Source organism: Rahnella laticis (genome assembly GCF_015644585.1).
In the GTDB taxonomy this organism is placed as follows: domain Bacteria; phylum Pseudomonadota; class Gammaproteobacteria; order Enterobacterales; family Enterobacteriaceae; genus Rahnella; species Rahnella laticis.
Genome location: NZ_JADOBI010000002.1, coordinates 1 through 55,920, shown reverse-complemented (window position 1 = coordinate 55,920; position 55,920 = coordinate 1). Strand labels below are relative to the sequence as shown.

Below are 55,920 nucleotides of genomic sequence, written 5' to 3'. Positions count from 1 at the left end.
GTGGCGTTAATTTTCATAGGAACCTCGATGCTGTGCGATGTTTTCCGGGCCTGTTCTGACAGGGCATAAGCCGGTTACCAGAAAGAAGCGACACCGCCAGGCGGAAACTTAAATTCCGCGGCGGAAATTTTCACTTTTTTGCAGGCCGCCGGTTATGACTGGCCGGGCGCGTACAACATCCGCACCACACCCATGCCGTCCACCACCGCCGTTACGGTTTTTTTGCTGCTCAGGTTCTTCACTTTCACCATGTCCCCCTTGCGGCCATTTTTCATCGCCTCACCCGTCATGCGGGCTTCCACTCCGTCCTGTTCCGCAATCATGATGACTTTTTGCCCGCGGTTGACCAGCAGTTCGCTTTCGAGCTGTGAGGGAACAATCACCTGCATGTCGCGAATGCGTTTTTTCACCGTCAGCCCGACCGCGTCATCCGGATCCGTCAGGTAACCGTTACGGCTGCTGCTGATGTTGCGCTTTTTCATTTCGATATCGTTCGGGCCGACTTTGTTGCCGCGCTCAAGCGTATTTTTGGCGACGACCACCGGCACATAAATATCCGGTTTAACGGTCACGGTAATCTCCCAGCCATTGGCAGCAGGACAACGGATATCGTAGCGCAGACGGGCGAGATCCAGCCGGTCACCCTGCGGCATCGCAACTGTCAGGGGCCGGGCGCAGGGCTGAAAACGGCTGACTTCTGCCGGGACAAACACGTTCAGTTTCGACTGAAAATCCTTCCAGTTTTTCTGACCCGCGACGCGGCTGATATCTGCAGTCGCCGCCGTGACGGCCTGCTGGTAAATCTGCTTGCGGGCCGTGCCTTTGGGGGCGCTGGCATTGGGGTTAGCCACGGCAGGCGGAAGGGCGGCAATACACAGCAGGAAAAGACCGCTGAGGCGGAAAACTTCCTTCCGCTTAATTCCGGGGAAAAACATAGATACCTCATCGAATTCAGTAAGTTAAAAAACTGGCACGCCATTTGCTTAATGCGCGTGTATCGATGAGAGCATTGAGGAGGAAATCATGGGGATTAGTTTTGACAAGGCATTAGGTGTTCATCCTGCCGCGGTGCAGCTTCGTCTTGCGAGGGCTGAGCTGCTGTCGGCAAACCTTGCCAACGTGGATACCCCGAATTTCCAGGCTAAAGATATTGATTTTGCCCGTGAGATGCAACGGTCAGTTGCGCAAATGCAGTCAAAAAGCATTGCGCAGAGCGGCTTCGCGGACACACAGCAGGTGAAATATCGCGTGCCAAATCAACCCTCCAGGGACGGAAATACCGTCGCGCTGGATGTGGAACAAGCCGAGTTTTCGAAAAATACCTTGGACTACCAGACCAGTCTGGCTTTTCTGAATTCGAAAATTACCGGCCTGAAAAAAGCGATCGAAGGGAAGTAATAAATGTCATTTAGCGATATCTACCGGGTATCAGGGTCGGCAATGACGGCGCAAACCGTGCGCCTTAATACCATTGCCAGCAACCTGGCGAATGCGGAATCCCCGGCAGCAACGGAGGCCGCCACCTACAAGGCACGTCGTCCGGTGTTTGCGGCGGTGTATCAGAACAGTGAACTGATGGGCAACCGGGCAATGAGTGGTGCGCGCGTTCAGGTTTTGGACGTGGTGGAAACCGGCGGCGCAGTGATGCGTCATGAACCGGGAAATCCGCTGGCTAACACGCAGGGCAACGTGTTCTACCCGGATGTGAATGTGGTGGAAGAAATGGCCGACATGATGTCGGCGTCGCGTAATTTTGAAACCAATGTCGAAGTGCTCAACAGCGTCAAAAGTATGCAGCAGAGCCTTCTGAAATTAGGTGAGGGATAAGTATGAGCGTCAGTGGAATTCAAAGTAACGCCAGTACCTACAACAATGACAACGTCAGTGCGAACAGCAGCGCCGGGGATATGAGCAGCCTGTTTCTGACATTGCTGGTCGCGCAGATTCAAAATCAGGACCCGCTCAATCCGACCGACGGCACCGAGTATGTCAGCCAGCTGGCGCAGATGTCTCAGGTGCAGTCGATGGAAAACATGTCGGCGCTGATGAATCAGAACGCCACCTTAATAGACAACATTCAGGTGCTGACTACCGCAGGTCTGGTGGGTCAGACGGTCATGGTTCAGAGCGACAGTATTGAAATGGGTGAACAGGCCATTGATGGCCGTCTGACACTGGGCCACGCCGCGACCAATGTCACGGTGACGGTGAAGGATTCTGCGGGCGTGGAGAAAACTATCGATCTCGGTGCGCAGGATGCCGGGCAGGTGGATTTCACTATCGATCCTGAAGAACTGGGGCTGGAACCCGGCAAATATACGTTATCGGTGGTGACCGATACCGGCGAACAAACGGTGCCGATTGAGATTGCCGGCACGGTCAATAACGTCCGTATCCCGCTGGAAGGCGGCGCGGCACTCCTGAACATTCCGGGGCTCGGTGAAGTCCCTTATTACAAAGTCAGTCAGTTTGGCGGTAAGCCTTCTGCCTCCGCAACAGCTTAAAGGAATAAAGCGAAATGAGTTTTAACATTGCAACGACCGGCCTGAACGCCATTACCGAACAGCTGAACTCGATCAGTAACAACATCGCCAACTCCGGCACCATTGGTTACAAATCCATGCGCGCCGAGTTTTCAGCGATGTATGCCGATTCTCAGGCAATGGGCGTGAACGTCAGCAAGGTTTCACAAAGCATTACCCGCGGTGGCAGCATTCAGGCATCTGCCAGCAATCTGGATCTGGCGATTTCCGGCAACGGTTTCTTTGTTATGCGCGACAGCGATGGCAACACCACGTACTCCCGCGCCGGTTACATGACTACCGATACCAACGGCTATCTGAATCAGAACGGGATGAAACTTCAGGGTTATCCGGTAGATGCCAACGGCGTATTGCAGGTGGGTACGGTGACTGACCTGCAGGTGAAGAGCGGTTCGATTCCGGCGAAAGCCACCGATGAGCTGGATTTCGCCGCCAACCTTGACGCGCGTGCTGAAAAACCGGAACGCGATGTGTTCGACCCGGCCGACGCGAAATCTTACAACAACACTTACACCACGCAGGTTTACGACTCACTGGGCCGCGAGCACAGCCTGTCACAGTATTTCGTCAAAAAAGACGACAACACCTGGGAAGCTTATTACTACATGGACGGTGAGCCGCTTAACGGTGGCGCACCGACTGAAATGACCTTCACCGAGCAGGGCGTTTTGCAGACACCTTCGGACAAAGTGAATCTGCAAGCCGATATCGGCGGCGCGGCGGGCCTTTCTATCGATCTCGATTACAGCGGTACCAGCCAGTACGGCTCCGAGTTCTCGGTTTCCAAAAACAAAGCCACCGGCTATTCCGCAGGTGAGAAAACCGGCGAGCAGATTGACGCCGATGGTTCGGTTTATGCCACGTACAGCAACGGCCAACGTATGTTGCAGGGGCAGTTAGTCCTGGCGAGTTTCAGCAACCCTAACGGGCTGGCATCAACTTCCGGTACCGCCTGGACCTCAACCAGCGAATCCGGCACTGCGCTGCTGGCGGCGGCCGGTGCGGGTCTGAACGGCACCATCAAATCCGGCGCGCTGGAAGGTTCCAACGTGGACTTAACCAACGAACTGGTCGGGCTGATGACTGCGCAGCGTAACTATCAGGCGAACACCAAAGTGATCTCCACCAACGACAGCATGATGAACGCGCTGTTCCAGGCGCTGTAAGGGAAGAGTCATGGATCACCTGATTTATACCGCCGTCAGCGGCGCGACCCGCAGCCTGACGCAGCAAACCATTCATGCCAACAATCTGGCGAATGCGAATACCGAGGGTTTCCGCGCCGATCTGGAGCGGGCCGGAAGCCAGCAGGTCAACGGGTATGGTTACAACAGCCGGTACATGGTGAATTCCCAAAACGGCGGCGTGGACATGAACCCCGGCGCGCTCAAGGAAACCGGACGCCAGCTGGATATTGGCATTAAAGGCGACGGCCTGATTGCCCTGCAAAATGGTCGCCGTGAAGCCTATACCCGTAACGGGCATATCGACGTGGACACCGACGGTAATCTGACCATCAACGGTCTCGCCGTGCTCGGTGACGCGGGCCCGATCCAGCTGCCTCCGTTTTCGTCAATGGCGATTGGTCAGGATGGCACCATCACGATTATCCCGGACAACGGCGATTTCATGGCCTCGCAGGACGTTGACCGCATCAAGCTGGTGGACGTTCCGGCGAACCGGCTGCGTAAAAATGACGATGGTCTGCTGGTTTCTAACCGCGCAACCGAACCGCGCGCGGAAACCGTGCAGGTCGCCGGTCAGCATCTGGAAACCAGCAACGTTTCGGCAATCACCGAAATGGTGTCCACCGTTTCCCTGAATCGTCAGTTCGAGGCGCAGATCAAAATGATGAAAGCCGCAGAAACCCTGGCACAGGCGGGTAACCGTCTGATCCGTGGCAGTTAATAAGGAACGTTAATGAACCCAGCATTGTGGATCAGTAAAACCGGTCTGGCGGCGCAGGACGCCAAAATGAGTGCCATTTCCAACAACCTGGCGAACGTCAATACCACAGGTTTTAAACGGGATCGCGTGGTGTTTGAGGATTTGTTCTATCAGAACGTGCGCGCGCCGGGCACGCAGCTTGATCAGAATAATATGACGCCTACCGGCATTCAGTTCGGCAGCGGGGTGAAAATCCTCGGTACGCAGAAAGAGTTCACCACCGGCAACATTCAGGTGACCTCGCAGGAACTGGACGTCGCCATCACCGGACAGGGTTTTTTGCAGGTGGAAACGCCGGACGGCGATATCGCTTATACCCGCGCGGGCAACCTGAAAATCAACAACGACGGCACGCTCACCAATGCACAAGGTCTGCCGCTGGTACCGCAGATTGAACTGCCAGATCAGACCAAAAGCCTGACCATCGGCAAGGACGGCACGGTGTCAGCGACGGTCGCCGGGGAAACCGATCCGGTGGAAGTCGGCCAGATTACGCTGGTGAACTTCGTCAATCCGGCCGGTCTGGAAGCCACGGGCGGTAATCTCTACCGCGAAACGGCTGCCAGCGGCGAAGCGGTAGAAGGCGTGCCGGGCGAAGATGCGCTCGGCCAGCTGGAACAGGGATCGCTGGAAGGATCGAACGTGCAGGTGGTGGAAGAAATGGTGGAAATGATCACCGTTCAGCGCGCTTACGAAATGAACGCCAAGATGATTTCTGCCGCCGACGACATGCTGAAATTCATCAGCCAGCAACTGTAGTTTTGACTTTCCCCCCGCGGCGGGGGGAAAGCCTGTTCATTCACAATATTTGGAAGGATCACGTAATGAAATCAGGGCTCATATTCGTCGCCGTCCTGCTGCTCAGCGGCTGTGAAAGCCCGACCTGGATAGCGCAGAAAGACGACGCGGCCTATGCACCGCCGGAAAATCTGGTGCAACCGGCACCGCAGGTCAGCGGCGGCGGTTTATATCAGACAAACTATAACTGGGCGCTGACGCCCGACCGTCGCGCTTACCGCGTGGGTGACATTCTGACCGTCAGGCTGGAAGAATCGACCCAGTCGAGCAAACAGGCGAAAACCAATTTCGGCAAACGTAATGACGTCGAACTGGGCGCGCCGACGGTCTTTGGTAAAACCTACGACAAACTGAGTGGCTCGGTATCGGGCGACCGTAACTTCAACGGTAACGCCACGTCTCAGCAACAAAACATGCTGCGCGGCGCGATCACGGTCGCTGTCCATCAGGTTCAGCCTAACGGCGTGCTGATTATCAAAGGCGAGAAATGGCTGACGCTCAATCAGGGCGATGAATACATGCGCGTGACCGGCATGGTGCGTTCCGAAGATATCGAACGCGACAACAGCGTGTCATCGCAGCGCATTGCGAACGCGCGGATTTCCTATTCAGGGCGTGGCGCATTAAGCGACGCCAACACGGCGGGCTGGCTGACCAGAATCTTCAACCACCCGTTATTCCCAATCTGATGCAGGAGTTAAAGATGGGACACAAGATCACAATGTCCGTTGTCGCGCTGGTGATGACGCTGCTGACCGGGATGCTGACCGCTCCGGCGGTCATAGCGCAACCGCTCGGTTCGCTGGTAGATATTCAGGGCGTGCGCGGTAACCAGCTGATCGGTTACAGCATCGTGGTCGGCCTCGACGGCACCGGTGACCGGAATCAGGTGAAATTCACCAGCCAGTCCGTGACCAACATGTTGCGCCAGTTTGGCGTGCAGCTTCCGGCGAAAATCGATCCGAAAGTGAAGAACGTCGCCGCCGTGGCGATCAGCGCCACCCTGCCGCCGATGTACGCACGCGGGCAAACCGTCGACGTCACCGTGTCTTCGATGGGCGACGCGAAAAGCCTGCGCGGCGGCACATTGCTGCTGACCCAGCTTCACGGTGCCGACGGCGAAGTGTACGCGCTGGCGCAGGGCAACGTGGTGGTGGGCGGCATCAAAGCCGAAGGTGACAGCGGTTCAAGCGTCACCATTAATACGCCGACCGTGGGGCGGGTGCCGAACGGTGCGAGCATCGAGCGGGAAATTCCGAGCGATTTTCAGCAGAACAATATCGTGATGCTGAACCTGAAGCGTCCGGGGTTTAAAACCGCCAATAACATTGCCGTGGCGCTGAATCAGGCGTTTGGCAGCAATACCGCCACCGCGCAAAGCGCCACCAACGTGGCCGTCAAGGCGCCACAGGACGCCGGGGCGCGCGTAGCGTTTATGTCGATGCTGGAAGACGTGCAGATCAACGCCGGAAAAGTCTCGCCGCGCGTGGTCTTCAACGCCCGCACCGGCACGGTAGTGATAGGCGAAGGCGTGGTAGTTCGTGCAGCGGCGGTATCGCACGGCAACCTGACAGTCAGTATTCGCGAAAGCCGCAATGTCAGTCAGCCTAATCCGTTTGGCGGCGGCCAGACCGTGGTCACACCGGAAAGCGACGTGCGCGTCAGTCAGGGCGCAGCGCAAATGGTGACGGTTCCGGCGGGCACCAGCCTGCGGACGATCGTCAATACCATCAACAGTCTGGGCGCATCGCCGGATGACACGATGGCTATCTTGCAGGCGCTGCATGAAGCCGGTGCGCTCGACGCCGAGCTTGTCGTGATTTAACCAGGGAAAGTCAGATGATTAATGCAACCGGACCACGCACTGTTTCACCGGATTTCACCGGCACTCCGCGCCCGCAGGGGCTGGAGCAGGCGGCTGAACAGTTTGAAGCGCTGTTTTTACGCAACATGCTGGCGTCAATGCGTAAAAGCACCGACGTGCTGTCGGGCGAAGACGGCATGTTCAGCAGCAAGGAATCGCGCAATATGCGGGATTTCTACGACGACGCACTGGCGCAGAATCTTGCCAGCCAGCGCAGCACCGGTATTGCCAGTCTGCTCATTCAGCAACTGTCGCCGCAGGTGAATAAAAAGTCGGGCGGCTGATTAAGAAATGTCGCGACTGAGTCGTTTTACAAGGAGAGATAACGTAATGCGCAGGAAACCCTTATGAACATGATCAACATTGGCTTTAGCGGCTCGCAGGCCGCACAGGCACAGCTCAACGCCACGGCGATGAACACCGCGAATGCGTTTACGCCGGGCTACAGCCGCCAGCGTGTTGAACTGAGCGCCATCGGCCCGATGGGAAACGCGGGCATGACGCCGGGAAATGGCGTTGAAACGACGGCCATCCGTAGGGTGAACGATCAGTTTGTCACCGGGCAGGTGTGGCGCGCGACCAGCAGCAGCGGCTACTACGGCATGTCTCAGCAATACCTCAGCGGGCTGGAAACGCTGCTCGGAACGTCGAGCACCAGTCTGGGCAACGGGCTGGATACGTTTTTTGCCGCACTGAGCGAAGGGACAACGCAGCCGGACAGCTCCGCACTGCGCCAGCAGATGATTACCGAAGCGAACTCGCTGGCGACACGCTTTAACAACACCAACGATTTCATCAATAAGCAGCGTTCAGATCTACACAATCAGCAGAAAACCACGCTCGACAGCATTAATACGCTGAGCGGCAATATCGCTGATTACAACCAGAAAATCATGGAGCTGGAATCGACCGGCGGCAGCACCAGCGTTCTGCGCGATCAGCGTGACGAACTGGTGCGCGAGCTGAGCGGGCTGGCGGATGTGCGCGTGACGGAAAGCGGCGACGGCAGTTACAGTGTCACGCTCAGCTCCGGTCAGCCGCTGGTGAGCGGACGTTCTTCCGGTTCGCTGGCGATGTCGGTGGATGATGAAGGCAATCCGCAGCTGGCGCTCTCTTTTGCCGGCACCACTTTTCCGGCATCAATGTCCTGTGGCGGCCAGCTTGGTGCGCTGTATGACTATGAAACGGGCACGCTGGCGGAAATGCAGGCGTCGGTCAATGGCATGGCACAAGCGCTGGCGAATGCGTTTAACGACCAGCTGGCCGCCGGTTTTGACCTTGACGGCAATCCGGGTAAACCGCTGTTCAGTTTTGATCCGTCAAATCCTGCCGGAATATTGCAGGTTAACGATCTCGACTGGCGCGAGCTGGCACTGTCCGGTGCAGACGATGAGCCCGGAAATGGCGATAACCTGAAAGCCCTGATCGACATTAAAAACCAGAAAGTGACCATCCCCGGTATGGGCGAAATGAGCCTGAGCGAAGGGGCAGCCAGCATCATCAGCAAAATCGGTATTACCAGCCGTCAGAACCAAACCGAGATGACCGCCGCAAACACCTTGCTCAACCAGACGCAAAACCAGTGGGCGTCGATCAGCGGCGTCAGTCAGGAAGAGGAGGCGATGAACCTGATGCAATACACGCAGGCTTACAACGCGAACCTGAAAGTTATTTCCACCGGCAATCAGATTTTCACCGATCTGCTGGCGCTGTTCTGATATCTCTGGGAGGGATAAATCATGCGAATTACCAATCAGGTCATGGCCAATACCATGCTGCAAAACCTGAATACCAACGGCAGCCAGATGAGCAAACTGGTGACTCAAATGGCCACGCAAACCAAAATCGGCGTGCCGTCGGATGATCCGATCGCCAGCACCCGTCTGGTTCAGATGAACCGCGAACAGTCGGCCATCAACCAGTACCAGAGCAATATCAGCCGTCTTTCCGGCAGTTTGTCTGTGCAAGAAGCGCATGTCAAAGCGGTCAGCGACCAGTTACAGGAAGTGCAGGATACGCTGCTTTCCGCCGCCAACGGCGTTCATTCTCAGGCAGATATGGAAGGTTTCGGGCAGAAAGTGGACAGCATGGTCGATAACCTGCTCGCCACGCTCAACGCCCGTAACGAAGATGGCCGTTACCTGTTTGCCGGTACCAAAAATGATCAGCCGCCGGTAATCTACGACGAGGCCAGCGGCAAATATGTGTATCAGGGCAACGAAGGTACGCGCAGCACCACCGTTGCCAATGGCGTCGATATTGTGGAAAACACCGCGCTGGCACAGACGTTTGGGGACGGCAGCGATCCGCTGGCTCTGCTCAATAAACTCAATGATATCAGCAAGAAAATGCAGGATCCCGCGAGTTCACCGGACAGTTATCAGGATGAACTGAACGCTTTACTCGGCGATGTGAAAACCACCTCCGACGCGGTTTCCGGTTTGTTCACTGATTTGGGTGGCCGCCAGAACCGTCTTACGCTGCTCGACGATGCGCACACTGACATCAAAACGGCGAACGAAGGGGTGATCCGCGAGTTATCGGATACTGACACCGCTCAGGCGTATGTGGATTTCAATATGATCTACGCCTCGTCGCAGGCCGCCAATAAGGTTTACGCACAGCTCTCACAGCTTTCACTTTTCAATGCTATTTAAACCGCAAACTGAACTGAAATTATGCAGGTAGAACGCCAGTCTTCTTCTCTTCTCACTATGACTCCGTCGCCGCTTTCGGGCGGTGCTGCGGGGCAGGCGCGGCCTGTCAGCTCGTCTGCGCTGATCAACCCGACGCCACAGACGGCGCGTCAGAACGCCTTTCCCGATGCACCACGTTTGTCTTCGCAGCCGCTGCGTTACAACGTTCAGCTCAATGACCAGCTGACTTCCGTCCAGCAGGCGGAAAATTTCCTGCAAACCACGGAAAAGCAGTTACTTAAACTTTGCCACAGCGTTTCAGGTCGGGCAGGCAGCGGTGAAATCCAGGCGCAGGCGATGTCGCTGAAAAAAGTCCTGGGCGCTCGTCAGTCTCTTTCCGCCGGAACCGTTGACCGGAATATGCAGGTTTCACTGACAGGCAAAGCGCAGGTGAACTTCGGGCTGCGCAACAGCGACGCGCTGGTGAACAGCGGCAACAGCGAAACGCTGATGTTCTCGCTGGCAGGCAATCGCCGTGAGCTGAGTGCGGTGTCGCTGGGTCAGGACGCCAGCAGCAATAATTCGGTGCTGCGGCTGAATCAGGCGCTCGGGCAGTGGGGCATTCATGCCACCACGCGTCAGCAACAGGTGCAGTTTCGCGTCGAAGAATCGCAATGGTCGCGCGTCAGTCAGCATCTGAGCGTGCAGGGGGAAGGGGAGCGTTTTCCTCAGGGGCAGTTTGTTCCGCTGCGCCCGCAGGCAGAAATGTCGCTGGAGGATGTGGTCGCGGCAGTCGTTGCTGAACCGGCCAGAGCAGGCAACTATCTGCCACAATTGCAGAATTCGCTGGAAGAAATCACCCACCAGCGTTCACAGCTGAAAACCAGCAAAGCCTCAGTGCGCCAGCGCATTGACAGCATGGCGACCTATGCGCCAAAGGGCAGCGCGGAAAAGATCTCCGCGCGTCTGGGTTCGCAGCTCAATGAATCTTCTGAAACCTATGCAGCGCTCGCCACGGCGGTCGGCGCGCAGGCAAATGTGCATGCGCTGACGGTGAGGAATGTGTTATCGGCGGTGAAAGACGCCTGATTATTCAGGCGTTATTCGCTGTACAGAATCAGCCCGTTGTGGGCAATCAGCAGTTCGGTGTTGTCGATTTTCAGCGTGGTGACGGAAACCACATTTGTCGTCATATATTTTAGCGAGTTATTCACAATCAGCCCGCCACCCGGATTAGAGTTGAAAATGGGCTGATAGTTGAATGCCATTCCCTTTCGCACATCTTCGCGTTTAATCAGCTTTCCTTTTGCCACAAAATGATTGTCATCGGGGCTGGTCAGCGTCATCAGCAGGGTGCCGCTGCGGTTCTCAAAATGCGGATCGTACAGTTCTCTTCTCTCTGCCAGCAGGTCGTAATAGCCCAGTTGCAAGTTTTGATTTTGAAAATCCTTGCGATTAAAAACCAGCTCTGAAGGCCTGTTTTCGTGAGCGTGCGTGACCATCCACATCGCCAGAAGAGAAACCATCAGCGCACTAGCTAGCGCAAACATCCATTTCATTTAATTTTCGTTCCGTTTCACGATAGATCAGGGAGTTCAGCTGGTCTGCGTTGAGCCGCCACTGGTAAACATTCATCGCCAGCTGACGTTTTCCACAACTGTTGCTCAGCACAATGGTGTAATTGAGCACCATTTCGGACAGGTGATAATAAATCTGCATATGGATGCTGCGGCCTTTCAGCGTCTGGTTAATCCGGTACAGCGTGTTTTTCAGACGAAAATGCAGGTCGTCCTTCGATTCTTCAAACGCCTGGCTGTCCGCCAGTTCGAAAATCCGGATATTGCTGTAAACATTCTCCTCAATGCTGCGCATCACCACCGCATCGTCCTCTTTCATCAGCCAGGTTTTCCATCCCCAGCCAAGCAGCAGCGTCGTCAGCGCGGTGATCAGAATAATCATGCCGGTTTTCTGCCACTGAGAAGCGGTCGCCCGCGCTTTTGTCACTGGAATCGCCCGCTCCACCGGCACCGGAACCGGTGTTTCTTCCCTTTCCGGTAAACGTTCTGGTGTGATTTCTGGTTCTGCCTGAAGTTTTTCAGCCACAACCGGCAGGGGCTCAGGCGCTTTTTCCAGTGGCTGACAAAATTCTGCTTCGAGAATGTAGCCCTTTCGCGTGATCGTTTTGATGATGCGTTGCTGTTTACCGTCATCTTCCAGCGCAACGCGCAGGGCATGAACCGCATTGGGCAGTGAGTTATTACCAATAATCCGGCGTGCCCAAACCCATTGCGTCAGCTGATCGCGCGAAAGTATTTCGCCGGCGTGCTCGATAAAAACGGTTAATAATCTTAACTGATATTCACCCAGGCGGCGTTGCTCTCCCGTAATCTGATGGATCAGGGATGCAGACGCTATATCCAGCCGCCAGTGGTTAATGGTGCATTCGGAAGGTTCCATATCACTCAATTGTCTTGATTTCTAACCCGATAATATCCGGAAAATAGCGGGTTAATAAAATTGCAGGTTAACCGGCTGACATAACAATAAACACTGATTAACCCGCATATCGTAATTTTAATCGGATTTTTCTCTGTCTGGCGTGTGCGCATTCTTGCTTGTTTGGCTTAAGAGAACACTGGTTCAGATCAATATTTTTCAGATAAGTAGTACCTCAATTTGCAGGGTTAATGTTTATCTGTATGTATTTATTGTAGTTTATGGTTTTAATAATAGTTAAATAATCGCAACAACTGATGTGATTATTTTCACATCCGGTAGGTTGCCCGGAACTCGCCAGGTTTAGGAATATTCTTGTTATAGAGTAAACGAGAATCATTTCAGTCCGGTAATAATATTTTCTCATGGTGTTTAGAAACCGACGTATTGTGTCGCTTATAACCCCTTCGGGTTAATTAAACAGTGGCAGTGTCTTTGTATAAAGAAGGAATGTATTTACGTCCTCCAAAAATAAAAAAATCACTTTTTTTTCATTTTCGATTTAATTACTGAAATACAGGTGTCGTTTATCACTGGTACTAGCGAATGAGTCTGATGGACAGGCTCACAAGATTGACTACCAAGGAGATTGACCCATGTCTTTATCTATTTTCACCAGTGCTTCATCCATGGCTTCCACCAACGCCCTGAACAAATCCAACAGCATGCTGAGCACTGCAATGGAACGTCTGGGTACCGGTAAACGTATTAACTCTGCGGCAGATGACGCAGCTGGCCTGCAAATCGCTACCCGTCTGCAAGGGCAATCAAACGGTATGACCGTGGCTAAGCGCAACATTTCTGATGCTACCGCGATGCTGCAAACGGCTGAAGGTTCTTTCGATGAAGTGACTAACATCCTTTATCGTATGAAAGACCTGGCAACACAGTCTGCGAATGACACGAACACCCAGAAAGACCGTGATTCACTGCAGGCTGAGTACAGCGAGCTGAATAAAGAACTGGACAACATCATGAGCAACACCTCTTACGGCGGCGAAAAACTGCTGAGCGCAAGCGGCAAACTGTCCAATTCTATGAGCTTCCAGATCGGTTCAAGCTCCGGCGAAACCCTGAAACTGGATCTGAAAACTTCCCTGACTGCGGTCAGCGGCGCAATGACCACCGTTTCCGGTCTGACCCTGAATGCGACGGCTTCAGGCAGCAACGCGGCTATCACCCAGATTCAGGATGCACTGGATACCGTGGGCAGCATGCGTTCAAGCCTGGGTGCCAACATCAACCGTCTGGGTCACACCGCGGCGAACCTGGCAAACATGCAGGACAACACTAATCTGGCGCTGGGCAACATCCAGGATGCTGACTTCGCTTCCGAAGCGTCTTCCATGACCCGCAACCAGATGCTGGCGCAAACCAGTATGTCCATGCTGAAACAGTCCAACAGCATGAGCGGTATGGTGATGTCCCTGCTGGGCTAATCCTGCTTCTCCCGCACCAACAAAACACCGCTGAAAGGCGGTGTTTTGCTATCAGCCGTACGGAAAATGCAGGTGACACTTTTCCCTTCCGCCTGCGGGGAGCGGGGCGGAAGTTTCCCTTCCCATCAAATAAAAAATTACAGTAAAAACAACAAATTAAAAGTTGGCATGCCTTTTGCTAAATACGTTTAACTCAATGAGGTGAATGATGAGCGATTTATTAAGTCTGGACCCGCAAACCATGGCGCAGCAGATGGCGCAGTACGACGTCATGGCGTTGCAGTCCGCCCTGAAAACCCAGCAGGGCACACTGAAAACTCAGCAGGCGGCGCTGTCCGCCCTGAAATCTGCCATGACCGATTTCCGCACGGCGCTGACGGCGATGAACAAAGCCGACAGCGGCATGTTGAAAAACAGCGCGACGGTGAGCAAAGAGGGCTATCTGACGGCGACGGCGAATTCCAGCGCGTCGAAAGGTTCCTACAACATCTTTGTTCAGCAGACGGCGTCGTCGAGCCAGACCGCGTTTGAAAACCTGAGCGATGACGAAGTGAAAAACGCCAGCGGCATGATGGATATCACCATCAATGGCGAAACGTTGTCAGTGGATATGGATTCCGTCAGCACGCTGGGCGAACTGGCCAGCGCCATCAACGGCAGCGATGACAACCCCGGCGTGACGGCGTCACTGATGCGCTCTGAAGGGAAAGTCACGTTATTGCTGAGCAGTAACGAAACCGGCGAGAAAAATGCGGTCACGCTCGATACCAGCGGCATTACCGGCACCGGTGCAGATGCGTTGCAGCAAAGTGTCATGACTGAAGCGAAAGACGCGATTGTGCGCATGGGCAACGAGAACGGCCCGGAAATGCGCAGCAGCAGCAACACGTTTAGCGAACTGATTCAGGGCGTCACGCTGGAAGTGACCGCTGAACAAAAAGCCGGAGAAACGCCGTTGCAGCTGCGTATCGGCACTGACCAGACCGAAACCACGGCGCAGGTTCAGTCGTTTATCGATGCGTACAACAATCTGCGCACACAGCTCGATACCCTGACGCAAAGCGGCGCTGGCGGTAAAGAACGCGGCGCGTTTGCCGGTGACGCCGGGATCAGTTCGCTGTCCCAGCAGATGAATTCGATGCTACGTACCGAATTCAATGGTAAACGCATCACCGATTTCGGCATCACGGCAGACAAAGACGGCAAGCTGACGCTCGACAATGACAAATTTAAAGATGCTCTGGCGGAAGATCCGGCCAGCCTGACGGCGCTGTTTAACGGCAACGACGGTCTGATCAAAGGCATGGATAAGGCGATGGACGGCTATCTGAACAACACCAACGGGATGCTGAAAATGCGTCAGGACACGCTGGATCGCAAAGAAAGCCAGCTGACCGATAAAGCCGACCAGATTAATACCCGTTATGACACGGCCTACAACCGTTATCTGAAGCAATTCACGCAGTTGCAGAACGTCATGACACAAATGAACAACACCATGAGCATGTTCGGGATCGTCTAAAACGCATTCACGCGCAGGCCAGAGAACCGCAGGGAGCTGACGGAGAAGCTTATGTACGGAAATACCCAAAACGATTATCACCACTATCAGGATGCGGATCTGGCAATTCAGACCGCCGCCGCCACGCCGCACCAGCTGGTCCTGATGCTGTTCAACGGCCTGATGGATGAACTGGTGCGCGCGCGCAGCCATATCGAAGCCAAACGTTTCGAGAAAAAGGCGCAGAGCATTAACAAATGTATCGACATTCTGAACGCCCTGACCAGCGCACTCGACTACGACCGGGGCGGCGATCTGGCGCTGCAACTGGCAGGCATTTATGACTACAGCGTTTACCGCCTGTATGACGCCAGCGACAAACTGTCTGTGGAAATGATCGACGAAGTCGCGCAAATCTTGGGCAATATCCGCGAAGGCTGGGAAGGGATGGGCAAGCTGAATGGATGATCTTCAGCTCATCCGCCAGCTCGGGCAGGCGTTAACGCAGGCGGTCGAAGCACAGGACTGGCCGCGTTTACAACAGGCAGACCGGGCCATTGCCCGGCTGCTGCACGCAATGGCCGCTTCGCCGCTTACGCAGGAAAAGCGTCAGGCATTACAGGCGCTGCAACAGCATCACCGGCAGATGTATCGCGTTTGCGAGACCCGCCGGACGGAGCTGGAAGAAAAGATGCGCCAGCACCAGAGCCAGCGTGACGGACGTCAGGCGTACGCCTTATTTTCTCAGGAAGAGGAACTGTAATTGATCCCTTTGCAACCGATGAATTTCCCGCCAGTGACCGGCTCAGCACTGCCTGAGACGCTGGCGTTACCGGCACAAGGGACGGCTTCTGACGCGGCCAGTTTTGTGATGCCAGAACTTCCGCTGATTGCCGTTTCTGCTGGTGGCGGTCCGGACGAGTCTGCACCCACATCGTCAGAAACCGACACGCAGTTGCCTGACGACGTGGCAGAACAACTGGCACAACTGCTGAATTTCCTGGTTCCGCAGGAAACGCCGGTAGCACCCGTCGCTCCTGTCGAAATCGCGGCCACGGAACAGGCAACACGGGTTCTGCCTGCGGGTATTGAACCCTCTGTGATGCCGGTTACGGCCGAAACTAAAACCCCCCGCGCACAAACTTCTGCGGCGCTGGCAACGGCGGCCAGCGTGGCTGAAAGCCTGTCTCAGCCGGGCGCGCAAAACACCCTCAAGCCGCTGGCGATGTCGCCCGCGCTGATCTCACTGGCACAGCGTCAGGAAGGTGCAGAAAAACCGGTGCTAACGCCGGGAACGCAGCAACAGCCTGCAGGCGTATTGCCCGCCAGTTTCCAGACCGCGCATAACCCGCCGGACATCACGCAGGGTCGTTCTGAAGCTGCTTCCAGAGCCGTAAATATGCCGATGAATATCACCGACGGCACGCAGATCCAGGGCGAAAAATTACGTCAGGTTCTGGGCGAGCGGTTACAGCTGCAACTCGATAACCGCGTTCAGCACGCCACCATCCGTCTGGATCCGCCCGAGCTGGGCAAAATTGAGATCTCGCTGCAACTGGATGCCAACAAATTACAGGTGCAGATCCAGGCCGGACAGCCGGAAGTCGCGCGCGCCCTGCAACAGGTCAGCCATGAACTGCGCCAGTCGCTGACTGCGCAAAACAACCTGCAGGTGCAGGTCAATATTTCGTCTCAGCAGCAGTCATCGCAGCAGCAGGGACAACACCCGTCGCAGACGCCGTACCAGCCCGCAAATCTGGCGGATATCGCCCCGGCTGCGCGCAGTCGCGCCGATGACATGTCGTCTGTGAAGCCGCTCGACACGTCAATACTGACGACAGTCTGACCAACAGGGTAATGACATCATGACTTTAAAGACTTTTTTACTTGGCCTGCTTCTGGCTATGTTCGCCGCGGTCATGACCGCCGGTTTGGTGGTTTTTGGCAATGCCTGGCTTAACGACAAACCGGACGGCCCGGTTCGTTCAATGCTCAGTCGCAGCGCGCAGGAAAAAGACGACATGGAGTTCGTCGAGATTAAAAACCTGGTGGTGACGCTGAAAAACGATCAGGGGCGTGAGCGTTATCTGCTGCTCGAGCTGGGGCTGGGTACGGCTGGCGAACAGCAGAAGAAACGGGTAGAGAATTACATTCCGGTGATCCGCGGCACCACGGTGGATGTGTTGTCGGCGATGACCTACGCCGAAGCGCGTAATTTGTCCGTCGGTGAAATCCGCGAACTGCTGATGGAAAACTACCAGAAATCGTTTGAACGCAATGACAGATCCCTGCCGTTTGAGAAAGTCATCATCAGCAAGCTGGTGTTCCAGTAATCCGCAATGAGTGAATTTATCGAAAGCGTAGTGCTGACGCCCGGTCAGGAAAGTCAGTACATGAAGGACTGGCTGCCGCTGGTCAGACGCGTGGTGCGCCAGCTGGCACCGCAGGCGGATGCGGTCATTGACCGTGATGACATGGAACAGATAGCGCTGATGGGATTGCTGGAAGCGCTGCGTCGTTACGGTGCGCCTGACGAAATGTTCGCCGGTTATGCCGCGCTGCGTATCCGTGGCGCGGTGCTTGACGAGCTTCGTCTGCACGACTGGCGTCCGCGCCGCCTGCGGCAGAAAACGCACAAAATCAGCGATGCGCTGCGTACTCTGAGCCGCACGCTCGGGCGCGAACCGCAGGAAGAAGAAATCCGCCTGCACCTTGAGCTGTCTACGGATGAGTATCAGGAATACCTGCAACTCGACAGCGCGGGCACGATGGAAAGCCTCGATAACCTGCTGGCGGTGGGGGATTTTGCACCCGCGGCCTTGCAGGGCCGGGCGCTGGAGGACGACGTGCATACCAGCCGTATGCTCGCCTACGCCATCAGCCAGCTGGACTCGCGCGAACAGATGATTCTGGCGCTGTATTACCAGCAGGAACTGAGTCTGAAGGAAATCGCGCTGGTGCTCGAACTGACTGAAGCGAGAGTTTGCCAGCTCAATAAAAAGATCAGCGAAAAAATTCGCCTCTGTTTCAACTAATCAGATTTATACGGAAAGATTATGCAAAAAATTCTAGGTCTGCTCATCGTGCTGTTCAGCGTCGTTGGCGGATACATTATGTCCGGCGGGCAACTGGCGTCGTTCTGGCAACCGGGTGAAATCCTGATCATTCTCGGCGCGGGCATCGGGGCGATGGTTATCGCCAACCCTAAGCACGTCCTGCGGGAAATGTGCCAGCAGGTCAAAGGTGCGATGCGCAAAAATGAATACACCGACGAGTTCCAGCGGCAGCTGCTGATCCTGCTGTATGAATTGCTGGAACTGGTGCAGGAAGGCGGCCTGAAGACGCTGGATGAGCACATTGAAGTGCCGGAGAACAGCCCGTTGTTTCAGAAATACCCGCTGATCCTGCGTGATAAAGCACTCATCACGTTTATTGCGGATAACTTCCGCCTGATGGCGATGGGTAAAATCAACGAACATGAGCTGGAAGGGATCCTCGAACAGGAACTGGAAGCCGTAGAAGAAGAATTGCTGGTGCCTTCGCGCTCCCTGCAACGTACCGCAGAAGCCATGCCGGGATTTGGTATCTGCGCGGCAGTGCTCGGTATCATCATTACCATGCAGTCGATTGACGGTTCCATCGCGCTGATCGGGGTGAAAGTGGCTGCGGCGCTGATCGGGACATTCCTCGGCGTTTTCTTCTGTTATTGCCTGCTGGATCCGCTGGCGAATGCCATGGAACAGCGCAGTAAAAGCCGGATGTCGGTGCTGGAATGTGTGCGTATGGTGCTGGTGAATCACGTCGCCGGAAAACCGACTCTGCTGTCCGTGGATTCCGGACGCAAAATGCTGCCGCTTGTCAGCAAACCGACCTTTGCAACGCTTGACGGCTGGGTTAACCAGATGGCGGAAGATGAGGCATGAGATCGTCGAAAAATACCCACAACACAACGATCATCAAGCGGGGTTCGCGCAAGGGGCATTCCGGGGTTCACGGCGGTGCCTGGAAAGTGGCGTTTGCAGACTTTACGCTGGCCATGATGGCGCTGTTCATGGTGCTGTGGATTGTCGGTTCCGTGAGTGAAGAAGAACGCAAAGAAATCGTCGCGCAGATCAACAGCCAGTCGATTTTCAGCAGCACGGTTTTTGACCCGATTGATATGGAAAGCGCCAGCGGCGGCGGCAAACTGATCGGCACCGCACAACCGGTGACCGACGCCAGTGCCGCGCAGAATCCGAACGATCCACGCGGCAAAGACGCAGACGGCGGTGAATCCCTCGACAGCGTCATGAACCGTTCGCATATTGAAATGGAAGAACTGACGGCGGTGATTGAAAAAATCACGGCGGAAAATAACGCACAGGCCAACCTGAAAATCGAAGTGATCCCGCAGGGGCTGCGCATTCTGTTGCAGGACGACCGCCAGAAAGCGATGTTTGAGCGCGGAAGTTCCACGCTTACGCCATTCTTTGGCCGCCTGCTGACCGAGCTGGCGCCGGTATTTAATAAACTGGATAACCAGATCATCATTACCGGCCATACCGATGCGGTGCGGTTCCGCGATCAGGAGCGTTACAACAACTGGAATCTCTCCGGTGACCGCGCCCTGGTGGCGCGCCGTGCACTGGAAGGTGGCGGGCTGGATCAGGCGCGGGTGATTCAGGTGAGTTCGATGGCTGACCGCATGCTGCTTGACCCGGAAAATCCGGAGAGCGCGGCAAACCGCCGCATTGAAATTACCGTTCTGACCAAAGCCGCTGCCGACACATTATTCCAGTTCTACGGTTATCACGGCGAGAAAGTGGTGAAGCCGATCACTGAACGGCTGGAAGCGGACGGCAAAAAGCCGTAACCGCGTAAGGGTGAGTCTCCCTCCCGGCATTCACTGCGCGCGTAAGTGATCAATAAACCGCCGTACTTTCTCGGGAACGTGGCGGGTGTTGGGGTAGAGCGCAAAAATTCCCTGCGGCGGAAAACGATGATCGGGCAGCAAATGGCGCAGGCGGCCCGCGTTGATTTCGGGCTGAACGAGCCAGTCCGGCAGCAATGCGACACCGGTGCCGTGCAGGGCGAACGCCAGCAGCGATGATGCATTATCGGCGGTCACGACCGGCGGCGTGGTGACGCGAAACAGCGTTTGTTCTCCCAGTGGTGACGTCACGGGCCAGCTCACCGGCCACGGCAGACGGCTGTGGGCAATCCACTTTGCTTGTGCCAGTTGTTGCAGATTACCGATGTCGCCGTGCCTGCATAAAAACGCCGGAGACGCCACCGGCAGTATGCCGAAACTGCCCAGCGTGGCGGCATGATGGCTGGAATCTGCCAGCTGACCAAGGCGGATCGCCAGATCGAACCGGCCTGAAATCAGGTCGTCGTGATGCGATGAGGCGACATGCTGAATGCGCAATTGTGGATGCAGCGCTGCAAACGCGGCCAGCGCCGGAACCACCACCCGCACGCCATATTCCGGCGTACTGGTGATCCGCAACTGACCGCTCAGCCCGCCGTGATCGCGCCGCACATCGTCGAGCACCGACTCCGCGTCCTGCAATAAAATCCGGCAACGTTCGTAAAAGCGTTCGCCGGAATCGGTCAGCGCCAGACGCCGCGTGCTGCGGGTCAGCAGCGCGACGCCGGTTTCGTTTTCCAACTGCTTCACGTTAAAACTCACCACCGCTTTGGTCAGCCCGAGCGTTGCCGCTGCGCCGGTAAAACTCCCCGCCGTCACCACTGCCACGAAAATTTCCAGACGTTGTAAATTCAGCATGCCGAAGCCTTTTATTGTCAAAATTATTTTGACAGTGTAGCGGCAACCCGCCCGTATATCAGCCACCCTTTCTCCGTTACATTGCCCGCCATTCAGGGTGAAGGGGAGAATCAAATGCAGTACCGCACGCGTGTGGCCAGTGTGTATCTGCTGGGGTTTTTTGTTGATCTGATCAACATGTTTATCGCCAACGTGGCGTATCCCGGCATCGCACGGCATTTTGACGCGCCGGTCAGTGCGCTGGCCTGGGTCAGTTCCGGGTATATTCTCGGGCTGACGCTGGTGATCCCGCCCAGCCGCTGGCTGGCTTCACGGCTGGGCGCCCGTCGCGTATTCACCGTGTCGCTGGCGATTTTTATGCTGGCGTCGGTTGGCGCTGCGGGCGCGCAAAGTCTGACGTCGCTGACGGTCTGGCGGATTGTGCAGGGGCTCGGCGGCGGCCTGCTGATCCCCGTCGGGCAAACGCTGGCGTACGCACTTTATCGCAGCCACGAACGGGCGCGGCTTTCAGCGGTGATCATGCTGGTTGGCTTGCTGGCACCGGCGTTATCGCCGGTGGCGGGCGGTCTCATCGTGGATCATCTGAACTGGCGCTGGGTTTTTGTCGCCAGTTTACCGCTGGCGCTGCTCGCCTGGATTCTGGCATTGTGCTGGCTGCGCGAGGTTCCGGCTGAACCAGCGGTGCGTTTTGACCTGCGCGGTTTTTTGCTGGCCAGTCTCGGGCTGACGCTGATTTTATCCGGCCTGACCCGTCTGGGGGAACGCAGCGAGTTGACCGCAGGGAGCGCGTTATTGCTGGCGGGCGTGGCGTGTCTTTATGCTTTCGTTCGCGATGCGCGCAGGCGACATAATCCGCTGCTGGATCTGCGGCTGATCAGGGAGCCGCTGCTGCGCACCGCGATGATAATTTACCAGTGCATCCCCGGCATTTTTACCGGCGTGGGCCTGATTGCGATGCTGTATTTGCAGGATGAAATGCAGTTTTCTGCCGCGCAGGCGGGCGGACTGATGGTGCCGTGGTCGGTGGCGTCGTTTGCGGCTATCGGGTTAACCGGCAAAATATTTAACCGCACCGGCCCGCGCGCGTTGTTTATCCCCGGATGTCTGGTTCAGGGGTGCGGAATTGCGCTGCTGGCGTGCATGACCGTTTATCCGCAGGCGTGGCTGGCGGTGGCGGCGTTCACGCTGATGGGGTTCGGCAGCAGCTTGTGCAGCAGCACGGCGCAGAGCTGCGCATTTTTACACATCGCCGCGCCGCAGCTCGCTGACGCCAGCGCGTTGTGGAACATCAACCGCCAGCTGAGTTTTTGCCTTGGCGTAACGGTCATCAGCGTCGTGCTTAATCTGTTGCAGGCGTATCTGCCGCAATGTGCCTACGAAGTGAGCTTCGGGCTGGCGGCGGTGAGCGTTCTGGTTCCGGTGATATTTTGTCTGAGATTACCGCGCGGGGCGGTGGTGCAGGAATGAAAACAACAGGAGAAAAGATGAACCGTTTCGTGAAAGAAGTGTTTGATGCGCATGAACTTATCCGCCAGTGGCTGGGCGATACAAATTCTCCGCAGGCAATTTGTGATGAATTGCTGGCGCGGTTTAGCGCAGATTATTCGATGGTGACGCTCACCGGCCACCGGCTGGATTATGCGGCGTTACGGGCATTTTTCAAGGCGCAGCACGGGGCGAAAACCGGGCTGGAGATTCAGGTTGAGCAGCCAGAGTTAATTGCGGAAAGTGAAATGTCCGCCGTAGTGACGTATCAGGAGCGCCAGCAATTGCCGGGGCAGACGGCGACGCTGCGTTATTCAACGGTGGTATTCAGCGTGGACGCGCAGGGCAAAATCCTGTGGCGGCATCTGCATGAAACAGCGGCGGGCTGATTTCTGCATGCAGACGAAAAAACGGCCTTCCCACAGGAAAGCCGTTTTGATTTGAAACGCAATATCTGGCGGGCAACGAAATCAGTGGGTCAGCGTTTTTCTGACTTCACTGACGTCTTTCGCTGTCACCGCAGGCGCGTTGTTGCTCCAGCCCTGACGGATAAAGGTTGACAACTGCGCCGCTTCTTCATCGGTCAGACGGCCCGCAAAGCCCGGCATCGCCAGCGTTGACGGTGCGCGTGCGGTTGACGGTTGCTGAGCACCGGCGAGGATCGTGTGGATCAGGCCGGTCGGATCTTTAGCATTCACAATTGTTGCCTGATCCAGTTGCGGGAACACGCCCGGTGCGCCTTTGCCGGTCACAAAATGGCAGGCCCCGCAGTTATCCAGATACAAACGCTCGCCTTCGCTGAGGTTTTTCGCCGCCGTCAGTCTGGCTTCGGTCGCGCTGGTTTTCTGCGTCTCCGGTGCCGGAACCGGCGGATTGCCGCCCAGGAATTTGATGTATGCGGCAATGGCTTTCAGATCTTCATCGGTCATGTGCGCGGTACTGTTCTCCACCACCGACGTCATTTCACCGCCTACGGCCGCTTTGTCGTTGCGCCCTTTGCCCAGATAATCAACGATTTCCTGCTGATCCCAGTGCGCTACGCCGCGCAGCGACGGAACGTCCCAGTTATTCAGACTGCCGCCCGCGAGGAAATCAGAGTCGCTGCTGTCCAGCGCTTTCTCGTTCATCCCCAGACCGCGCGGCGTGTGGCAACTTCCGCAGTGCCCGAGGCTTTCGACCAGATACGCGCCACGGTTTACTTCGGCAGACGCGCCGCCAATCGGCTGGAACGGTTTATCGGATGCGAATGCCCAGTTCCAGAAACGCATGCCCCAGCGCTGGCTGAACGGGAAACTCAGATCTGTTTCCGGTGGCTGTTCAGCACTCGGTTTCACGCCCTGCATGAAGTAGACATAAAGCGCGTGCATATCTTCATCGTTGATTTTGGCGTAATCCGGATACGGCATCGCCGGGTACAAACGGGTGCCATCCGGCAGCACGCCTTTACGCACGGCGTCCGAGAATTGCGCTTCCGTATAACCGCCAATCCCATGATCTTTATCCGGCGTAATATTCGTCGAATAAATGGTTCCCAGATTCGAATTAATCGCCAGGCCGCCGGAAAACGCCGGTTTACCCGCCACCGTATGGCACGCGCCGCAGTCACCCAGACGCGCGACGTACTCGCCCTGTTTGATGAGCTGCGCGTTATTTGCGTCATCCGCCTGCGCATTCGCCATCAGCCCGGTGCCCAGCAGCAGGGCGTTCGCGATAAATAAACTTTTGAGTTTCATCCTGTTCATCTCCGCTTATGCCTGAACCAGTGGACCAGGATTTTTCAGATACTGATCTTTAATCGCCTGTGCGGCCATCAGCGTGATGGCTCCGATGGTATCCGTCGGGTTCGCCTGGAAGTTCTGCGGGAACGCATTGCCGCCCGGCACAAAGACGTTATGCACATCCCAGCTTTGCAGGAACTTGTTCAGCGCGGAGGTTTTCGGGTTATCGCCCATGACCGCGCCGCCGACGTTGTGCGTCGAAACGTATTTGGTCAGGTCAAAGTGTGCGTCCATCGGCAGGAAGCTTTCGCTGTAGCTGTCCGGGTTCAGCTCTTTGGTGATATTGCCCACAATCCCTTTCAGGTACTGCTGAAGTTTGAGTTCGTTCTGTTTCCAGTCGAAGGTCATACGCAGCAGCGGATAGCCGTATTCATCTTTGTAGTTCGGATCGAGATCCAGATAAATATCGCGATAAGACTGGCAGGTGGTGGTGATACTGATTTTCATCGAATGGCCGTACCACTCTTCCATGCCTTCTTTCCAGCCGGTGCCCCACGCCGGTGTGCCTTTTGGCAGAGACGTGCTGATTGGCGTGCCGGTGGCCTGAGAGCTGTGGATTTTCGCGCCGCCGATAAAGCCCAGAGCAGGGCCGTCGAAATTGCCCGGAGAGATGTCGTTGATCATCTGGCCGGTGGCGCCTGCGGTGGCGAACGGGTTGAAGTTTTTGTCTTTGAAGAACAGCGTGGAGCCGCCGTTGCTCAGGAACGCATAGTTACGGCCAATCACGCCTTCTTCGGTGATCGGGTTGTAAGGTTTGCCGATCCCGGAAAGCAGCATCAGGCGGACGTTACAGAACTGGAAGCTGCTCAGCACCACGATTTTCGCAGGCTGGAAGCACTCGTTGCCCTGCGCATCCATGTAGATCACGCCTTTGGCGGTTTTCTTGTCGTCATGCAATTCGACTTTCAGCACGTTCGCGTGGACTTCATAAGAGAAGTTGTCCATGCGTTTCAGTGCGTCCATGACCGCCGTCTGCGGTGATGCTTTTGAGTAGTTCAGGCACGGATATTTACTGCAATAGCCGCAGTAGTTGCACGGAGCGATCTGGTTGCCGTACGGGGTGGTCCAGGCGCGGGATACGCAGGCAGACGGGTTCGGGAACGGGTGATACCCCATTTTTTTCGCCACTTCGGCAAACATGCTGCTGTTTAGCGTATCTTCCAGCGCAGGCAGCGGATACGGCTCTGAGCGTGGCCCTTCGAACGGGTCGCCGCCTTCCATAATCTGGCCGCGCAGGTTGCCGGTTTTGCCCGACTGCCCGCAGATGTGCTCAAACTTGGTGTAATACGGCTCGATTTCATCCCAGGTGAACGGGAAATCCATGATCCGCATGTCTTCCTGCAAAATGCCCGGTTTGTACGCCTCATCGGCATAGGTTTTGAGCTTTAAATCGGTCGGCGTAGGACGGATAAGAACCGCCGTCCAGTGCAGACCGGAACCGCCAACGCCCGTACCCGGCGCAAATGCGCCCCATTTACGGGTTGGCAGCGCGGTTTCGCTCATGTTGTAACGCACGGTCACCGCCGCTTCGGCGGGCGTTGCCATCACTTTGTTGCGTACGGCGTAGGCATATTCATCCGCGGGTTTCGGGTAAGCAAATTCTTCGTACCCGCGGTCACCGCCGCGCTCAAGTGCGCGCACGGTCAGACCGGCCATTGCCAGCTCGATGCTCATCAGCGAGCCCGCCCAGCCGAGGCCGACAACGACGACATCGACTTCTGGTTTAATTACTTGTGCCATCTTTAATCCTGTCAGTCATCAGAAAACGGAAAGAGGTCCGGCGCTCAGGCGCGGGCACCTTGCAGGCTCACCGGCCCCAGCGGATAAGGGACGTTGTGTTGTTTCACCCACTCCGTAAAGCTGGCGCGCGCACCGGGGAATCCGATGGCAATCCACGCTTTCATGCCCTTGTTGCCGCCATAAATCGGGTCTGCCAGATAGCCATGTTTGGTATCGGAAAGCAGTTCCCCGAAGAATTGCGACGCGACCAGGTTCTCTTCGCCCATATCGGCAAAACGGATGCCGTTTTTCTGGAGCTGCGTCAGGGCGTTGTCTTTGTCCTGATCGGAGAGCGCGTGGAAGTCTTTCTGATGATTTTGCTGACACCAGTTGTTCGCCAGGCGAATACCGGTTTTGTAGATTTGCTGAGGACGGAAGGGGATCTGATACCCCATAGTCGCGGGTGCGTGAACGTTAAACGGCCCCTGCATATAGATTTCTTCGCCGAAATCGCCGTGCATTTGCTGATCGATAAAAATCGGTACGTTGGTTTCAAGCGCGCCGGGCGCTTTCCCTTTGCCTCCTGCGGGGATCAGACGGTCAGCGGCGGCCATTATAAACTGCCACTCATCCGCGCTGAAAAACACGGGTTTATAATCGAGTAAATCCGGGGCAGCCATTTCAGCAGCCTGCGCCGCGGACAACCCTTTCATCATGATGGTGCCGACGGGCAACGCCATCAGCGACCCAAGTAAAAACTTGCGACGGGTAGTTTTCTTTTGAAGGAGCATAGAATTACGACTCTCACATGCCTGATGTTAAGTTTGGGTTAATTGTTATTATTTTTGGGTACAAATTTATAATATCACCGCTACATTTAAAATAAATGACTAATTTCCACAAGGAATGTGAGGAGGTGATATTTCTTATGTTTTCAGACATCAGTGAATAGTTTAAATTATTTATGAAACATGGACTTATGATTATTTTGTTTGAGTGTGTAGTCGCGGTGATTTAGCATTTCTTATCAAAGATTAGCGCCGGATAATTCCGGTTAAATTTAGATCAATATAATTCCGGAAGGAAAGTTAATGTTATTTGTTGATATAAATGTTACCTAACATTTTTAACATTTAGAAAATGGAATAAATTTAATGTTTATATTTAAGGTCAATACCAAGACCTTGGATTGCCACCCAAACGGGCTTCAAGGGCTTCACACAGATTTGTGTAAGTTTCGGTTTTTCAATTGCAGTTATCACTCAGGCCAAGACCTTGGGTTGCCACCCAAACTGGCCTTAAGAGGCGCCTATCGCCGCGCCTCTTAAGAATCTCCGGCTCTTTAACTGCGCGCTGCCGCTTGTTGGCTATGTTTCAGAAACTCCTCTTATTGCCGCAAACGCCGCCGCTGCGCGGTCCTCTCGTTTCGGGTTCGAACCAGCTCGGAAAAGACTCTCGCCGTTTCTCACCGCTCACTCCACGTCGTTTTGAAAGCGGCCAATGGCTATGTAATTCGGAAGAATGATGTTGGGTGGTTTTGATTTTGAATTAAAAATGCCTCCAGCCGCTTTCAGAAAGCTTGCTGAATGAGTGTTTCGAGACCGAAAGGTTCGAAGACCGAAATGAAGGTACCGCGCAGCGGCAAGTTTTCGCGGCAATAGCTGCGGCTGCTGAAACATAGCCAGCGAGCGGAGCGCTTGTTGAAAAAGCGTGGGGAAATCCAAAAGGGGAAAAGCACTTTCCCCTTTTGGTCGGTTTCGGCGCAGCGGGTTAGGCGATCACTGCAATTGATAAACCGAAACTTACACAAATCTGTGTGAAGCCCTTGAAGCCCGTTTGGGTGGCCAACCCAAAAACAATCAGGCTGATTCCCTGATCACCAACCTGTACCCCGTATCCACAATCGGTTCCTCAACCTTAATCCCTTCAATTCTGTCCGCCAGCATAGTGGCTGCGCGGATCCCGAGATCCCATTTCTCCACGCTGACAGTCGTGATCGAGGGCCGGTTATGGGCCGCGAAATTCAAATCAGCAAAACCGATCACCGAGAAATCATCGGGTACGCGCAGCCCCTGTGCTTCCGCTTCCATTATCACGCCTTGCGCCAGCGTGTCGGAACTGCAAATGATCGCGTCGAACCGCTCGCCGCCGGAAAGCATCTCTTTCAGCGCTGCACGTCCGACTTCCATATTGGCAGGCAGCGACACCATCATTTCGCGGATTTCTGAACCGGGTTGTGCACGCAGCACGCTGATCGCGCCATTCTTGCGCACCACGGCGCGTCTGTCCGAAGCACAGATAAAACCAAAACGCGTGAAGCCTTTCTCAAGGAAGTATTCGCCAATCGCATTGCCAACTTTTTCATGGGAAAAGCCGATCAGCATATCAATCGGCGTCGGGGTTAAATCCCAGATTTCCACGACAGGAATATTGGCGTTGAGGATGATTCTTTTCAGGTCTGACGAATGATGAATACCGGTCAGAACGATGCCGTCCGGACGGCGCGAAAGCAGGGTGGCGACAATCTCGGTTTCTGCATCCGGCTCGTAACCGACAATACACAGCAACATATGGTAGCCGCGCGCGGCCAGTTCATCGCTGATCGCCTGAACGGTATCGACAAACATATTGTTGTTAATCTGCGGCACGACCACGGCGATCAGCTTCGTGCGACTGGTCGCCAGCCCGCCTGCCAGCATATTAGGGATATACCCGGTCACGTTCACGGCTTCCATCACTCTGGCGATAGTTGCGGGGCGCACAACCTTGGGATTATTCAGCGCCCGGCTGACCGTCATCGGTGAAAGACCGGCTTCTCTGGCAACATCTTCAAGCGTGGCCGTACGGGAACGACCTGTGTGATTCTTTATTATATTATTCAATGCATTGCTCACTGGTTTGCAAGTTCAAACTACGAATGTTTGCGCAATCATTGCCAGTTTCTCACAAGAAAATGAGGGACGATAGACCCAAAGTGTTAAAACGCTGTTATCAGACAGATATCAATTTGAGGAGGAGAATTCTGAGCCTTTCCTCTGCTCCTCAGCGACCTGTCGTCGTGCCCCTGTAAAGGGAGATCTTAATTATTTCCGCGAATTATTTGCCCAAAACGTGAAGGGAGTCATGGGCAATGGTCAAGGAGAGACAATTTCTATAAGTTCGGAATTATCCCTGCCGGAAGTGATGCCGTATACTTCTCTCAAGCAGAAACAATTAACTATCTCTATTTATCTGCTGGTACTGAGTAATGACAGATAAAGAAAGATCCGTTGTCAGACCTGCACTCTATACGGGATACGAGGGTTTTCATTATGGAAAAGAAAGTCATTTATTTGTTTTGTTCCGCGGGAATGTCCACTTCTCTGCTGGTTTCTAAAATGAAGGTTCAGGCCGAGAAATACGAAGTGCCTGTCATTATTGAAGCATTCCCTGAAACCCTGGCAGCCGAGAAAGGCCACGCTGCGGATGTGATCCTTCTCGGCCCGCAAATTGGTTACATGCTGGAAGAAATTAAGAAGGTATTACCGGGCAAGCCGGTTGAAGTGATTGATTCTGCCCTCTACGGCAAAATTGATGGGTTGGGTGTATTGAAAGCAGCGGTTGCTGCGATCAAAAAAGCAGCAGTACAATAAGTTTTAACTTTTGCGTCAATTTTAAATTAGCAGTGATTAGCATTTTTAAGTCAAAGAGAACTCCAGTCAAAGAGCGAATTTCATACCTTGCCGCCGGAAGGCGGCTTTAAAGGAAAATGCCAATGAGCAAAGCCATTGATTCACTTGAAAAGATACTTCTCCCGTTTGCGGTAAAAATAGGTAAGCAGCCCCACATTAATGCCATCAAAAATGGCTTCATCAAATTAATGCCGCTGACCCTGGCTGGCGCCATGTTCGTTTTAATTAATAACGTCTTCCTGAACTTTGGTGCCGGTTCCTTCTTTTATTCTCTAGGCGTTCGTTTAGACCCGTCAACCATAGAAACACTGGCGGGATTAAAAACCATCGGGATTAACGTTTATAACGGTACGCTCGGAATAATGTCGCTGATGGCACCGTTCTTTATCGGTATGGCGTTAGCCGAAGAGCGGAAAGTCGATTCACTCTCGGCGGGTTTATTAGCCGTTGCCGCATTTATGACCGTCACACCTTACAGCGTAGGCGAAGCGTATGCCGTTGGCGCAAACTGGCTGGGTGGTGCGAATATTATTTCGGGGATGGTTATCGGTCTTGTTGTCGCCGAAATGTTCACGTTTGTTATTCGCCGCAACTGGGTCATTACCTTGCCCGCCAGTGTACCAACTTCTGTTTCGCGTTCTTTCTCCGCGTTAATTCCGGGCTTTATCATTCTGTTTATTTTCGGGGTGATTTCCTGGTTACTCGGATTATATGGCCACAACTTCCACCAGATTATTATGGATTCCATTTCCAAACCTCTGGCGTCAATGGGAAGCGTGGTGGGCTGGGCGTATGTAATTTTCAACTCACTGCTGTGGTTCTTTGGTGTGCATGGTTCTCTGGCGCTGACCGCGCTCGACAACGGCATCATGACCCCGTGGGCGCTGGAAAACATCGCGTTGTACACCGAATACGGTTCTGTGAGTGCGGCGATTGAAGCGGGCAAGACCTTCCACTTCTGGGCCAAACCGATGCTCGACTCCTACATTCTGCTGGGCGGTTCCGGGGCAACGCTGGGTCTGATTATCGCCATCTTTATTGCCTCTCGCCGTGCGGATCACCGTCAGGTGGCGAAGCTGGCACTGCCGTCAGGCATCTTCCAGATTAACGAACCGATTCTGTTTGGTCTGCCGATTATCATGAACCCGGTTATGTTTATCCCGTTCGTGCTGGTGCAGCCGATTCTGGCCGCTATCACGCTGGCCGCCTACAGCATGGGCATCATTCCGCCGGTCACCAACCTTGCACCGTGGACCATGCCGACCGGTTTGGGTGCGTTCTTTAACAGTAACGGCAGCATTGCGGCGCTGCTGGTCGCCTTGTTCAACCTCGGTGTCGCCACGCTGGTCTACATGCCTTTCGTGATTCTTTCCAACAAGGCTCAGGCGATTATTGAAGAAGAAGAAAGCGAAGAAGATATTGCGGCTGCACTGAAATTCTAATCTGACCTGAAAGCGGGGCGAAAATGGCCCCGCCATTCAGCGGACTTTCAAGGAGAGATAAACATGTTTGATTTAGACAGCATTGTTGAGACTGAAACCGAATTGCAGGATCTGGAAGAAGTGGTAATGGGGTTAATTATTAACTCCGGACAGGCGCGCAGCCTGGCGTACGCCGCGCTGAAAAAAGCCAAAGAGGGCGATTTTGAGCAAGCGCGCGCGGTGATGGCGCAGTCAAAAATGGCGCTGAACGAAGCGCATCTGGTGCAGACCAAACTGATTGAAGATGATCAGGGTGAAGGGAAAACCAAAGTCAGCCTGGTGCTGGTCCATGCGCAGGATCATCTGATGACGTCGATGCTGGCACGTGAACTGATTGCAGAACTCATTGAGCTTCATGAGAAAATAAAATAACGTAGGGATCCAGGATGCAGCCACAGGTATTGAGCATGGAAATCAAGACAGCGCGCGAAAATCAACTCTTCGACGGTCAAAATTTCCACATGTTCATCTACAACAAAGTAGAGAGTATTTCCGGGCTGCATGAACATGATTACTACGAATTTACCGTGGTGCTGACGGGGCGGTATTACCAGAACGTCAACGGGAAAAGGGTATTGCTGGAGCGCGGAGATTTTGTTTTTATTCCTCTGGGTTCGAATCATCAAAGCTTCTATGAGTTTGGCGCGACAAGAATACTGAATGTCGGCATCAGTAAAGCTTTTTTTGAGCAGCATTATCTGGCCCTGTTACCGGCACAGTTTATTGCGTCGCAGGTTTATAAAATAAACCACGAATTTCTGAATTATATTGAGTCCGTCACGGCGTCCCTTAATTTTCGTAACGGCGAGTTTAATGAATTTCTTGAGATGGTAACGTTTTATATCGTTAACCGTCTGCGCCACCATCGTGAATCGGAAGTGACCGCGGATATTCCGGGCTGGCTGACGATGGCGGTTGAGAAAATGCATGATAAATCGCGTTTCGGGGACAAGGCTTTATCCAATATGGTGCAGTTATCCGGTAAGTCGCAGGAATATCTGACCCGCGCCACACAGCGCCATTACGGCAAAACGCCGATGCAAATCATCAATGAGATTCGTATTGATTTTGCGAAGAAGCAGCTGGAAATTACGAACTACTCCGTCACCGATATTGCATTTGAGTCCGGTTACAGCAGCCCGAGTATGTTTATTAAGAATTTCAAAAAGCTGACTTCATTTACGCCGAATCATTACAGAAAGAAATTATTCAGCATTAACTAAATATCCATTTATATTTGGATTTTTGAAATTAATCGGTTTTGTAATTTACAGTGCATTATTATTGCACGGGAGCTCCTATGCGTAAAAAACTGAAAGTGGTCACCATCGGTGGCGGAAGCAGTTATACCCCTGAATTACTTGAAGGCTTTATTAAGCGTTACGATGAATTACCGATTACTGAATTGTGGCTGGTCGATGTTGAAGGCGGAAAAGCCAAACAGGATATTATTTACGATCTGTGCGTGCGCATGGTTGAACGCGCGGGTGTGTCAATTGAAATACACAAAACGCTCGATCGCCGTGAAGCGCTGGCTGGCGCTGATTTCGTCACCACGCAGTTGCGCGTAGGGCAATTAAAGGCGCGTGAGCTGGATGAACGTATTCCGCTGAGCCACGGCTATCTGGGCCAGGAAACCAACGGCGCGGGCGGGTTATTCAAAGGCTTACGCACAATCCCGGTGATTTTTGACATCATCAAAGATGTCGAAGAAATTTGTCCTGACGCCTGGGTGATTAACTTCACTAACCCGGCGGGCATGGTGACAGAAGCGGTATTCCGTCACACCCAATTCAAAAAATTCATCGGCGTCTGCAACATTCCTGTTGGCATGAAAATGTTCATTCAGGATGTGCTGAAACTGTCAGCGGAAGACGATTTGTCGATCGACCTCTTTGGCCTGAACCACATGGTCTTCATCAAAGACGTGCTGGTTAACGGCGAATCCCGTTTTGCAGAGCTGCTCGACGGCGTGGCGTCCGGCACACTGACCGCCGGTTCGGTGAAAAATATCTTTGATTTGCCATTCAGCGAAGGACTGATCCGTTCGCTGAATCTGCTGCCATGCTCGTATCTGCTGTATTACTTCAAGCAGAAAGAGATGCTGGCGATTGAAATGGGCGAATTCTACAAGGGCGGCGCGCGGGCAACCGTGGTACAGAAAGTCGAAAAACAACTCTTCGATCTGTACAAGAACCCGGAGCTGAACGTCAAACCGAAAGAGCTGGAACTGCGCGGCGGCGCGTATTATTCCGACGCGGCCTGCGAAGTGATCAGCGCGATTTACAACGACAAGCAGACCGAGCAGTACGTCAACTTCCCGCACAACGGCCATATTGATAATATTCCGGCTGACTGGGCGGTGGAAATGACCTGCACGATTGGCCGCGACGGCGCGAAGCCGCATCCGCGTGTCACGCATTTTGACGATAAAGTGCTCGGCCTGATCTACACCATTAAAGGCTTTGAAATCGCGGCCAGTGAGGCGGCGTTGAGCGGAAAACTCAATGACGTTCTGCTGGCTCTGAACCTCAGCCCGCTGATTCATTCCGATAAAGATGCCGAAATACTGGCGCGGGAAATGTTGCTCGCCCATGAAGCGCTGCTGCCGAATTTTGCCGATACCATTGCCGCGCTGAAATAATCCGCCGCCCTCCCGTAAAAAGGAGGGCGCGTTAAAAAGGGACGCTTATGGATAAATTACTGATTGTGAACGCCGACGATTTCGGGCTGTGCAAAGCGCAGAATTACGGAATTATCGACGCGTTCAACAACGGCGTCGTGACGTCCACCACGGCGATGATGAATATGCCGACCATCGGGCACGCTGCGGCGCTGAGTGCGGCAAATCCGGGGCTGGCCGTCGGGATGCATTTTGTCCTGACGCTGGGAATACCGCTTTCGCCGATGCCCGGTCTGGTGCGCGAAAACGGTGAACTGGGGAAATGGATCTGGGAAATGGCGGAGCAGGGCACGCTGCCGCTTGATGAGATTAAACATGAGCTGAAAGCCCAGTTTGCACGGTTTACAGAACTGTTTGGCCGTCTTCCCACGCATATCGACAGCCATCATCACGTGCATCTGCTTGCGCCAATATTTCCGGTTGTGGAAGATTTTGCGAAAGAACAGGGCGTGGCAATACGCATCGACCGCGATGAAATCAGAAAAGGCGAAATTGTTCTGCGCGGCGCGCAAAGCACGCAGGGTTTCGACAGTACTTTCTACGGCGAGGCGATTTCAGAAGCGTTGTTCCTGAATACGCTGGATCAGGCCACCGCGCGCGGCGACGAGTCCGTGGAAATTATGTGCCATCCTTCGTTTATCGATAACACGATCCTGGCGAGCAAATATTGCTATCCGCGGCTGGCAGAGCTGGATGTTCTGACGTCCGCATCGCTGAAACAGGCGATTGCAGAACGCGGGTTCAGGTTGGGGACGTTTAAAGATTTATAGGTTTTTTTAGCAAACCTTTCAATGTTAATGAGTTAACGCCCCCTGATGTTTGCCGGTAACGCAAGGATTGGGGGCAGTCCAAATTTCCTTTCTACGCAAATTCATGATGTTATCTGGGTAAACATGGTATCGGCGGGGCCTGCATTACACGGAGTATTCAGTAGGAGGGACGCCCAAAACACTTTTGAATGAATAGCTGAACGCTGCTGTACTTGAGTACCCCATTTCGAGCGCTATTGTCGTGACGCTTTTACTTTGTTTAAGCATGATAACAGACTCAAATATCCGCATTTTCTGCTTCCAGAGACTAAATGATAAACCGGTTTCCTTTTTAAACTTTCTTGAAAAGTTCCGCGTAGACATGCCTACGTTGGCTGACCAGAATTCAATAAAATGCTCAGAACCGGGTGATTCCAATATAGTACGGCACATTTCGTTTAACGCCGGACTTTGCGGCCAGGGAAGGACAAAATCCACTTGCGGTAAATTAAAGATAATATCCAGCAAGACGCTGACCAACTTGCCGTCTTTCCCATGTTCATCGTATAACTCCGGAATGGTTTCGGATGCATAATGTATGAGTTCTTTTGCAACGTCACTGATGGTCACGGCTTTACACATGGTGATGGTGTCGTCTACGACATCTGTTTCGATATCCAAACTTTCAAGGAATACATCATCCATGGCCCACACGGTATGCTCCATATAAGCGGGGATCCAGATACCATAATGTGAAGGGACGATCCAACAATTATCGGCGGTCTCAAGGCGCATATTTCCATTTCGAGCGCAGTGAAATTGTGCAAATTCATGAGTATGTGGTAAGACGCCCGTATTTGATTTAATTAAATAAGAGCGAAAATGAACAGGACGGCGCTCCTTGGGCATTGGATAGTCCTGCGATGAAACCCAATTTCTTTTAGCTGAGGCTTTCATTGCCGATTCCCTGAGAACATCTTGCTTAGACTTCTTATCGATAAAGATTGTCCTGTCATGATAATACATTTACAACATTTATAGATAATAATAATTCCCATGAATTGTTGTGGGCAATGAAATTTCCGTTCGCAATGAATAGTGCAAGCTATTGATTAAATGGGTTAATTTTGAAATATTTTGCTTCCGTTACTCAGCATACAAGGTATGACCCATGGCCACTCATGGGAAAGAACCTTTTACAGAAAGCTGATATTCAGATAGAAGGAATCCGCCCCTGGGATATCAGAATACGCCATCACGGCTTCTTCAAGCGCATTATGCTACAGGGTCTTTTGGGACTGGGTGAAAGTTATATGGACGGGTGGTGGGAATGCGATCGTCTGGATATATTCATCTACAAATTTCTCGCCCATAAATTAGATGAAGCAGTGCCCGGATATTACAGTGATATCATGATGGGATTAAGTGGAAAAATATTAAGCCGGAAATCGGATGATTGTGGCTGCAGTGCTTTAGAAAAAGAATACGGTATAGGTTACGATGTTTTCGCTCATATGCTCGATCCGTATATGCAATTTTCTTGTGGATACTGGAGGGCGGGCGCAACGCTGGCTGAAGCCCAGGAAGCTAAATTGAAAATGGTTTGTGAAAAACTTCAATTAGCACCGGGGATGCGTGTATTAGATATCGGTTGTGGTTGGGGGGGAACTGCAGAGTATATGGCACGTCATTATGATGTCTATGTCGAAGGTATCACTAATTCTACCGAAGAACAGAAAGTCGCGCAGTCGCGGTGCCAGGGACTTGATATAACGATAATGCTCGAAGACTATCAGGATCTGCCTGACGATAAATTTGACCGCATTATCGCGCTCGGCGCGCTTGAGTATGTGGAGCTAAAAAACTATCAAAATTTTTTTAAAGCAGTTGCTCGCAGTTTGAAACCTGATGGTCTTTTCCTTTTGCACAGCACTGGTAGCACCCAGCTGGTTAATCATGTCGGCCCCTGGTTAAATAAGTATATCTTTCCCAATGGATGCCTGCCTTCAGGGCAGCAATTAGTCCAATCAATTGAACCTTATTTTAAAATTGAAGATTGGGATAACTTAGGTACGGATTATGATAAAACATTGATGAGTTGGTTTGAGAAAATAAACGAGTCCTGGCCTGCGTTGTCAATGAATCATTCTCCGAAATTGAAACGTATGCTTGATTATTATTTATGTTCTGGTGCGGGATTTTTTCGTGCAGGAAAAATTCAGCTCCGGCAGATACTGCTTTGTATAGGGGGTGATGGTAAGACTATTTAAAAACACGGTCTTCATTTTCTAAAGAATTTTTTCTTTATCTGCATGCGGCAACGCCATTTATTAAATCAGAGAAATTATGAAACATACTTTATTACTGTCTTCTGTCATTATTGCACTACTGTCTGTGTCCGGTTGTTCAAGCTATAAGTCACTCGAATTGAGTCAACAACAAGTCCATGCTTCTTCTGCTTCTTCTGCTTCTTCTGCTTCTTCTGCTTCATCTGATTATACCTATTATAAAATTGATCCACCTTTGTACGGAGGTGATGTTGTGCAATATTCATTGCGTAACGGAAGTAGCGGTACACTTACTGTGAAAAGAACAACACCACAAACATTAATCAGTGATGACGGACTCGTGATTAATCTGTCGGATCTCGTTTCACTTAAGCGTAAAGAAATATCCAAAGGAAAAACAGCTGCCGCTGTCGGTACCGGTGTTGTTAGCACCGTGGTGGTTGTGACGGCTGTCGTGGGTTTAGCTTTTGGGGCTGGCATGGTTGCGATGTTATCAGCAAGCTAACGTATTAATGGAAATCAATTGTTGTAATTTGAGGCGCAGTGAGATGAAAGTGGAGTTGAATAAGAGTACGCCGGAAAGAATTTTACATGCTGTTCTTTTCGAAGTACTTGGGAATGTTGTTATAGCCATTTTCCTCGCCTACAGTCTGAAAGTTTCTTTGATACAGTCCGGGACGTTATCATTCATTTCCGCTCTAACTGCGACGGTCTGGAATTACGTATTCAATAAGATTTTTGATGAGATTCAGAAGCGGTTTTTATTTGAGAGAAGCTTCCCGATCCGAGTTTTGCATGCCGTCTTATTTGAAGTTGTACTTGTGCTTTCACTCACGCCTGTCGCGATGTTTTTACTTAAGTTAACGGTGACTGAGGCATTTTGGGTAGAAATAGGCTTAATATTTATTTTCTTACCTTATACGTTAATTTTTAATTGGGTCTATGACTATATACGTTGGAGATTTTTGGCCAATGAGTAGATTAATTATTTTAATTGAGTTGAGAAGGTTGCACAAATGAACAGTGTGGATTTATTAAAATTTAAGGCCAGTTCTCTGGAAAGTAAGGGGCTAATACGAAGAGCAATATCAATCTGGCAGGATATTTCGATTAATCCAAAGTTAAGTAAGCACGATAGAGATCAGGCGATGCGTAGCTTGAATCGTCTTACGTCCGCGATTCAACAAAAAGTCGATATTCAGAGGGAGAAACTAAAGACCTATCCAGACAGATATAAAAATGTCGAGTCAGATAAAGAAAAGATTATGCATCTTTATCGGCAAGGATTAACAACACGGGAAATACAACAGATTACACAGCGATCCAGGGATTTTATTTATAATTGCAAGAAGAAATCATGAATTTTTAGGGGTTTTAATCAAAAGGCACGCGAATGAAAAAAAATATGATCGTACCTAAGGACTATAACGAATGGCAGAGAATCTGCCGTGAGCTCCTTGATGACGCGGGGATCGAGATTGGTGGTGGTGAGACGTATGATATTCATGTCAAAACCCCAAAATTCTATAAGCGTGTTTTAAAAAGAGGGTCGCTTGCATTGGGTGAAAGTTACATGGACGGGTGGTGGGACTGCGCCAGGCTTGATGTATTTTTTACTAAAATCATTAATGCAGATTTACAATCCCGTGTACCGGATAATTTGAAAGATATCATCAGAGTGGCCGGGGCGAGATTCATAAACTTTCAATCCAAGAAAGGAGCCCTGAAAGTTGGTAAAGAACACTACGATCTGGGCAATGACCTTTTTTGTCTGATGCTCGATCCCTGGATGCAATACTCTTGTGGTTACTGGAAGAACGCTGAAAATTTATATCAGGCGCAGCAAAATAAACTTAAATTAATTTGTGAGAAGTTGAAGTTAGAAAAAGGGATGAGCCTGCTGGATATTGGCTGCGGCTGGGGAGGACTTGCGGCATACGCTGCCGAACATTATGGTGCAAAAGTCACGGGGATTACGATATCAGCAGAACAGCAAAAAATGGCGCAAGTGCGCTGCGCCAGTTTCGATGTCGAAATTCTGCTTCAGGATTACAGGGAACTTGACAGGAAATTTGACCGCATCGTTTCTGTCGGAATGTTTGAGCATGTAGGGCCTAAAAACTATGCGACTTACTTCGATGTGGTGAACAAAAATCTGAAACCAGATGGAATTTTCTTATTACACACAATTGGTGCTAACAAAACTGAGGTCAACGTCGATCCCTGGATTAATAAGTATATTTTCCCTAACGGATGCCTGCCTTCTCTTTCGCATATCGCCTCGGCCAGTGAACGGTATTTTGTTATTGAAGATGTACATAATTTCGGGCCAGATTATGACAAAACGCTTATGGCCTGGAGTGAGCGATTTCTGGCCTCCTGGAAACATATCGAAGGGAATTACTCAGAAAGATTTAAAAGGATGTTTACCTATTATTTGAATTCGTGTGCAGGCGCTTTCAGATCTCGTGATATTCAGCTCTGGCAGGTCGTCTTTACAAGAGGGTTAGAAGGCGGTTTGATCGTCCCCCGCTAATAATAATGCAAAAATTATGGGTTGAAACCGACAGCTTGCTACATGCCAGCTGCAGCTTAGCGGCTACCGATCAACCCAGTCCAAAATATTGTCTGTCAGCTGAATATTGGCGATTGCGAAAAGCGCCCTGCGTCTGACCTAAATCCGGCTTTCCGCTTTAATCCATTGCATAAAATCATCGATAAACACCCGCGTTTTCAGCGGCAGGAGTTTGTTGGGCAGGGTGATCGCGTAGGTGTTGCGCGGGAGAGGGTTTTCCACGCGCCAGTCAGGTAAAACGCGGCGCAATTTACCGCTGGCGATATACCGGTTGGCGATAAAAGTGGGAATCAGCGCTATGCCGACGCCTTGCAGAATGGCGTCGATCATGGCGTCACTGTTATTGATCATCAGCCGTGGAACCAGCGTCACACTTTCCATGATTTCATTTTGCCAGAAGCGCCATGCGCCGCGAAATTGCCGTTCATCAGGGAAAAAAATGTTGTGTTTGATGAGTCCGGCGGGGAAATCCGGCAGGACTTCGTCGTAATCCGCGGAACACACTAATACGTAATCGATCGGCATCAGGGCGCGGGCCACCATGTTTTCCGGCGGGCTTTCGGTGACACGCAGTGCCAGGTCGTAAGCGTCCTGCGCCAGATTACTGACCCGGTCAGACAACGTCAGCTCGACGTTGATCTCCGGGTAACGGCGTAAAAACGCGGGCAGAAACGGGGTAAGGAGGATTTTACCCAGCGTATTCGGCGCGGTAATACGCAAAACACCCTGAGGGGTATCACTGAAACTGTCTGCCTGAGAGAAGAGGGCCTGCGTGGCGGATAATACGGCCTGCGCCTGCCGGTAAATCTCGAGCCCGACCTCGGTTGTCGTGACCGATCGCGTGGAGCGGGTAAATAACACTACATTGAGGCGTTTCTCCAGCCTGTCGATCATCCTGCTTACTGACGAGGGGGCCATCGAAGTCTCACGTCCTGCCGAAGAAAAGCTCCCTTTTTCAACCACCTGAATAAAAACGGACAAACTGGGAAGCAGTTCTGCTAACTCACTTGTGTTCTTCACGCATAGCTCTTTTGTTTCTGGGATATCTAGCCAAATTAGCATCAAGCCGTATGATGTTCAACAGAGGGTTCATCTGGTGCAAATCGACCATAATAGTCAATTTATTTAATGGGTTAGCTATGTCAAACCAAACGGTAATTGAAATGATCCGCCAGCGTGATGTGCTAAATGTTGGCGTTAGTCTGGGTTTCAGAGGGTTGTCGTTTCGTAACGCAATAAAGAATTGCTGGGAAGGGTTCGACATTGATTTAGCCCGGGCAGTGGCGGTCGCGGTGTTTGGCGATGCAGGAAAAATCCATTACATGCCCTTGCAGTCTGGTGACCGTTTCCGGGCGCTGCGTGATGGTGTGATTGATCTGGGTTCGTTCAATTCCAGTATTACCTTCCAGCGTGAGGCGGAATCAGAGGTCACTTTTGTTCACCCGATGCTGTTTGATGGTGAAGTGCTGATGACGCCGGCCAGTAATTTGCTCGAACCGGTTGAACAGGCCAGTTATACCCGCAAGCGCCGGATAGCGGCGATGCGCGGTTCGACAACCGAAGAAAATCTGAAGCGTTATTTTGGAAATTTAAACCTGTCCTGCGAAATCAGTCTGTTTGATTCGCCGACTCAGGCACGCCAGGCTTATCAGCATGGTGAATGCAATATCTACTGTCTCGACTCCTATCTGCTGGCCGGTGAACGCGCTCAGCTGAAGGATAAAGACGCGCACATTATCTTGCAGGATCGTATCTCACTGGAAACCATGTCACCGGCGGTGGCATCGCATGATCCGCAGTGGCTGAAAGCGGTAACCTGGGTCATGCGTGCGCTGATTGAAGCGGAAAACCTGCAAGTCAGCAGCAAAAATATTCATGAAATGAGTCAGGAGGCGACGGGTTATCTTAAGACCTTCCTGTATCCGTCAGAACAGAATTGTAAAAATCTGGGCCTGCGCCCTGAATTTATTCGCGAAATTATTCATCAGGTAGGCAACTACGGTGAGATATTCCAGCGCAATCTGGGTAAATACTCAGAACTGAATCAGGCGCGTCGGGATAATAATTTATGGTCGCAGGGCGGGATGTTGTATTCGCCTTTGTTTATATAGCCTCTGATTTATATTTATACTTAATTTTATTACGTTATTTCCGTGCGGTCATCCTTTAAATATTCTTTGGCAGGAACATCATGAGTGAACTATTGGCTGAAAAACAGCAAGAGATTATTTTGTCTGGCTCTGTGAAAAAGAATTTCGGTTATTTAGAGACGCAACCCGATAATGTTGATGCCAGCGTTATCAGAAATATTATTCTGCATGGACATCATCAGGGCAATGTTTTATATGTTATTCGTAATTTCGCGAATAAAAAGATTTGCCAGGATGTAGCTGAAAACTTCAATAAGATGGTAAATCGTAACGGCGGTGGAAACCGTGCGGATGACGGTTTTGTGCTGACCAACCAGATTGGCGCCACGCAGTTCTCACGTAATGGCGAACAATATATGGCGGAAGTGAACCGGGTGAATGCCAGCGTCGCCGAGCTGATGTCAGTGACCGACACGTATGCCACAGAATCCCTGTTCCTCAACCGCACGCTGGAAGATTTATTCCTTGAGGAAGGCATTCACTTTGGTCCGGCACGTTATAAAAATACTTACGCCTGTTTTGCCACTTTCCGCCGCTGGCTGGATAACGGGGCCATGTCACTGATGCCGCATGAAGACCGCGCTCAGCTTAAGTTTGCGCTTCAGGATAATTTCGAAATTGCCGATGCAATGACGGTGACTGCTTTCAACGTGTGTCTGGAAGCGGCGCAGGGCGGCGGCGAACTGAAAATGTGGAATCTCGACCCGGACGAACTTTGCCGTGCGCGCTTTGGTGTGACGGACACCGGCTATCCGTATCCGCCACATCTGCTCCAGGGCGTGGAGTCGTTATCCGTGCAGCTGAACGCCGGTGACATTTACTTTATGAATGCCTGTCATTTGCATGGTGTAAGCAGTGTGAGTCAGGGAAGCCGTCTTACAGCCGGGCGCTTTATCGGCAGACTTAATAACAGCAAAGTGGTGTATTGGACATAATCGGAATGAATTAACAACGGCGATTTATTCTCTCTGTATTCTGAATTAATAATGAGTCTGATATGAAACATGTTAATCATCTTGCTGCCGAGGGATACGCTTTTATTCCCGGTAGTTATTATCAGGTGTTGCCTGATACCCATTACGAAAATAAAGATATTTTTCTTTCGGATCTGGAACAGTTAAAACTGGCGTACGAAAGTCTGACGCTGGATCCTTATTCTCCGGGCAACCGCTGGCGCGGATATGCGCAATGCCGTCGCGACGCAGAGGGGAAACTGTTTTTTGGTCATTTCACAGCCTATAAGCAAACTAAAAAATACAATCCGGATACCGGCGGCATTATTCGCCAATATCCTTTGTTGCCGGAAAATATCACCGCGAACCGTCTGATGCAGGCAATTTTGCAAGACGATATCGCTTTTGTTGAAGCCTATGAACGTATCGGGCCGCTGGAAGAACTGACCGTCGGCATTCATCTGTTTCGCTACGAAGCGCAGTGCGATGCACCTGCCTACAGCTCACCCGTGTGGCTGCATAAAGATGATGAGGATGTGGTGTTCGTCCATCTCATCCATGCCTCCGCCAATATGCTGGGTGGCGACAATCTGATTGCGCCGAACCCTAAAAACATTGAGCGGGTGCTGCGCCTTGAGAACCTGTTCGACACGCTGGTGGTGAATCACGACAAATATCACGCCGTGACGCCGGTCGGTTGCCGCGAACCCGGAGAGACTGCCGTGCGCGACATCATCCTGGTCACGTTCCAGCGCACTGAAGGAGAGGCCGCATGAGCCTGAACCATAAAGCTTTTATCACTGGCGCATCCAGTGGGATCGGCAGGTCGATGGTGGCGGCTTATCTGGCAGCCGGTTACGTGGTCGAAGGCATTGACTGCGCCCCGTCCGTTTTCACCGATGAGCCTGACTACTCTCACCATCAGCTGGATATTACCGACTCCGTACGCCTCGATGCCCTGTTTGAAACGGCAGAGTACGCCAGCGGCAATAACGTCTTAATCAACTGTGCCGGCACCCGCGAAATCTGCCGCATTGATGAATTATCGCTGTCGCTGTGGGAACGCGTTTTTGCCGTCAACGTGACCGCCAGTTTCGTTGCCGGGCGTGCCTTCTGCCAGCAACTGGTTCGTCAGAACTTACCGGGCAATGCCGTCAATATCGCCTCGGTATCGGGGCTGATGGGCGAGCCGGATCGCACCGCGTATGTCTCATCAAAACACGCGGTGATCGGCCTGACGAAACAACTGGCGCTCGAATACGGCAGGCATCAGATCCGGGTGAATGCCATTGCGCCCGGCGTTATCCGCACGCCGCTGACCGAGCCTTATTACGACAACCCGGCGCAGATGGAGAAGATCCAGCGCGGTCAGTACCTGCCTGTGCTGGGCGAAACGCAGGATGTGGCACAAGCGGCGATGTATCTCACCTCGCCGGAAGCGCGATTTGTGACCGGTTCCACACTGGTGATTGATGGCGGCTGGACGATTGGTAAAGAGCTTTAATCCGATGGCCAGCATAACGGCCACTTATGACTTGCAGGAGTTTTAACATGAACAACACCTATATTCTGATCCTCGGCGGTGAATTTGCTTTACGTGAGCGTGTTTTAGCCGGTGCCCTGCGGGCTTCTGGCGGCATGCGGGTTCTGACTATGGCGAAAAACCGCACCACGCCGACAATCAAATTCTTCGACGGCTTTTTGCCGGGCGACGTGGCCGATGCTGAAGCTGTACTTTGCGCGGTCCTGGACCACGAACGCAAGACCGGTGAAACCCCTGCGGCGGTGATCCCGATGAACGATTTCACCGTGCGCGCCGCCAGCCTGCTGACTGAGCATTACCAGCTGCACGGGAACGACAGCCAGACGATCACCAACTGCCGCGACAAATTTGTCATGAAGCAGATCCTGCAAGCTGCTGGCCTGCCGGTGCCCCGCTTCGCGGCGTTTCGTACCTTAAACGAACTCAAAAAACTGATCGCTGAGATTGGTCTACCGGTGGTGATTAAACCACGTGAAATGGCGGGCAGCCTGGGCGTATTAAAAATCAGCCGTGAAGATGAAATCGAAGAGGTATTCGGCAAATGTGTGACCGATGTGATTTCACTGAACGGGGAATCTTTTGCGCCGGAAGACCTCTTCCAGGTCGAGGAATATGTTCCGGCCTGGCAGGAAGTCAGCGTCGAGGTGATCAATCAGGGCGACTATCATCGCGCGATGGCCGTGACCGACAAATACCTGGGCGAAGAGCCGAATTTCGTGGAAGTGGGCCACAGCATGCCGTCGCTGCACAGTGACAATCAGAAACTGCGTGATATCGCCGAACGTGCCTGCCATGCGCTGGGGATCCGCTACGGCGTGGCGCACTTTGAAGCGCGTATTACGCCGACGAATGAAATCAAAATCATTGAAGTGGGGGCGCGCACCGGTGGCGACACCATCATGGATCTGGTGGAAAGAACCTACGGCATCAATCCTTATGAACTGCACGTGCTCAGCCATCTGAACAAACTGAAACCCCTGCCTGACACCCTGAAGCCCCGCGGTCTGAGCGCTGTTGCTTTTATTAAAGCCGACGAAGGCGTGATTGAAAAAGTCACTTTGCCCGCCAGCCTGCCAGACCACGTAGTGAATATGCAGGTCACGGCTAAGCCGCTGGATACGTCGAAAAAGCTGGTGTCATGGAAAACCCGCGAAGGTTCGGTGGAGTATTTCTGGCCACAGCGTGCAGCGGAACCGGGATTTGATGAGCATTTAACGATTGCCGATCAGTACGCGCGTTCGCTGTTTACGCTTCGTCAGGCCTGATATTAACCGGGCCGCCGCGCCTGTGCCGGTGGCCCCTGAACTCTTTTAAGGATAGTGATGATATGAACAGTGATCGTTTTGGATTAAAACGTTTTGTCTTTTCCCGCTTTGCCGGGTCACTGTGCGATCAGTTCCTGCTGTTTGCCGTGCCGCTGGCGATTCTGAAAGCCACCGGATCCCTGACCTTTTCGTCGCTGGCTTTCGTCATTGAATGGCTGCCGCGCATTCTGTTTTTCCCGCTGTCTGGTTTTCTGGCAGACCGTATCAAACCGCGTTTTATCTTCTTCAACGTGGAAGCAGGGCGTTCGGTACTGATGGTGGTGGCCTTCCTGACTCTGACTTTTCACCCGAGCGCCACGTTCCCGGTGCTGGCCGTCATGATGGCACTGCTGTCAGTCGCCTATGTGCTGAACTTTGTTGCCACTGAGGCGCTGTTGCCGCGCCATATTCCGGCCAGTACGTTGCCGAAAGCGCATTCCATGCTGCAAGGCGTTGATCAGATTACGCAAGTGCTCGGCCCAGCGCTGGCGGTAGCTATTTCTGTGTACGGCGGCGTCGGGGCAATTTTAGCCTGTGCCGCCGTGCTGTTTGCCATCTCGGCCATCAACTATTTGTTCCTCGAAACACACGATCTGGTGGTTGCTGAGAAGATGAGTTTCCGCTCAATTGTGGAATCGAACCTGACGGCGATTCAGGTGCTTAAGCAGAATAAAATCCTGCTGCATCTGTGTGCGCTAACCTGGGTGGTGAATCTGGTTTACGGGGCGGCGCTGGTGGTGAGTGCGGCGGTGATTCTGAAAGAATTCCACCTGCCGGAAAGCTATTTTGGCGTATTACAAACGTCCGCCGCGCTGGTCACCATTGTGACGTTTATCTTTGTGCCGCGTATTGCCAAACGCTTTGGCCTCTCGACGCTGGGAACGCTGTCATTTTGCGGGATGATTTTGTCTGGTGCGCTGATGTCGCTGTCACTCGATTTCGCGATGTATCTGGTGGGTTATGCGGTGCTGATGGCTTTCGACGGCGCATTCAGCGTTTACCTGCGCACCTTACGCAGCCAGATTATTCCCCAAGAGCATCTGGGCAAAACGATGGGGCTGATTGGTCTGATGAATATGTGTTCGGTGCCGGTCAGTGGTCTGGCGGTAACGGCGCTGGCGGGCAGTTTTATGCCGCTGCAAATCATCGCCATTATCCTGGCTTTCGCGCTGGCATTAGGGCTGGTGCTGATCGTCGTCGGTCGCCGCGCCTTTGGCTACCGCAGCTGGTTACCGCCGGTGATTGCGCAGCCGCAGGTTTAAAAAAGGATTACCCCTTACCCGGCCGGGTAAGGGGTGTATTTGCTAAAACAACACCCTCAGAAAGAGAAGCACGAACACCCAAGTGCGCCCCAGAAGGCGTTGTCGTCAGAGACCGGAACGTCGGATCCGCGGGCGATGTCGTGGCTGTGTTTATGCACGCCGCAAGGGCCGACGCACTGATGAGCCTGACGAACGAGCCCGACGCGTGCCGTACCTTGCGGAGGTGCGGAGCGGTAATGCCCCGGCACGGTGGTGACCGGCGACCAGTCCGGCAGAACCGGGATAGCTGGCGGTGAAAGCGGTGAGAATCCACCCGCGGCGTACACCACTTTGCCGTCTACTACCGTCATCACCGATTCAATGCCTTTGATGCGTTCTTCCGGCACGCTGAAGAAATCTTCAGAAAGCACCGCCAGATCCGCCAGCTGCCCGGCTTTGATTTGGCCTTTTTTGCCCTGCTCGCTGGAGAACCACGAGCTGCCCTGCGTCCACAACATCAGCGCGGTTTCGCGATCGATTCTTGCGTCGTCATCGTACATCGCCATTCCGCCGACCGTGCGGCCGGAAACCAGCCAGTAGAGTGCCGTCCACGGGTTATAACTGGCCACACGGGTGGCATCGGTGCCCAGCCCGACCGGTAAACCGGCGGACAACATTTTCGCCACCGGCGGGGTGTGTTTGGTGGCTTCAAGGCCGTAGCGCTCAGCGAAATATTCCCCCTGGAATGCCATGCGGTGCTGCACCGCAATCCCGCCGCCCAGCGCTTTGACGCGCTCAATATTACGTTCGGTGATGGTTTCTGCGTGGTCAAAGAACCAGTGCAGGCCGTTAAACGGAATATCGCTGTTCACTTTCTCAAACACATCCAGCATGCGGCTGATGGATTCGTCATATGTGGCGTGCAGGCGGAATGGCCAGCGGTGCTCGACCAGATGACGCACCACGCGCTCAAGCTCAATTTCCGTACCCGGCGGTAAATCCGGGCGCGGTTGCAGGAAATCTTCAAAATCTGCCGCCGAAAACACTAACATTTCGCCTGCGCCGTTATGACGGTAGAAATCCGTGCCCTGACCGGGTTTGAGCATGTCGGTCCACAGTTTGAAATCATCCAGCTCATGCTGCGGACGCTGGGTAAACAGGTTGTAGGCGATGCGCACGGTCAGCTGATTTTTCTGATGAAGTTCATCAATGATCTGATAATCCTCAGGATAGTTCTGGAAGCCGCCGCCCGCATCGATGGCGCTGGTCAGCCCGAGACGGTTCAGTTCGCGCATAAACTGGCGCGTGGAGTTCACCTGTTGTTCCAGCGGCAGTTTTGGCCCTTTTGCCAGCGTCGAGTACAAAATCATCGCGTTGGGTTTGGCAATCAGCATGCCCGTCGGGTTGCCGTTGCTGTCACGCTGAATTTCGCCGCCCGGCGGGTTTGGCGTGTCCTTGGTATAGCCGACCACTTTCAGCGCGGCGCGGTTTAGCAGGGCGCGGTCATAAAGATGCAGGATGAAAACCGGCGTATCCGGCGCGGCCTGATTGATTTCATCCAGCGTGGGCATGCGGCGTTCGGCGAACTGAAATTCAGTCCAGCCGCCCACGACGCGAACCCACTGCGGGCCTGGCGTGCGCATGGCCTGATCTTTGAGCATCCGCAGCGCATCGGCCAGAGAAGGCACGCCTTCCCAGCGTAATTCCAGATTGTAATTCAGACCGCCGCGGATCAGGTGAAGGTGCGAGTCATTAAGGCCGGGAACCGCCGTGTGACCTTGCAAATCAATCACCTGCGTACCCGCATCGGCGAACTGCATCACTTCATTTTCTGTGCCGACGGCAAGGAATTTGCCGTCTTTAATTGCCACAGCGTTCGCCAGCGGTTTTTCGCGGTCGACGGTGTGGAATTTACCGTTGGTTAAGATCAGGGAAGCGAAATGAGTCATTGGAAAAGCTCCTGTCATTGCGCGGTTGTGCGCGTCAGCCATGAATGGAAAACTCGGGTAATAATCGGCATCCAGAGGAATACCACCAGCGCAACGACGGACGCGTCATTGAGTAAATGGCCGCCCTCCGTGCCTTTGAGCTGCGGCAAAAGGAGACCCCAAAACCAGGGAACGATGTGCGTCGACGGGTAAATTACCAGCAGGGTCAGCAGATATTGCTTCCAGCGTGCCGGAGGACGAACGGTGGCGCTGGGCGGGGTGAACCAGAATTCGGCGCCGGGACGCACTTCCGTGCTGTCGCTTTGTAAAAGCAGCGGGCTGACTTCATCCACCAGCTGTTTGCGCAGGTCTGATTTGTGCCAGGCGTTGAGATTTTCCAGCGTGTCGAAGCGCACCAGAATGGTGTAGGCATCGCCGCTGCGGCTCGGACGGATAACGTTGACGCCCAGATGGCCCGGAAAGGTACTCGCCTGCGGCATGATTTTATTCAGCCAGGTTTCGTACTCTGCTTCACGGGCAGGCGCAACTTTGTGCGTAATGACAAGCGTGACGTGCTGCTTGTGGGTTTGAGACTGGGACATTAACCACCTCACCTGTTGAAAATAAAATCATTTATCGAATCAATGAAATGATATTAGTTGGCGAGTTGAATCAATGATAGGCGAGAATTTTGGCCTTCTTGTTAAGTTTTTTTGTTACTCATTTTCCCCGACCACGCGCAGGCTGCGCTGCTTCATAACGCGGTGCAAATTCGATTCCAGCCAGTTCGCCAGCCCGGAAACCTGATCCTTCACCTCAATACCCAGCGGGGTCAGACTATACTCAACGTGCGGCGGTACGACCGGGAATGAACGGCGGTCAACAAAGCCATCTTCTTCTAACGACTGCAACGTCTGCGCCAGCATTTTCTCACTGACGCCCCCGACTTTGCGGCGCAGTTCGCTGAAACGCAGCGTTTCGTCACTCAGGGCGAGCAAAATCAGTAAACCCCAGCGGCTGGTGATGTGCCGGAGGATTTCGCGGGAAGGGCAGTTTGGGTCGAGCACTTCGCCCCGGCGGATCTGTTCCGTGAGGGGAAGGCGCTCAGTCGTTTTGTCGGAAGGAATTATTTTCATACTAACCTTTTGGTGCGTACTTACGAAAAGTTAGTATATCGCATAGGATGTTTTCAGAGCCAGCGTCTTTCGGGCCTCATGTTGAATAAAATACTTTTTGGAGAAACAAAATGATTGCAATCACCGGTGCTACCGGCCAGTTAGGCCGCCTCGTTATTGCCGCACTTTTGAAGAAAGTGCCTGCTAACCAGATTATTGCTGCCGTGCGCAGCCCGGAAAAAGCCAAAGACCTGGCTGATTTAGGTGTGGAAGTGCGTCAGGCCGATTACAGCCAGCCTGCAACATTGGATTCCGCGTTTAAAGGCGTTGAGAAACTGCTGCTGATTTCATCCAGCGAAGTTGGTCAGCGTGAAGCGCAGCACAACGCGGTGATTGCCGCTGCGAAACGCGCAGGCGTTAAATTGCTGGCATACACCAGCCTGCTGCATGCAGACAAAAGCCCGCTGGGCCTGGGCGTGGAACACCGCGCGACGGAAAAAGCACTGAGCGAATCCGGCGTGCCTCACGTTCTGCTGCGCAACGGCTGGTACACCGAAAACTACGCGGCAAGCGTGGCGCCTGCACTGGCACACAATGCGTTTATCGGCGCTGTCGGCGAAGGGCGTATTGCTTCTGCCGCACGTCAGGATTATGCCGAAGCCGCCGCCGCAGTGCTGACGCTCGATAATCAGGCGGGTAAAGTTTACGAATTAGCCGGTGATGAGGCGTATACGCTGGCTGAATTCTCCGCAGAAATCGCGAAACAGTCCGGTAAAAAAGTGGATTACGTTAATCTGCCGGAAGCGGAATTTGCGAAAGCGCTGATCGGCGCAGGTTTGCCGGACTGGCTGGCGAATATGCTGGCAGATTCTGATGCGGGCGCGGCAAAAGGCGGTCTGTTTGATGATTCTCATACATTGAGCAAACTGATTGGTCGCCCGACAACACCGGCAAAAGACGTGATTGCCGCGACGCTGAAAGCGCTCTGATTTGTTAAATGTTGTTCATTATCTGTGACTCAGCGGCCTGCAATTTTGCGGGCCGTTTATCTTTCTTCCTGATCCCTGTTCCCGCCGTCTGTTAAGCGCAACACCATCTGGTATTATCAGAAAGTCCGCATAAATACTCAGGTGATCTTATGACAGAAAATGAATTCAGACTGCTGCTCATCGATAATGGTTTTGACGAGCCGGTGCTGGTCGAGCGGGAACCGCTAATCCGTCTTGAAAAACACGCTCACCCGTTCGAAGCCATGGCTTTTATCCTCAGCGGCGAAATCACTATCACCACCCAAAACGGGCTCAGAACCTATTGCACCGGGGAGATTTTTCATCTTCAGCCCAATGAAATGCACGAGGAAGAGTTCGGCGATCAGGGCGTCCGCTACCTTTCAGGGCGTAAAAGTTTGCAGTAAATCGCAGATAAAAGAATGCCCGTCAGGGGAAACGGGCATTGGAATGAGTTACAAGGGGAAACCTTAAATCGACTGTAGCAGGCTACAGATGAGCTTTATAATAATCATTTAATGTGACGTTTGTGTGTAGGAACAATCTGTTTTCTGCTAAATGTGGCAACAAATTTTCAACGTTCCCTCGCTATACAACAGGTTAATTTCGCGGCAGAATACGCGCCCTTTTTGGCGAGAAAAACAGCGAGCGGAGAATTCTTCAGTGAAAATCAATGTCATTGGTACCAGCGGAAGCGGGAAATCAACACTGGCGCGCGGGATTTCTCAGAAGCTGAATATTCCGTATATCGAACTGGACGCATTGTTCTGGCGGGCAGACTGGCAGGGCACGCCGGATGAGGAATTTTTCGCCCGGCTGGGCGAAAGGCTCTCCGCCAGCGAAGGCTGGGTGCTGGACGGCAATTATAAACGCACGCAGCCCGTTAAATGGCGGGAAATCGATCTGATTATTTGGGTGGACTACTCGTTCGGGCGGACGCTATTTCAGGCGGTGAAACGTGCCGCCACACGCGCATGGCGCAAGCAGGAAATTTGGGCTGGAACGGGAAATCGTGAGACGTTTCGCAAAAGCTTTTTCAGCCGGGATTCCATTATTTTGTGGACGCTGAAAACCTTCGCCAAAAACCGCCGCCAGTATCAGGCATTGCTGGTGGATCCTGACTGGCAGCATGTTCGTTTTGTGCGTTTACGTTCACCCCAGCAGGCTCAGGTTTTTCTCCGTAATCTGACCCAGCTGTAACACCATCCACGGGCTGAACGCCCAGGGTGTTGCACGCACGCCGTTCAGCAAATCTTCCGGCTTTACCCATTGATAATCCATGACTTCCGTGTCGCGTGGCTCGGGAGCCTTACGGCAAAATGCGGAAAAAATCGGGCAGAATTCGTTCTCGACAATCCCGGAAGCATCGGTCGCGATGTACTGGAATTCTCCGATCAGCGAGGTGATTTTTTCAACCGATAAACCCAGTTCATACTGGCATCGACGGTAAACGGCTGCCTGCAATGATTCGCCGGGAAGCGGGTGCCCGCAGGCAGAGTTCGTCCAGACACCGGGCCACGCGATTTTGTTCAGGGAGCGGCGCGTGATCAGCAACTCGCCGCGATCGTTGTGGATGTAGCAGGAAAAAGCCAGATGCAATGGCGTCTGAGCGTTGTGCACCAGCGCTTTATCCATGGTACCGGCCGGTTGATTTTTAACATCAAGCAACACGACTTCTTCAATCATAAAACTCTCCGTTACTCCTCCATCATCGCTTTCAACAGGCGAACCAAATGCTGTTGATCATCAGGAGAAAGTCTTGCCAAAAACTCAGTGTCTACCTGCTGGCCGAGCGGCTGGGTTTTGGCCAGAACCGCTTTTCCTTCCCCGGTCAGGGTAATAAAACGCCGGCGTTTGTCCGCCGGATCCGCCTCACGGATTAACAAACCGCGCGACTCAAGTCGTGAAAGCATTTCCGTCAGCGTGGCCTTGCTGCTGATGGCAACGTCGGTCAGCTGAACCTGTTCAATGCCCGGGTTTTCAGCAATTGAGCGCAATACCGCGTACTGAGGTTTGGTCAGATCCGGAATGCATTGCTGCCATCTCGCGGTGTGTTGCTGGAAAACCTTACGCATTAAGTGAAAGGCTTCCTGTCTCAATTGTGTGCTCATCATCGTTCCCGGCTTTCTTATGGTTTCGCCCTATCTTAGCAATCTATGGATCTCGAATGCGACAGACCATTGCGGGGATTTGAAAATGAGTATAAGGTAAAAATAGTTCGTATACGAACAATATATTCAAAAAGGCCAACGTGAGTGAGGGTGGTATGAGACTGATTGTGGGGATGACCGGCGCGACGGGCGCACCTTTGGGCGTCACGCTGCTGAAAGCGCTGCGGGAAATCGACGGAGTAGAAACGCACCTGGTGATGTCGAAATGGGCGAAAACCACCATTGAACTGGAAACCCCGTATACCGCTCGTGAAGTCGCTGAAATGGCTGATTTTACGCACAATTCTGCCGATCAGGCGGCCACGATATCCTCCGGTTCATTCAAAACCGACGGCATGATTATTATTCCGTGCAGCATGAAAACGCTGGCCGGGATCCGCGCCGGTTATGCCGAAGGGCTGGTCGGCCGTGCGGCGGATGTCGTGCTGAAAGAAAACCGCAAACTGGTGCTGGTTCCGCGTGAAACACCGCTCAGCACCATTCACCTCGAAAACCTGCTCGCGCTGTCGCAAATGGGCGCGGCGATCGTGCCGCCGATGCCTGCCTATTATAACCATCCCGAGACAATTCAGGATGTTACCGACCATATCGTGACCCGCGTGCTTGACCAGTTTGGCCTTGAATATCACCGCGCAAAACGCTGGGCCGGGCTATCGCCAAAAAGTGACGACGTCACGTTGTAGCGTTCAATTTCTAAGTTCTAAAACACGTAGTAATCCTTCAACCGAAACAGGAGAGTCGAGATGGCTTTTGATGATCTGCGCAGCTTTATGAGCGCACTGGATGAAAACGGACAACTGCTGAAAATCACCGAACAGGTGAAAGCAGAGCCTGATCTGGCCGCGGCGGCGAACGCCACCGGTCGTATCGGCGAAGGCGCGCCCGCGCTGTATTTTGACAATGTGGAAGGGTTTACCGACGCCCGTATCGCCCTGAATACGCTAGGCTCCTGGCAAAACCATGCGATTGCGATGGGGTTGCCGCCCAATACATCGACCAACGAACAGATTGCCGAATACATCCGCCGCTGGGATACCTTCCCGGTGAAACCGGAGCGACGCGATAATCCGCCGTGGGCGCAAAACACCGTCGATGGCGAAGACATTAACCTGTTCGACATCCTGCCGCTTTTCCGCCTGAACGACGGCGACGGTGGTTTCTATCTCGACAAAGCCTGCGTCGTTTCCCGCGACCCGACCGATCCGGACAGTTTTGACAAACAAAATGTCGGCATTTACCGGATGGAAGTGAAGGGCAAACGCAAACTTGGCCTGCAGCCGGTGCCGATGCACGATATCGCGCTGCATCTGCATAAAGCCGAAGAGCGCGGCGAAGATTTACCGATTGTTATCACGCTGGGCAACGACCCGATCATTACGCTGATGGGCGCAACACCGCTGAAATACGACCAGTCAGAATATGAAATGGCCGGTGCGCTGCGTCAGGCGCCGTACCCGATCGCCACCGCGCCGCTGACCGGTTTCGACGTGCCGTGGGGTTCAGAAGTGATCCTCGAAGGCGTTATCGAAGGCCGTAAACGTGAAATCGAAGGGCCGTTCGGGGAGTTCACCGGGCACTATTCCGGTGGCCGCAACATGACCGTGGTGCGCATTGATAAAGTGTCGTACCGCACCAAACCGGTATTCGAATCCCTGTATCTCGGGATGCCATGGACCGAAATCGATTACCTGATGGGCCCGGCGACCTGCGTGCCGCTGTATCAGCAACTCAAAGCCGAATTCCCGGAAGTGCAGGCGGTTAACGCCATGTACACGCACGGGCTGCTGGCGATCATTTCCACCAAGAAACGCTATGGCGGATTTGCGCGCGCGGTCGGTTTACGCGCCATGACCACGCCGCACGGGCTGGGCTACGTGAAAATGGTGATTATGGTGGATGAGGACGTCGACCCGTTCAACCTGCCGCAGGTGATGTGGGCGCTTTCCGCGAAAGTCAATCCGGCGGGCGATCTGGTTCAGTTGCCGAACATGTCCGTGCTGGAGCTGGATCCGGGTTCTTCTCCCGCGGGGATCACCGACAAGCTGATCATTGATGCCACCACGCCGGTCGCGCCGGATAACCGCGGGCATTACAGCCAGCCGGTCCGTGATTTACCGGAAACCAAAGACTGGGTTGTGAAACTAAATTCCCTGCTGGCGGGCCGTCAGGCCTGAGCATTAACTGACTGAGTTAAGGAGTGATTATGATTTGTCCACGTTGTGCCGGTGAGCATATCGAGCTGATGGCGGTATCGCCGGTGAAAGGGGTCTGGACGGTACATCAGTGCCAGCGTTGTTTATACACCTGGCGGTCAACGGAGCCGTTACGGCGCACCAGCCGGGAGCATTACCCGGAGGCGTTCCGGATGACGCAGGCGGATATAGATAATGCACCGATGGTGCCGTCGGTGCCGCCGCTTTTAGGGGAATAGTATTGGGCTGCTGCCCAAACCCGCAAGACCTTGGGCTCGCCGCCCAAACAGGCTTTAAGCGCCAGCTTGGTGTAAGTTTCGGTTTTTCAATTGCGGTGATCGCTCAGCGACTCGCGCCGAAACCGACAAAGAGGGAGGAAAGCGCCTCCCTCTTTGAACTCCCCGCATTTTCTACGGCGCGCTGCCGCTGGCTGGCTATGTTCCAGTACCTCTTGTTATTGCCGCGAAAACTTGCCGCTGCGCGGTACCTTCATTTCGGTGTTACTCGGCCCGCGGCCTCACCCTTCAGGTCGTCACTTCGTGACGCTGTCTCGCTTCGCTCGTCTCAAGCCTTTCGGTCTCGAAACGCTCATTCAGCAAGCTTTCTGAAAGCGGCTGGAGGCTTTTTCAATTCAAAATCAGCCTGCATAAATTCTCCGAATTACATAGCCTTTGGCCGCTTTCAAAACGACGTCGAGTGAGTGGTGAGAAACAGCGAGAGTCATTTTTCGAGCAAGTTCGAACCCGAGGCGAGAGAACCGCGCAGCGGCGGCGTTTGCGGCAATAGCCGGAGTTGCTGAAACATACTTTACAAGCGGCAGCGCGCAGTTAAAAAGCGCGGGTGTCCAGAGGGCGCGCGCGTTAACGCGCCCTTTGGGCCAGTTTGGGCGGCGAGCC

Annotated in this window: 62 protein-coding genes and 1 pseudogene (1 of these 63 only partly in view); 46 read left to right on the top strand and 17 right to left on the bottom strand. The window is 53.1% G+C overall.

Annotated elements, in window-relative coordinates; all coding sequences use genetic code 11:
* Both flgM and flgA read right to left on the bottom strand, forming a co-directional pair.
* On the bottom strand, positions 1-17 hold the 5' end (the start) of the coding sequence (flgM, locus tag IV433_RS03495) for a flagellar biosynthesis anti-sigma factor FlgM (RefSeq protein WP_195813030.1). The gene continues 268 nt to the left of window position 1, outside the view; the window shows 17 of its 285 coding nt (coding positions 1-17); it begins with the start codon at positions 15-17; its stop codon lies off the left edge, out of view.
* A 135-nt stretch (positions 18-152) separates the two neighbouring features.
* Positions 153-979 (bottom strand): annotated as a pseudogene (gene flgA / locus IV433_RS03490) (flagellar basal body P-ring formation chaperone FlgA).
* Positions 980-1,023: 44 nt separating this feature from the next.
* Here flgA and flgB point away from each other — a divergent pair.
* From flgB to IV433_RS03430, 12 genes are all read left to right on the top strand, one after another.
* Positions 1,024-1,398, top strand: coding sequence for a flagellar basal body rod protein FlgB (flgB, locus tag IV433_RS03485; RefSeq protein ID WP_195813028.1), 375 nt, complete (start codon positions 1,024-1,026; stop codon positions 1,396-1,398).
* A gap of 3 nt (positions 1,399-1,401) precedes the next feature.
* Positions 1,402-1,827: a flagellar basal body rod protein FlgC gene (gene flgC, locus IV433_RS03480; protein ID WP_195813027.1), complete on the top strand. Its 426-nt coding sequence runs from the start codon at positions 1,402-1,404 to the stop codon at positions 1,825-1,827.
* A 2-nt stretch (positions 1,828-1,829) separates the two neighbouring features.
* Positions 1,830-2,504, top strand: coding sequence for a flagellar hook assembly protein FlgD (gene flgD / locus IV433_RS03475; protein WP_195813026.1), 675 nt, complete (start codon positions 1,830-1,832; stop codon positions 2,502-2,504).
* A gap of 14 nt (positions 2,505-2,518) precedes the next feature.
* On the top strand, positions 2,519-3,709 hold the full coding sequence (flgE, locus tag IV433_RS03470; protein ID WP_195813025.1) for a flagellar hook protein FlgE: 1,191 nt from the start codon (positions 2,519-2,521) through the stop codon (positions 3,707-3,709).
* A 10-nt stretch (positions 3,710-3,719) separates the two neighbouring features.
* On the top strand, positions 3,720-4,451 hold the full coding sequence (locus tag IV433_RS03465; protein WP_195813024.1) for a flagellar basal body rod protein FlgF: 732 nt from the start codon (positions 3,720-3,722) through the stop codon (positions 4,449-4,451).
* A gap of 12 nt (positions 4,452-4,463) precedes the next feature.
* Positions 4,464-5,249, top strand: a complete 786-nt coding sequence (gene flgG / locus IV433_RS03460) for a flagellar basal-body rod protein FlgG (protein WP_195813023.1) — start codon at positions 4,464-4,466, stop codon at positions 5,247-5,249.
* Positions 5,250-5,314: 65 nt separating this feature from the next.
* On the top strand, positions 5,315-5,977 hold the full coding sequence (gene flgH, locus IV433_RS03455) for a flagellar basal body L-ring protein FlgH (RefSeq protein WP_195813022.1): 663 nt from the start codon (positions 5,315-5,317) through the stop codon (positions 5,975-5,977).
* Between the two features lie 53 nt (positions 5,978-6,030).
* Positions 6,031-7,113 carry a flagellar basal body P-ring protein FlgI gene (locus IV433_RS03450; protein WP_229893236.1) on the top strand — a complete coding sequence of 361 codons (1,083 nt, stop codon included), beginning with the start codon at positions 6,031-6,033 and terminating at the stop codon, positions 7,111-7,113.
* A gap of 14 nt (positions 7,114-7,127) precedes the next feature.
* Positions 7,128-7,436 (top strand): rod-binding protein, encoded by a 309-nt coding sequence (locus IV433_RS03445; RefSeq protein WP_195813021.1) that lies wholly within the window; start codon positions 7,128-7,130, stop codon positions 7,434-7,436.
* Positions 7,437-7,499: 63 nt separating this feature from the next.
* The gene (gene flgK, locus IV433_RS03440) at positions 7,500-8,870 is read left to right on the top strand and encodes a flagellar hook-associated protein FlgK (RefSeq protein WP_195813020.1); all 1,371 of its coding nucleotides are present in this window, start codon (positions 7,500-7,502) and stop codon (positions 8,868-8,870) included.
* Between the two features lie 21 nt (positions 8,871-8,891).
* A complete protein-coding gene (gene flgL / locus IV433_RS03435) occupies positions 8,892-9,809 on the top strand; it encodes a flagellar hook-associated protein FlgL (RefSeq protein ID WP_195813019.1) in 918 nt (305 codons plus the stop codon).
* A 21-nt stretch (positions 9,810-9,830) separates the two neighbouring features.
* Entirely contained in the window at positions 9,831-10,877 is a 1,047-nt protein-coding gene (locus IV433_RS03430; protein ID WP_195813018.1) for a hypothetical protein, read from the top strand.
* A gap of 11 nt (positions 10,878-10,888) precedes the next feature.
* Here IV433_RS03430 and IV433_RS03425 read toward each other — a convergent pair whose 3' ends face one another.
* Positions 10,889-11,347: a hypothetical protein gene (locus tag IV433_RS03425; protein ID WP_195813017.1), complete on the bottom strand. Its 459-nt coding sequence runs from the start codon at positions 11,345-11,347 to the stop codon at positions 10,889-10,891.
* Complete coding sequence (locus IV433_RS03420; protein ID WP_195813016.1) at positions 11,322-12,245, bottom strand: winged helix-turn-helix domain-containing protein; 924 nt, start codon at positions 12,243-12,245, stop codon at positions 11,322-11,324. The genes IV433_RS03425 and IV433_RS03420 overlap by 26 nt, the downstream gene beginning before the upstream one ends.
* Before the next feature lie 635 nt (positions 12,246-12,880).
* Between IV433_RS03420 and IV433_RS03415 the strand changes: the two genes are divergently transcribed.
* The 9 genes from IV433_RS03415 to lafU all read left to right on the top strand — a co-directional run bounded on the left by IV433_RS03415 (position 12,881) and on the right by lafU (position 20,076).
* Complete coding sequence (locus IV433_RS03415; RefSeq protein ID WP_195813015.1) at positions 12,881-13,723, top strand: flagellin N-terminal helical domain-containing protein; 843 nt, start codon at positions 12,881-12,883, stop codon at positions 13,721-13,723.
* A gap of 208 nt (positions 13,724-13,931) precedes the next feature.
* Entirely contained in the window at positions 13,932-15,245 is a 1,314-nt protein-coding gene (gene fliD / locus IV433_RS03410) for a flagellar filament capping protein FliD (RefSeq protein WP_195813014.1), read from the top strand.
* A 51-nt stretch (positions 15,246-15,296) separates the two neighbouring features.
* Positions 15,297-15,692, top strand: a complete 396-nt coding sequence (gene fliS / locus IV433_RS03405) for a flagellar export chaperone FliS (RefSeq protein WP_195813013.1) — start codon at positions 15,297-15,299, stop codon at positions 15,690-15,692.
* A complete protein-coding gene (locus IV433_RS03400; RefSeq protein WP_195813012.1) occupies positions 15,685-15,987 on the top strand; it encodes a flagellar protein FliT in 303 nt (100 codons plus the stop codon). Before fliS ends, IV433_RS03400 begins: the two co-directional genes overlap by 8 nt.
* Positions 15,988-17,070, top strand: a complete 1,083-nt coding sequence (locus tag IV433_RS03395) for a flagellar hook-length control protein FliK (RefSeq protein ID WP_229893193.1) — start codon at positions 15,988-15,990, stop codon at positions 17,068-17,070. It begins immediately after the preceding gene.
* A 19-nt stretch (positions 17,071-17,089) separates the two neighbouring features.
* Positions 17,090-17,557 carry a flagellar basal body-associated FliL family protein gene (locus tag IV433_RS03390; protein ID WP_195813011.1) on the top strand — a complete coding sequence of 156 codons (468 nt, stop codon included), beginning with the start codon at positions 17,090-17,092 and terminating at the stop codon, positions 17,555-17,557.
* 6 nt (positions 17,558-17,563) lie between these two features.
* Positions 17,564-18,259, top strand: coding sequence for a FliA/WhiG family RNA polymerase sigma factor (locus IV433_RS03385; RefSeq protein WP_195813010.1), 696 nt, complete (start codon positions 17,564-17,566; stop codon positions 18,257-18,259).
* A 21-nt stretch (positions 18,260-18,280) separates the two neighbouring features.
* Positions 18,281-19,147: a flagellar motor stator protein MotA gene (gene motA, locus IV433_RS03380; RefSeq protein WP_195813009.1), complete on the top strand. Its 867-nt coding sequence runs from the start codon at positions 18,281-18,283 to the stop codon at positions 19,145-19,147.
* Positions 19,144-20,076 (top strand): putative lateral flagellar export/assembly protein LafU, encoded by a 933-nt coding sequence (lafU, locus tag IV433_RS03375; RefSeq protein WP_195813008.1) that lies wholly within the window; start codon positions 19,144-19,146, stop codon positions 20,074-20,076. The genes motA and lafU overlap by 4 nt, the downstream gene beginning before the upstream one ends.
* Positions 20,077-20,106: 30 nt before the next feature.
* On the opposite strand, the gene IV433_RS03370 is transcribed toward lafU, so the two are convergent.
* Positions 20,107-20,991, bottom strand: a complete 885-nt coding sequence (locus tag IV433_RS03370) for a LysR family transcriptional regulator (protein ID WP_195813007.1) — start codon at positions 20,989-20,991, stop codon at positions 20,107-20,109.
* A 114-nt stretch (positions 20,992-21,105) separates the two neighbouring features.
* Between IV433_RS03370 and IV433_RS03365 the strand changes: the two genes are divergently transcribed.
* Together IV433_RS03365 and IV433_RS03360 are read left to right on the top strand one after the other, a co-directional pair.
* Positions 21,106-22,458 carry an MFS transporter gene (locus IV433_RS03365; protein ID WP_195813006.1) on the top strand — a complete coding sequence of 451 codons (1,353 nt, stop codon included), beginning with the start codon at positions 21,106-21,108 and terminating at the stop codon, positions 22,456-22,458.
* A 17-nt stretch (positions 22,459-22,475) separates the two neighbouring features.
* Complete coding sequence (locus tag IV433_RS03360) at positions 22,476-22,865, top strand: DUF4440 domain-containing protein (RefSeq protein WP_195813005.1); 390 nt, start codon at positions 22,476-22,478, stop codon at positions 22,863-22,865.
* 81 nt (positions 22,866-22,946) lie between these two features.
* Here IV433_RS03360 and IV433_RS03355 read toward each other — a convergent pair whose 3' ends face one another.
* The 4 genes from IV433_RS03355 to IV433_RS03340 form a co-directional block, all read right to left on the bottom strand.
* Positions 22,947-24,209, bottom strand: a complete 1,263-nt coding sequence (locus IV433_RS03355; RefSeq protein ID WP_370530237.1) for a c-type cytochrome — start codon at positions 24,207-24,209, stop codon at positions 22,947-22,949.
* Positions 24,210-24,224: 15 nt separating this feature from the next.
* Entirely contained in the window at positions 24,225-25,994 is a 1,770-nt protein-coding gene (locus IV433_RS03350) for a GMC family oxidoreductase (RefSeq protein ID WP_195813003.1), read from the bottom strand.
* Positions 25,995-26,038: 44 nt separating this feature from the next.
* The gene (locus tag IV433_RS03345) at positions 26,039-26,764 is read right to left on the bottom strand and encodes a gluconate 2-dehydrogenase subunit 3 family protein (RefSeq protein ID WP_195813002.1); all 726 of its coding nucleotides are present in this window, start codon (positions 26,762-26,764) and stop codon (positions 26,039-26,041) included.
* A gap of 1,068 nt (positions 26,765-27,832) precedes the next feature.
* Positions 27,833-28,867 carry a LacI family DNA-binding transcriptional regulator gene (locus tag IV433_RS03340; RefSeq protein WP_195813001.1) on the bottom strand — a complete coding sequence of 345 codons (1,035 nt, stop codon included), beginning with the start codon at positions 28,865-28,867 and terminating at the stop codon, positions 27,833-27,835.
* A 417-nt stretch (positions 28,868-29,284) separates the two neighbouring features.
* On the opposite strand from IV433_RS03340, the gene IV433_RS03335 reads away from it, so the two are divergent.
* The 6 genes from IV433_RS03335 to chbG all read left to right on the top strand — a co-directional run bounded on the left by IV433_RS03335 (position 29,285) and on the right by chbG (position 34,578).
* Entirely contained in the window at positions 29,285-29,605 is a 321-nt protein-coding gene (locus IV433_RS03335) for a PTS sugar transporter subunit IIB (protein ID WP_195813493.1), read from the top strand.
* A gap of 122 nt (positions 29,606-29,727) precedes the next feature.
* Positions 29,728-31,086 (top strand): PTS N,N'-diacetylchitobiose transporter subunit IIC, encoded by a 1,359-nt coding sequence (gene chbC, locus IV433_RS03330; protein WP_152326755.1) that lies wholly within the window; start codon positions 29,728-29,730, stop codon positions 31,084-31,086.
* Between the two features lie 63 nt (positions 31,087-31,149).
* Positions 31,150-31,497 carry a PTS N,N'-diacetylchitobiose transporter subunit IIA gene (chbA, locus tag IV433_RS03325; protein ID WP_195813000.1) on the top strand — a complete coding sequence of 116 codons (348 nt, stop codon included), beginning with the start codon at positions 31,150-31,152 and terminating at the stop codon, positions 31,495-31,497.
* A gap of 14 nt (positions 31,498-31,511) precedes the next feature.
* Positions 31,512-32,348 (top strand): transcriptional regulator ChbR, encoded by an 837-nt coding sequence (gene chbR, locus IV433_RS03320; RefSeq protein ID WP_195812999.1) that lies wholly within the window; start codon positions 31,512-31,514, stop codon positions 32,346-32,348.
* Between the two features lie 77 nt (positions 32,349-32,425).
* Positions 32,426-33,769, top strand: a complete 1,344-nt coding sequence (locus IV433_RS03315; protein ID WP_195812998.1) for a 6-phospho-beta-glucosidase — start codon at positions 32,426-32,428, stop codon at positions 33,767-33,769.
* A gap of 47 nt (positions 33,770-33,816) precedes the next feature.
* The gene (gene chbG / locus IV433_RS03310) at positions 33,817-34,578 is read left to right on the top strand and encodes a chitin disaccharide deacetylase (RefSeq protein WP_195812997.1); all 762 of its coding nucleotides are present in this window, start codon (positions 33,817-33,819) and stop codon (positions 34,576-34,578) included.
* Positions 34,579-34,722: 144 nt separating this feature from the next.
* Here chbG and IV433_RS03305 read toward each other — a convergent pair whose 3' ends face one another.
* Positions 34,723-35,514, bottom strand: coding sequence for an AraC family transcriptional regulator (locus IV433_RS03305; RefSeq protein ID WP_195812996.1), 792 nt, complete (start codon positions 35,512-35,514; stop codon positions 34,723-34,725).
* A 170-nt stretch (positions 35,515-35,684) separates the two neighbouring features.
* Here IV433_RS03305 and cfa (IV433_RS03300) point away from each other — a divergent pair, with 170 nt between their 5' ends.
* The 5 genes from cfa (IV433_RS03300) (at position 35,685) to cfa (IV433_RS03280) (ending at position 39,381) form a co-directional block, all read left to right on the top strand.
* Positions 35,685-36,827, top strand: coding sequence for a cyclopropane fatty acyl phospholipid synthase (gene cfa, locus IV433_RS03300; protein WP_255533953.1), 1,143 nt, complete (start codon positions 35,685-35,687; stop codon positions 36,825-36,827).
* A 76-nt stretch (positions 36,828-36,903) separates the two neighbouring features.
* A complete protein-coding gene (locus IV433_RS03295) occupies positions 36,904-37,350 on the top strand; it encodes a hypothetical protein (protein WP_195812994.1) in 447 nt (148 codons plus the stop codon).
* Between the two features lie 43 nt (positions 37,351-37,393).
* A complete protein-coding gene (locus IV433_RS03290) occupies positions 37,394-37,825 on the top strand; it encodes a PACE efflux transporter (RefSeq protein WP_195812993.1) in 432 nt (143 codons plus the stop codon).
* A gap of 36 nt (positions 37,826-37,861) precedes the next feature.
* Entirely contained in the window at positions 37,862-38,206 is a 345-nt protein-coding gene (locus IV433_RS03285; RefSeq protein WP_195812992.1) for a hypothetical protein, read from the top strand.
* 32 nt (positions 38,207-38,238) lie between these two features.
* A complete protein-coding gene (cfa, locus tag IV433_RS03280) occupies positions 38,239-39,381 on the top strand; it encodes a cyclopropane fatty acyl phospholipid synthase (RefSeq protein WP_195812991.1) in 1,143 nt (380 codons plus the stop codon).
* 138 nt (positions 39,382-39,519) lie between these two features.
* Here the strand turns inward: cfa (IV433_RS03280) and IV433_RS03275 are convergent, their stop codons facing one another.
* Positions 39,520-40,482, bottom strand: coding sequence for a LysR family transcriptional regulator (locus IV433_RS03275; protein WP_229893191.1), 963 nt, complete (start codon positions 40,480-40,482; stop codon positions 39,520-39,522).
* Positions 40,483-40,559: 77 nt separating this feature from the next.
* Between IV433_RS03275 and IV433_RS03270 the strand changes: the two genes are divergently transcribed.
* The 6 genes from IV433_RS03270 to IV433_RS03245 all read left to right on the top strand — a co-directional run bounded on the left by IV433_RS03270 (position 40,560) and on the right by IV433_RS03245 (position 46,632).
* Complete coding sequence (locus IV433_RS03270; protein WP_195812989.1) at positions 40,560-41,531, top strand: transporter substrate-binding domain-containing protein; 972 nt, start codon at positions 40,560-40,562, stop codon at positions 41,529-41,531.
* 80 nt (positions 41,532-41,611) lie between these two features.
* Entirely contained in the window at positions 41,612-42,505 is an 894-nt protein-coding gene (hilA, locus tag IV433_RS03265) for an L-isoleucine 3(1)-dioxygenase (RefSeq protein ID WP_195812988.1), read from the top strand.
* Between the two features lie 62 nt (positions 42,506-42,567).
* Positions 42,568-43,299, top strand: coding sequence for a 3(1)-hydroxy-L-isoleucine 4-dioxygenase HilB (hilB, locus tag IV433_RS03260; protein WP_195812987.1), 732 nt, complete (start codon positions 42,568-42,570; stop codon positions 43,297-43,299).
* Entirely contained in the window at positions 43,296-44,027 is a 732-nt protein-coding gene (locus IV433_RS03255) for an SDR family NAD(P)-dependent oxidoreductase (protein ID WP_195812986.1), read from the top strand. Before hilB ends, IV433_RS03255 begins: the two co-directional genes overlap by 4 nt.
* Before the next feature lie 47 nt (positions 44,028-44,074).
* Positions 44,075-45,331, top strand: coding sequence for an ATP-grasp domain-containing protein (locus IV433_RS03250; protein ID WP_195812985.1), 1,257 nt, complete (start codon positions 44,075-44,077; stop codon positions 45,329-45,331).
* Between the two features lie 62 nt (positions 45,332-45,393).
* Positions 45,394-46,632: an MFS transporter gene (locus IV433_RS03245; protein ID WP_152326771.1), complete on the top strand. Its 1,239-nt coding sequence runs from the start codon at positions 45,394-45,396 to the stop codon at positions 46,630-46,632.
* A gap of 56 nt (positions 46,633-46,688) precedes the next feature.
* On the opposite strand, the gene IV433_RS03240 is transcribed toward IV433_RS03245, so the two are convergent.
* The 3 genes from IV433_RS03240 to IV433_RS03230 form a co-directional block, all read right to left on the bottom strand.
* Positions 46,689-48,560 carry an amidohydrolase gene (locus tag IV433_RS03240; RefSeq protein WP_195812984.1) on the bottom strand — a complete coding sequence of 624 codons (1,872 nt, stop codon included), beginning with the start codon at positions 48,558-48,560 and terminating at the stop codon, positions 46,689-46,691.
* Between the two features lie 14 nt (positions 48,561-48,574).
* Positions 48,575-49,141, bottom strand: coding sequence for an antibiotic biosynthesis monooxygenase (locus IV433_RS03235; protein WP_195812983.1), 567 nt, complete (start codon positions 49,139-49,141; stop codon positions 48,575-48,577).
* 114 nt (positions 49,142-49,255) lie between these two features.
* Positions 49,256-49,675: a winged helix-turn-helix transcriptional regulator gene (locus IV433_RS03230; protein ID WP_195812982.1), complete on the bottom strand. Its 420-nt coding sequence runs from the start codon at positions 49,673-49,675 to the stop codon at positions 49,256-49,258.
* A 110-nt stretch (positions 49,676-49,785) separates the two neighbouring features.
* On the opposite strand from IV433_RS03230, the gene IV433_RS03225 reads away from it, so the two are divergent.
* The 3 genes from IV433_RS03225 (at position 49,786) to IV433_RS03215 (ending at position 51,861) form a co-directional block, all read left to right on the top strand.
* A complete protein-coding gene (locus IV433_RS03225; RefSeq protein ID WP_195812981.1) occupies positions 49,786-50,643 on the top strand; it encodes an SDR family oxidoreductase in 858 nt (285 codons plus the stop codon).
* A 149-nt stretch (positions 50,644-50,792) separates the two neighbouring features.
* Positions 50,793-51,068, top strand: coding sequence for a cupin domain-containing protein (locus IV433_RS03220; protein ID WP_195812980.1), 276 nt, complete (start codon positions 50,793-50,795; stop codon positions 51,066-51,068).
* 256 nt (positions 51,069-51,324) lie between these two features.
* A complete protein-coding gene (locus IV433_RS03215; protein ID WP_195812979.1) occupies positions 51,325-51,861 on the top strand; it encodes a P-loop NTPase family protein in 537 nt (178 codons plus the stop codon).
* Here IV433_RS03215 and idi read toward each other — a convergent pair.
* Together idi and IV433_RS03205 are read right to left on the bottom strand one after the other, a co-directional pair.
* Positions 51,814-52,347, bottom strand: coding sequence for an isopentenyl-diphosphate Delta-isomerase (gene idi, locus IV433_RS03210; protein ID WP_195812978.1), 534 nt, complete (start codon positions 52,345-52,347; stop codon positions 51,814-51,816). The genes IV433_RS03215 and idi overlap by 48 nt on opposite strands.
* Before the next feature lie 11 nt (positions 52,348-52,358).
* Positions 52,359-52,772 carry a MarR family winged helix-turn-helix transcriptional regulator gene (locus IV433_RS03205; RefSeq protein WP_195812977.1) on the bottom strand — a complete coding sequence of 138 codons (414 nt, stop codon included), beginning with the start codon at positions 52,770-52,772 and terminating at the stop codon, positions 52,359-52,361.
* Between the two features lie 155 nt (positions 52,773-52,927).
* Between IV433_RS03205 and IV433_RS03200 the strand changes: the two genes are divergently transcribed.
* The 3 genes from IV433_RS03200 to IV433_RS03190 are packed head-to-tail and all read left to right on the top strand — an operon-like array spanning position 52,928 to position 55,263.
* On the top strand, positions 52,928-53,515 hold the full coding sequence (locus tag IV433_RS03200) for a non-oxidative hydroxyarylic acid decarboxylases subunit B (protein ID WP_195812976.1): 588 nt from the start codon (positions 52,928-52,930) through the stop codon (positions 53,513-53,515).
* 60 nt (positions 53,516-53,575) lie between these two features.
* Positions 53,576-55,006, top strand: coding sequence for a non-oxidative hydroxyarylic acid decarboxylases subunit C (locus IV433_RS03195; RefSeq protein ID WP_152326781.1), 1,431 nt, complete (start codon positions 53,576-53,578; stop codon positions 55,004-55,006).
* A gap of 29 nt (positions 55,007-55,035) precedes the next feature.
* Complete coding sequence (locus IV433_RS03190; RefSeq protein ID WP_152326782.1) at positions 55,036-55,263, top strand: non-oxidative hydroxyarylic acid decarboxylases subunit D; 228 nt, start codon at positions 55,036-55,038, stop codon at positions 55,261-55,263.
* A 398-nt stretch (positions 55,264-55,661) separates the two neighbouring features.
* Here the strand turns inward: IV433_RS03190 and IV433_RS26095 are convergent.
* On the bottom strand, positions 55,662-55,920 hold a 259-nt coding region (locus tag IV433_RS26095; protein ID WP_229893190.1), incomplete at its 5' end, for a hypothetical protein.

Coding starts and splice junctions, on each gene's coding strand:
- cfa (WP_195812991.1), top strand. CDS start 38,239: ATGAAAAAAAATATGATCGTACCTAAGGACTATAACGAATGGCAGAGA.
- flgC (WP_195813027.1), top strand. CDS start 1,402: ATGTCATTTAGCGATATCTACCGGGTATCAGGGTCGGCAATGACGGCG.
- IV433_RS03230 (WP_195812982.1), bottom strand. CDS start 49,675: ATGAAAATAATTCCTTCCGACAAAACGACTGAGCGCCTTCCCCTCACG.
- IV433_RS03465 (WP_195813024.1), top strand. CDS start 3,720: ATGGATCACCTGATTTATACCGCCGTCAGCGGCGCGACCCGCAGCCTG.
- flgE (WP_195813025.1), top strand. CDS start 2,519: ATGAGTTTTAACATTGCAACGACCGGCCTGAACGCCATTACCGAACAG.
- IV433_RS03305 (WP_195812996.1), bottom strand. CDS start 35,514: ATGAAAGCCTCAGCTAAAAGAAATTGGGTTTCATCGCAGGACTATCCA.
- IV433_RS03270 (WP_195812989.1), top strand. CDS start 40,560: ATGTCAAACCAAACGGTAATTGAAATGATCCGCCAGCGTGATGTGCTA.
- chbA (WP_195813000.1), top strand. CDS start 31,150: ATGTTTGATTTAGACAGCATTGTTGAGACTGAAACCGAATTGCAGGAT.
- IV433_RS03295 (WP_195812994.1), top strand. CDS start 36,904: ATGAAACATACTTTATTACTGTCTTCTGTCATTATTGCACTACTGTCT.
- flgB (WP_195813028.1), top strand. CDS start 1,024: ATGGGGATTAGTTTTGACAAGGCATTAGGTGTTCATCCTGCCGCGGTG.
- IV433_RS03420 (WP_195813016.1), bottom strand. CDS start 12,245: ATGGAACCTTCCGAATGCACCATTAACCACTGGCGGCTGGATATAGCG.
- flgH (WP_195813022.1), top strand. CDS start 5,315: ATGAAATCAGGGCTCATATTCGTCGCCGTCCTGCTGCTCAGCGGCTGT.
- flgG (WP_195813023.1), top strand. CDS start 4,464: ATGAACCCAGCATTGTGGATCAGTAAAACCGGTCTGGCGGCGCAGGAC.
- flgL (WP_195813019.1), top strand. CDS start 8,892: ATGCGAATTACCAATCAGGTCATGGCCAATACCATGCTGCAAAACCTG.
- chbC (WP_152326755.1), top strand. CDS start 29,728: ATGAGCAAAGCCATTGATTCACTTGAAAAGATACTTCTCCCGTTTGCG.
- lafU (WP_195813008.1), top strand. CDS start 19,144: ATGAGATCGTCGAAAAATACCCACAACACAACGATCATCAAGCGGGGT.
- hilB (WP_195812987.1), top strand. CDS start 42,568: ATGAAACATGTTAATCATCTTGCTGCCGAGGGATACGCTTTTATTCCC.
- IV433_RS03400 (WP_195813012.1), top strand. CDS start 15,685: ATGGATGATCTTCAGCTCATCCGCCAGCTCGGGCAGGCGTTAACGCAG.
- IV433_RS03370 (WP_195813007.1), bottom strand. CDS start 20,991: ATGCTGAATTTACAACGTCTGGAAATTTTCGTGGCAGTGGTGACGGCG.
- chbG (WP_195812997.1), top strand. CDS start 33,817: ATGGATAAATTACTGATTGTGAACGCCGACGATTTCGGGCTGTGCAAA.
- IV433_RS03240 (WP_195812984.1), bottom strand. CDS start 48,560: ATGACTCATTTCGCTTCCCTGATCTTAACCAACGGTAAATTCCACACC.
- IV433_RS03245 (WP_152326771.1), top strand. CDS start 45,394: ATGAACAGTGATCGTTTTGGATTAAAACGTTTTGTCTTTTCCCGCTTT.
- IV433_RS03415 (WP_195813015.1), top strand. CDS start 12,881: ATGTCTTTATCTATTTTCACCAGTGCTTCATCCATGGCTTCCACCAAC.
- IV433_RS03445 (WP_195813021.1), top strand. CDS start 7,128: ATGATTAATGCAACCGGACCACGCACTGTTTCACCGGATTTCACCGGC.
- IV433_RS03385 (WP_195813010.1), top strand. CDS start 17,564: ATGAGTGAATTTATCGAAAGCGTAGTGCTGACGCCCGGTCAGGAAAGT.
- IV433_RS03360 (WP_195813005.1), top strand. CDS start 22,476: ATGAACCGTTTCGTGAAAGAAGTGTTTGATGCGCATGAACTTATCCGC.
- IV433_RS03275 (WP_229893191.1), bottom strand. CDS start 40,482: ATGCTAATTTGGCTAGATATCCCAGAAACAAAAGAGCTATGCGTGAAG.
- IV433_RS03250 (WP_195812985.1), top strand. CDS start 44,075: ATGAACAACACCTATATTCTGATCCTCGGCGGTGAATTTGCTTTACGT.
- IV433_RS03255 (WP_195812986.1), top strand. CDS start 43,296: ATGAGCCTGAACCATAAAGCTTTTATCACTGGCGCATCCAGTGGGATC.
- flgK (WP_195813020.1), top strand. CDS start 7,500: ATGAACATGATCAACATTGGCTTTAGCGGCTCGCAGGCCGCACAGGCA.
- IV433_RS03190 (WP_152326782.1), top strand. CDS start 55,036: ATGATTTGTCCACGTTGTGCCGGTGAGCATATCGAGCTGATGGCGGTA.
- motA (WP_195813009.1), top strand. CDS start 18,281: ATGCAAAAAATTCTAGGTCTGCTCATCGTGCTGTTCAGCGTCGTTGGC.
- IV433_RS03285 (WP_195812992.1), top strand. CDS start 37,862: ATGAACAGTGTGGATTTATTAAAATTTAAGGCCAGTTCTCTGGAAAGT.
- IV433_RS03195 (WP_152326781.1), top strand. CDS start 53,576: ATGGCTTTTGATGATCTGCGCAGCTTTATGAGCGCACTGGATGAAAAC.
- fliS (WP_195813013.1), top strand. CDS start 15,297: ATGTACGGAAATACCCAAAACGATTATCACCACTATCAGGATGCGGAT.
- IV433_RS03220 (WP_195812980.1), top strand. CDS start 50,793: ATGACAGAAAATGAATTCAGACTGCTGCTCATCGATAATGGTTTTGAC.
- IV433_RS03350 (WP_195813003.1), bottom strand. CDS start 25,994: ATGGCACAAGTAATTAAACCAGAAGTCGATGTCGTCGTTGTCGGCCTC.
- IV433_RS03335 (WP_195813493.1), top strand. CDS start 29,285: ATGGAAAAGAAAGTCATTTATTTGTTTTGTTCCGCGGGAATGTCCACT.
- IV433_RS03205 (WP_195812977.1), bottom strand. CDS start 52,772: ATGAGCACACAATTGAGACAGGAAGCCTTTCACTTAATGCGTAAGGTT.
- IV433_RS03355 (WP_370530237.1), bottom strand. CDS start 24,209: ATGAAACTCAAAAGTTTATTTATCGCGAACGCCCTGCTGCTGGGCACC.
- IV433_RS03200 (WP_195812976.1), top strand. CDS start 52,928: ATGAGACTGATTGTGGGGATGACCGGCGCGACGGGCGCACCTTTGGGC.
- IV433_RS03425 (WP_195813017.1), bottom strand. CDS start 11,347: ATGAAATGGATGTTTGCGCTAGCTAGTGCGCTGATGGTTTCTCTTCTG.
- fliD (WP_195813014.1), top strand. CDS start 13,932: ATGAGCGATTTATTAAGTCTGGACCCGCAAACCATGGCGCAGCAGATG.
- IV433_RS03315 (WP_195812998.1), top strand. CDS start 32,426: ATGCGTAAAAAACTGAAAGTGGTCACCATCGGTGGCGGAAGCAGTTAT.
- flgD (WP_195813026.1), top strand. CDS start 1,830: ATGAGCGTCAGTGGAATTCAAAGTAACGCCAGTACCTACAACAATGAC.
- idi (WP_195812978.1), bottom strand. CDS start 52,347: ATGATTGAAGAAGTCGTGTTGCTTGATGTTAAAAATCAACCGGCCGGT.
- IV433_RS03225 (WP_195812981.1), top strand. CDS start 49,786: ATGATTGCAATCACCGGTGCTACCGGCCAGTTAGGCCGCCTCGTTATT.
- IV433_RS03290 (WP_195812993.1), top strand. CDS start 37,394: ATGAAAGTGGAGTTGAATAAGAGTACGCCGGAAAGAATTTTACATGCT.
- IV433_RS03390 (WP_195813011.1), top strand. CDS start 17,090: ATGACTTTAAAGACTTTTTTACTTGGCCTGCTTCTGGCTATGTTCGCC.
- IV433_RS03430 (WP_195813018.1), top strand. CDS start 9,831: ATGCAGGTAGAACGCCAGTCTTCTTCTCTTCTCACTATGACTCCGTCG.
- IV433_RS03450 (WP_229893236.1), top strand. CDS start 6,031: ATGACGCTGCTGACCGGGATGCTGACCGCTCCGGCGGTCATAGCGCAA.
- IV433_RS03345 (WP_195813002.1), bottom strand. CDS start 26,764: ATGCTCCTTCAAAAGAAAACTACCCGTCGCAAGTTTTTACTTGGGTCG.
- hilA (WP_195812988.1), top strand. CDS start 41,612: ATGAGTGAACTATTGGCTGAAAAACAGCAAGAGATTATTTTGTCTGGC.
- IV433_RS03365 (WP_195813006.1), top strand. CDS start 21,106: ATGCAGTACCGCACGCGTGTGGCCAGTGTGTATCTGCTGGGGTTTTTT.
- IV433_RS03235 (WP_195812983.1), bottom strand. CDS start 49,141: ATGTCCCAGTCTCAAACCCACAAGCAGCACGTCACGCTTGTCATTACG.
- chbR (WP_195812999.1), top strand. CDS start 31,512: ATGCAGCCACAGGTATTGAGCATGGAAATCAAGACAGCGCGCGAAAAT.